Origin of the sequence: Lactiplantibacillus garii (genome assembly GCF_003885105.1) — a bacterium.
Taxonomy (GTDB): Bacteria; Bacillota; Bacilli; order Lactobacillales; family Lactobacillaceae; genus Lactiplantibacillus; species Lactiplantibacillus garii.
In genome coordinates this window covers 1-47,306 of the sequence record NZ_QWZQ01000024.1, presented here as the reverse complement: position 1 = coordinate 47,306, position 47,306 = coordinate 1, and the positions used below count along the sequence as shown (strand labels likewise).

The following is a 47,306-nucleotide window of genomic DNA, read 5'->3' as shown; positions in this document are numbered from 1 at the left end:
ATTATATAGCCTTGCTCCCTTTTCATTATCGATTTTGGTTTGTTTTGCTTCTTTAACCTCCTCCGCATCATTTTTATCATCTACAGTTACTTTATATCCATAGTTTTTATTGTTTGCCTTTAACGACAATAGTTTTATAAAGTCCGCTTCATTCGCTTTAGCATATTTATAAACATTCTCTGTCGCAATATTTGAATCAAACAAATCAATAGAATTAAAGCCAATCTTTTGACTAACAATCTTATTTCCAGAATTGTCGGTCGTATTGCTTACTGTAATGCTCTGTTGTTCTGGTTCTTGATATTTTGTTGTTTTTATATGTGTGATTAACGCTTCTCCAAATTTATTATCAACAAATGCATCGGTATTCCAGCGCTCATTTTGAGCCTGCTTACTAGCATTTAAATCAGCAATACTACTAGAAACAATATCATTGTTGGAGGTATCTACATTATTTAAAATTTTAGTTATTTTAATAGCGTGTGGATAGGTTATCAATTTTTCTTTATAGGTTACCTGTACTAGTCCATTTGCAACTGAGGTTGCATCAGTATCAAAATCATCTTCTTGTCCAATCTGGTTGTTCTCAGCATACTTATTATTCAGGTAGCTTCGAACCTCTGATGCAGCCCCCGTCGTGGCGTACTTTTTATCTTGTTGCTGTGCCAACTTAATCGTATCTCCATCACTCATTGAGCTTAGCTTTCCCAAGGTAATATTATTGTCGAAAATTTGATACTGTTGCATCTTTCCATTTTTTAACACAAAAATCTCTGATACTTTGGTAGTTTTACTAAACCCACCATTTTCAGCTGCTGTTCGTACCCAAATATGCGTCCCGGAACTTTTCGCTTGTTGCACAAACGAAATTCTTTTCGGTACGGTGATACTCCCACCGTTTGCCTGTCGCCGCATCCCAATAAACGCGATTACGACAATCGCCACAACTCCTAAAATAATCCATAACTGGTTCCTTTTATTAAAATACTTTCCCATAACGTTTCCCCTTACTTTATAAAAAGGCGCCTTCCTGACGAAGACGCCCACGTAATAATTATTAACTAACGATTTACCTAGATTCGACGCTTACGCCGACCTAAGCCAAACATGCCAGCAATTGCTAACAATGAAAGACCAATTCCGGCTAAACCGGCATTAGCTTGTTCACCAGTCTGTGGTAAAGCATGCTTGTTGGCAAAGTGCTTACCAGCCTTGGTTCCAACCGTCACACTAGCAGCGACCGGTACCACTTTGGTAGCGGTCTTCGCACTCGCTTCATTTGCTAATCGGGTTTGTTCAGCAACCACTTGTTGGGCCATGGCAACCTTCTGTTGAGCGGCTTTGAGTTCAGCCTTGGCTTTCTGAGCGTTAGCCTTGGCGGTTGCTAATGCCGCTTTCGCCTGCTGAGTGGCCGTCTTGGCATTTGTTAAGGCACTTTGCGCTTGCGTGACCTGTGCAACGGCGGCGTCGTACTTAGTCTTAGCGGCATCGACCGCGGCGTTAGCCTTGGCTAAGGCGGCTTTAGCGGCTTCTAGCGTAGCTGGAGCGTTTTGTAACTTAGTTAAGTAAGCTGTAGCGTTCTTCACGGTCGTTTTGGCAGTAGCTAATTTTGCTTCAGCCGTCTTTAACGTGACTTGATCCGTGGTAAGAGTAGACTTAGCACTGGCTAAAACGGCTTCGGCTTTCGTTTCGGCGGTTTTGGCCGTACTTAAGGCCGTGTTAGCTTTCGTTAATTCCGCTTTGGCCGCGTCTAAGGCCGCTTGCTTAACAGCCGGGTCCTTTAAACTCTCAGCGTAGACCGCTTGGGCCTTAGTTAACGCTGATTGTGCCGTAGCTAAGGCAGACTTGGCACTGGCGAGTTTAGCATTGGCACTCGTCACGTTAGCTTTAGCCGTGGTTTGAAGGGCTTGCGACTTAGTTAAGCTCGTTTGCGCACTGGTTAAAGCGGCGTTTGCTTGATCGTACGCGGTTTGCTTAGCAGCTTGCGTCGACTTAGCTGAAGCTAGTGCTGTTTGCACAGAAGTCAAAGCAGACTTAGCGTTATTCAGTGCCGTGGTTAAAGCACTCGTATCAGTCGTTGAATTTGAAACCGTGGCGTCACTGCTCAAAGCCGAGGTCGTGATTGTAACTTTGGTGCCATTCAAATCAATTTTTTCAGCTAAGGTGCGTTTGTAATCGCTGGTTGTGGTAAAGCCTAGCAATTGCTGTAATTGTTGTGCACTTAATGCGGAGAAGAAACCGTTGTTGATCAAACCATCTTTAACCAAGGCCATGTTGAAGGTCTTGATATCATTAGAACTTGGATCGTTGGCCCAATCAACCGTGCCGTTAGATTTTTTAACTGGATAAAAGGCAGTACCAAAGAGTACACTACCGCCATCGGTGTCAGCGGTACTAGTTGAACGTTGGTTAAGGCCACCGTTGACTTGGCTAGTTTCAACAATTTCCGGTAAGCCTAATTGCGTCCGAATACTGTTCATAATGGCCGTTGTTAAGGTGTTTACGTTTTGCTTTTGACTAGCTGACATGGCGTTAACGGCGTTACTAAAATCTAAAGAAGTTGCCGTGTGCGCGTAGATTGGTGTGATATTAACCGCATCGTTCCAGTCACTGCTAGTTGGTTTGTACGTAATCTTCAGGCCATTGGCAATGGTGTTTAACGCGTTGGCTAACTGGCTAGTATCACCGTTAGCTAAACCATTAGTGATTGTCTTGGCAGCAGTTTTAGCCGCACTCGAAACTGAGACCGTAATACCATTGGCAGCTAAATCAGACGTATCACGGTTAGCATTGTTCAAGTTCGCTTGGGCAGTGTTTACGGCATTTTGCGCGTTGTTAACCTTGGTTTGGGCCGTGCTCGTCGCGGATTTAGCCGTGTCTAAGTCCGACTTGGCGCTATTCACTTTATTTTGGGCTGTCGTCACGTTAGTTTTAGCGGTGGCAACGGTACTGTCAGCCTTCGTTTGGTTGGCGTTCGCAGCATTGACGCTGTTTTGCGCGGTCGTCACGGCCGCTTGTTTCTGGTTGACCGCGGTTTGAGCGGCGTCAACGTTCGCTTTGGCTTTCGTTGAATCCATCGCGTCTTTAGCAGCTTGGACTTTGGCTTGGTCATTATCAACCGTCTTTTGAGCGTTTGTAGTCGTGGCTTTAGCGGTATCGACGTTCGTTTGCGCCGCCTTGACGTCGGCTTGGTCGTCAGTGACTTGACCTTGGGCCTTGTTGACATCGGTTTGGGCACTGGCTTGATTAGTCTGTGCGGTCGTCACGTCCGTTTTAGCCTTGTCGATATTTTCCGGCGTGGCTTCGTCGACCGTCTTTTGGGCGTCAACTACGTTAGCTTGCGCCGTCTTTTGGTTAGATTCAGCTTTCGTGACATCCTTACCAGCTTGATCAGCCGTGGCTTGCGCTTTATCGGCGTTCGTTTGTGCCGTCTTTTGGTCGGCCGTGGCCTGGTCAGCGGCTTTTTGCGCATCACTCTGTACGACCTTCGCGCTGTCCGCGTTAGCTTGAGCTGATTCAGTTGAGTTAGTTACTTTACTATCAGTTTTAGCAGTTGTTACATTTTTAGCTTGACCATTCGTCGTATCAGCGTGGGCGTTCGTAGCGTTCATATTTCCTGCTAAAGTGAACGTTGCTAAAGCAGCGGTTGTTACAACTAACTTTCCTTTATTTTTCATGTGTATCCCCCTATTTATTTCAATTCTAATTTACTATTATCGATTCGATTATACCTCAATAATTAATCCAATAAAACAATATTTTAACTAATCCGATAAGAACATGTTCTTATCGGATTCTTTCTAATATAATTCTATAAGAACTTAAATCAATTTCTTTTCTTCTTTAGTCTGTTATCTATACGCATATCAACTCAATTCGTCAGTAGCATGGACAACAGTAAAGAGGAATTTATTTATGCAAAATAGTGTAGGAGGAAATATAGCTAGTGAACGTCGCGCACAGAATATGACTCAGGAACAGCTTGCCGAATTTAGCGACTTAACGATTAACTATTTATCCAAAATTGAACGTGGTATTTCTAAGCAGCTCAGTGCAAATACCCTTTATAAAATTTCGAAAGCACTTGGCGTTTCAATGGATTCACTGATGACCTCCGAAAAATCGCGGGTCATTCAACCAATGGCACCTAATCAGAAACAACTCAATCATTATTTAAACACTCTAGATATCGCAACTCGCGAGCAGCTTAGTAAGGCTCTATTGGAAGTGCTTAAAGTCAGTAATAAAGGCCAGCAAGCCTTAAAATAATCAAGATTGCACAAAAAAAGCCCTGTCAAATAAATGACAGAGCTTTTTGTTTATTACATTCAAATTTTGCGGGAAACACGCACCATAATTAGCGAATGATGGCCACCCTATCAACCGAAAACGCCGTTACATTAACATTCCGTCTTCAATTAACAGACAACCTCTATTCCCATTCAATCGTCGACGGCGGCTTACTCGTCACGTCGTACACGATGCGGTTGACGTGATCCACTTCGTTTACAATCCGTACGGAGATCTTTTGCAAGACGTCCCACGGAATACGGGCGAAGTCGGCGGTCATGCCGTCGATTGACGTGACGGCCCGAATCCCCACGGTGTAATCGTAGGTCCGGCCGTCACCCATGACACCGACGGACTTGATTCCTGGCAAGACGGTAAAGTATTGCCAGATATCACGGTCTAAGCCGGCCTTCTTGATTTCATCCCGTAAGATGTAATCACTATCACGGACAATTTCCAATTTATCTTCGGTAATTTCACCAATCACCCGAATCCCTAAACCGGGACCTGGGAACGGTTGGCGCCAAACCAGGTCGGACGGCATGCCCAGCTTTTCGCCCAGTTCACGCGCTTCGTCTTTAAACAAAGTCCGCAACGGTTCGATCAGCTTGAACTGCATGTCTTCCGGCAAGCCCCCAACGTTGTGGTGTGACTTGATGGTTTGTGCCGTGGAAGTCCCACTTTCGATGACGTCAGTGTACAACGTCCCCTGCGCTAAGAATTCCATGCCGTGTAACTTGGTGGCTTCCTCGTCAAAGACTTGGATAAATTCGTTACCAATGATCTTGCGTTTCCGTTCCGGATCACTGACCCCGGCTAATTTGCTCAAGAAACGGTCCTTGGCGTCAACTTTAATGATGTTGAGCCCGAACTTACCTTCCAAACTCGCCATGACTTGGTCAGCTTCACCCTTACGTAACAGACCGTGGTCCACGAAAATACTGGTTAACTGCGTCCCGATGGCCTTGTGTAATAACACGCCAACGACACTGGAGTCGACCCCCCCGGATAAACCGAGTAAGACCTTCTTGTCGCCAACTTCGGCCCGGATCTTTTCGATTTGCATATCGATAAAGTCGTCCATTGACCAGTTAGCTTCCGCTTGGCAAACGTTAAACGCAAAGTTCTTCAGAATGTTTTCACCATAATCGGTATTCCGAACTTCGGCGTGGAATTGAATTCCGTAAAATTGCTTATCAACGTTTTGAATCGCTGAAATCGGGCAATTCTTCGAAGTTGCCACCACGTCAAAACCATCTGGTGCTTGGGTAACCAAGTCACCGTGACTCATCCAGACAGACTGTTCCTTAGGCGTCCCGTCAAACAAGGTCGCGGCGTCACTGGTGATTTGGATGTCAGCCTTACCGTATTCACGGTTATCAGCTGATTCCACCTTACCGCCCGGAAGCGTGTAAGTCATCAGTTGCATCCCGTAACAGATCCCCAAGATAGGCAAACCTAAGTTGAAGATCTCGGGATCAACCCGAAAGGCGCCATCATCGTAAACACTGTTGGGGCCACCAGAGAAAATAATTCCCTTGGGGTGGCGGGCTTTGATTTCTTCAGCGGAAATCGTATTTGGAAGTAATTCCGAATAAATGCCGAAATCACGAATGCGCCGGGTAATCAATTGGTTATATTGACTCCCAAAATCCAACACAAGAATTGAGTCGAAAGACGCGGTGTCCGTTTTTGCCAAGTTGTTCACTCCTTTTGGATTAATTAATGCTCAATAGGTCTATCATACTGATTTCTAAACGTTCGGTCAATAAATATGAGAAATTTCTTAGCCGTTAATACTTACGGAAATACACGGCGTCAATCATGTGATGCGCAACTTTGTGTAAAATTAAATCCGCACGATTCCGGGTCGGTAAGATGTAATCATTCAAGTTTTTCAGGTCAACGTCTTCCCACACCCGCTTGGCCATTTGAATCGCTTCACCGTGATCACCGATGGCCCACGGGTAAAAATAGTTCTTAGGATCTTGGAAAGCGGTCTTCATCAACGCTTCAAACCGGTCCAAGTACCAGCTTTCAATTAAAGCCGGGTCGGCGTCCACGTAGACCGAAAAGTCGGTAAAGTCGCTAATGTAGATGCGCTCGTTGGTTGGCAGTTGCAACACGTTGATTCCTTCAATAATCAGAATGTCCGGGTGGGTAATCACGTCAAAACGGTTAGGAACCACGTCGTAAGTCTGGTGCGAATAAACCGGCGCCTTGGCGAGCGGTTGCCCGCTTTTGACGTCGTTTAAAAATTCAATCAACCGCTGCATGTTGTAGCTCTCCGGAAAACCCTTGCGTTCCATTAACTGCATCTTTTTTAACTCGGCGTTCGGGTACAAGAAACCGTCAGTCGTGATCAGTTGCGTCCGGCGGTCCGGGTACAAATATTTAAATAACGTCTCTAGCAGGCGGGCCGTGGTCGTTTTACCGACCGCCACGCTCCCCGAAACACCAATAATAAACGGCGACTTCTTATTCTGGCGATGTAAAAAGACCGACTCGGTTTCCCGCCAGGATAAGTAGTGTTCAAATTTGGCCTGTAACAAGTGGGCGACCGGCAAATAAATGTCGCGGACGTCGTCCAAGTTGATTTGGTCGTTAAAGGCTTTGATCTCGTGCAAGTTTGCGGCGGTCAGCGGTACGTGCCCGTCGCGGTAAAACTGCTTCCACTGGTCGCGTGAGAAGCGATAATAATTGAGTTGCTCTTCCATAATTGTCTGCCACCATTAGTAAATTAATGGGTTGATTATAGCATAAATTTGTTAGTCATTTACGGTTCATTCCGAATTTCAAAACACCCGTCACGACCCAGCTTTGATTTCTCCCTCACAAACTAAATATTAATTGTTTTATAGGAAAATTATTGATAAGATTCAATTATCGACAATCACATTTTAAGCCTGCCGTGCGGGGATTTTGGCGAGCATGAAACGTTGTTGATAATAAGAACGGTCATTATTAATATTTTGAACGATCCAATCAATTTTTTTAATGCTAGTAACGACCGCCACTTTTTCAGTTTCATTATCAGAAACGCAAGGGGGACACTAAATATGTTGAAAGTCATTGGCTATTTTTTGGCAGGTATTTTTTTCGTTGCGGTGGCAGTTGTTTGTAACGCCGCGGATTTCTTCGATTCTTTTAGAAAATAATTTACGACGGAGGAAGCCCGTATGCTGTGGAAACTTTTCGTTGGCCTTGGAATCTTTGGTCTGGTTATAACGGCCTTCTGGATTCTGATTGATTTTCTGAGTTTCTTTGACCGGAAGTAGTCGCGATTCACCGCAAGACAAAAGTGGTTCTCAATTCACGAAAAATGAATTGAGAACCACTTTTTTATTTGTATGTGTCTAAATAATTCCCAATGGCTTAGGCGTTACGTTGCTAACTTAAGTTTTCGACAAGGTCGCCCAGCGTAGAAGCTAAGTTCTCCATTTGGGCGGCAGTTTGGTCCATAGTTGCTTTTTTAATGGTTTGTTTTCTCAAATCAGTTGCCATCCGGTCCAAATTTTTCCGGGTATTGCCTTTAAAACGGTTCTTGAATAAGTCGTAAAACTTTAATAACGCTTTACGATCAGCTTTATATTCGCTTACCTTATCTTCATCAGGCACAGGAAAATTATATTGGAAGTAAATGTTGTTTCCCATCCCATAATAACTAGCTTCACTAACGTTCAAGTTGTACCGAATCGCTTTCCCCGCCGTCCGGGCAATTTTATTGTACTTCACGTAAGTTGTCAGCAAGCGGGCCTTTTTATTAACGGCCTTACCGTTCTTTAGGGATTTATTATAAATCCAACCCTTTTTCTTACCAGATTTAATATACACGTACGTCCGGGTCTTGCCCTTCTTCTTAATCACCGACTGCTTATACGTATACCAAGTCGTATTTTTATAGTGTTTCATTTGATACTTGCGGTGCGTCAATTTCGCACTACTGTATACGTTCCCCGAAGTCGCGTGGACCGCGCGTTTCGCAATCTTAGTCGTGGACAAAACTTTGACCTTGCTAGCCGCCTGCGCGGTCGTGGTGGTTGCGGACGCAATCAATGCGAGTCCGGCCACGGCCGTTACTAATACTTTAACGATTCGTTTCATAAAAAAATCCCCTTTTTATTTATAAACAATCTGATTATATCATTATTTTTATTAAATGATTGACAATCTTTACCAATCCTCCTACAGCCACTTTAGGCACCATTCCACAAAAAAGTAACGCGCCAACGTTAATCGACGCGTTACTTTACTTCAACTTTTAAATACTTACTTGCGTTGACGGCGTTTAGTTACCCCCCACGCACTGAATAATCCGGTCAATCCTAGCAATCCGGCCACCATCGTGGTCATCCCTGTCCGCCGTTCATCGGTTTGTGGTAAGCCGCTAGATTGTGGTGTTTTAGCTGCTGCCACTGAACGGAGTGCCGCCGTTGCTGGCCGTACCTGGTCTGCTTGAATCGTCGTCTTTTTAACAGTTGGCTGTGGCGTTGCTACGGGACTAGAATCAGCTACTGGTTCCGGTGTTACGGGTTCCGGTTGCGTTCTAATCGTATCGCCATTGTCCGGGGCAGCCACACCGCCACCGTTATCGGGATCGGTTGTTCCACCACCGTTGCCGGGGTCGGTTGTTCCACCACCGTTGCCGGGGTCGGTTGTTCCGCCACCATTGCCGGGGTCGGTCGTTCCGCCACCGTTACCGGGGTCAGTTGTTCCACCGCCGTTACCGGGGTCAGTTGGTTCCGCGACCACCGTCACGTTAGCCGTCCGTTCCAATACGTTGCCAGCCGCGTCAGTGTACTTATAAGTTACCGGGTAAATCCCCGCCTTAGTCGTATCAACCGTTCCGGTCACCGTAACTTGTTCAATGCTTGCGGGCTGACCAGTGCTATCAACGACCCGTAATAAGTTATCGGCCGCCTGCCAGTTTGCACCAACTTTGATTTGACTGTCCTGAACTTGTAGCGCTGCTTGTGAAGCGACTACGTTAACGTTGGCCGTTCCCGTCACCAGGTTACCCGCGGCATCCACGTAACTAAGCGTTAAGACGTAGGTCCCCGGTTTTTGCACGTTCGGCGTGATGTTAGTCGTCACCGCCGCCAAGTCAGTTGCGGATAATGCACTGCCATCCGCCGCAAGACTCTGGGAGCCGTCCAAACTATCGGTCAACGTCCACTTAGCGTTCGGGCCGGCGACTACTGTAACGTCCCTGCCCGCAATCGCGGCTTGCGTTTTCATCGTTGTGACTAACGCGCTGACCCGTTGCGTTTGCCCTAAGTTATCCGTGTACTCAAAGGTCACCGTTTGCGGTTGACCAATTAGCGCGGTGCTCAAATCCGGTGCGGTGACGACCTGCACGCGGGCGTTTTTCACGTCGATCACCTGACCTAAGCTATCGGTCGCCCCGGTCAAACTCGTTAAATAATCCCACTTCGCCGTTGGGCCGGCCACGACCTGCACGTCCTTAGTCGTTAACGTGGCTAAATCAACCGTCACGTTGATGGTTGTCGTGACCCGATTACCGGCCGCATCCGTATAAGTCAGTGTAACTGTCTGAACACCGGCCTTAGTGGCGTCAACGCCACTCATGGTCACGTTGCTCAAATCGGTAACGGCCTGACCATCGGCGTCAATTACGTTGTGAACTAAATCAGCTGCCGTCAGGTTTTTGACGTCCCCCGGCCAAACGACTTGGTCAGTTTTCGCCGTGATGCTGGCCTGAGTTGCGGTCGTCGTGACTACCGCGTTAAACCGCTGTGTCCGGCCTAGATCATCGGTATATTCCAAAACCACCGTCTGCGGTTGACCAACCAGAGCAGCACTCAAGTCCGGACCAGTAATGACTTTAACGTCGGCCGTTTTCACATCAATGGCTTGTCCCAGACTATCGGTTGCGCCGGTCAAGTTCGTCACGTAATCCCACCGTCGGGCCGGCCACCAGTTGAACGTCTTTAGTTGTTAGTGACGCTAAGTCGACCGTCACGTTAATGGTCGTTGTGACTTGGTTACCCGCGGCGTCCGTGTAAGTTAACGTGATTGGTTGAACACCCGCTTTGGCCGGGTCCACCTTGCTCATCGTCACACCCGTTAAATCTGGCACGGCCTGCCCGTTAGCGTCGGTCACGCTGTGAACCAGGTCGGTGACCGTTAAGTCCGCGACTTCCGCCGGCCAAACGATCGGATCGTCCTTAGCCGTAATCGTCGCCTGGGTCTTCGTCGTCGTAACCGTGGCGTTAAAATGCTGGGTTCGGCCTAAATCGTCGGTATATTCTAATACCACCGTTTGTGGTACGCCCACCTTAGCATCACTTAAATCGGGACCGGTAACAACTTTAACCTTGGCAGTTGTGACATCGATAGCTTGACCACGACTATCCAGCACGCTCTCCAAGTTAGCCTTGTAATCCCACTTCGCCGTTGGGCCGGCCACTAATTGGACATCTTTCGTCGTTAACGTCGCTAAGTCGACCGTGACGTTAATGGTCGTCGTGACTTGATTACCGGCGGCGTCCGTGTAAGTTAATGTGACTGGTTGAGCGCCCGGTTTAGTACTATCAACACCACTCATCGTTACGTTAGTTAAATCAGTCACCGCGTTACCATTCATATCCGTGACGTTACGGACAAGTTCCGCAACCGTCAGTCCGCCAACTTCCTTTGGCCAAACGATTAAATCATCGTTTGCCGTAATGGCAGCTTGTGACTGGATTGTTGTTACCTGGGCCTCAAATCGTTGCGTCCGACCTAAATCATCGGTATATTCTAAAACCACTGTCTGAGGTTTGACAACGGTCAAATCAGGACCAGTCACAACTTTAATCGTTGCCTTATCAACAGCGAGCGGTTGCCCCAAACTATCAGTGACTCCCAGTAGATTCATCTCATATTTCCACTTGGCATTAGGGCCAACCACTACTTTAACGGGTTGTGTGGCTAACGTTGCTAAGTCGACCGTCACGTTCAGTGTCGCAGTCACCTGATTTCCAGCTTCATCCGTGTAAGTCAGGGTAACTAGTTGTGCCCCCGCCTTCGCAGCATCAAGCGCGCTCATTTGAACGGTCGTAAAGTCGGTAACGGGGTTGCCATACGCATCGGTTACGCTAGCAACGAGGTCCGATGCCTTAATATCACTGACTTCTTTCGGCCAAACAATTTGGTCTGCTTTCGCCCAAATACTTGCTTGGCTGGCCAAAACGTTAACGGCCGCCGTCGCGGTTAAAACGATGCCTTTATCATCTGTAAAAGTAAATTCCACCGTTTGCCAGCCGGCTTTAGTTAAATCGGGCAGACCGTTAACGTTGGTAATGTTGAGGGTGTTCCATTTATCTTGGCTAATTGGATTACCGTCGTAGTCGGTGGCACTGGCAACGTGGTCCAAATAATTCCAGGTCGCGTTGGGGCCCATCACCACTTCACTCGGATTGAAAGTCAGGGTCGCTTTAGAAGACGTCACCGGTTGGATGGTAAATGCTCCTAACGCCGATCCAAAATCACTTAGCGGATTTCCATTAATATCCGTTTTATACTTTGTCCAAAGACTATCATCATAGTAATACGTTCCATAGCGGATTTCATTATTGACAACTAACGGGTTAACCAGCGTGTACTTCCAAACGGTACGGGTCGTGCCGTCCGGATTCGTAACGGTTTCCTCATGCGCATCCGCCGCCACTAATTCACCTTCCGCCGTCCCGTTGTCCTGATAATAACGAACCGTGTAATTCACTGATTCGCCCTGAACACCGGTAAGTGCCGATTCGACTTCCACCGTATCACCCGCATTATAAGCAAGTTTATCAGTACGAAAATCCCACTCAAATAAACCGGTAACCTGACTACTTTGCGTGGGTGACACCGACTTAAGCGCGCTAAAGTCAGTAATATTGTTACCCGAGAAACCAATCATTTGTGAACCAGGAAAGTGATTTTCCAGAACTGCCTTAACAAAGGGTGCCAAAATATTGAATTGGTGGTTAGTCATTCCATCTGGATTTTTTTTAAACTTATTAGGTGAAGAAAATTCCAAATTATGAATGGTGGACGTATCTAAACCAGCAATCAGTTGCAGCTGCTTATCGGAAACAAAGCTCCAATAGCGGGTGTACAGATTTAGATTCCAAATTTTAATACTCTCTAACGGTGAAAAATCAAAATTACTAACACTATTACTGTCATCACCCAATTGAATGTCCACCGCCGTCGTCGTTTCCGCCGGTAAATTGGCTAACACTTGTAACCCTTGCAGATTTGTAACCGGGTAATATTCGATTTCACCGTTCGTAACCGTATAGGCTTTAACTTCAAAGTGACTGCTCTTATACGTTTTAATGGTATTCATGGTCAAACTAGCACCGTCTGCCAAGTCAAAGCCACGCCGCACCGCGGCCAGCAGGTTAGCGTCCGTGAACTGGTCGCTAAGGTCTTGTTCGTCCGGATCGACACTGGCAACCGCTGCCGCCGGTGCCCGTAACGCCCGTTTTGCCATCAGTTTACCCTTAGACGCGGTTGACTCCGTAGCAGCAGCTGAACTAGTCGTTTCCGGTGCGTTACTTGCGGGTGCCGCGCTCCCATTCGAAGGCGCCGCGCTGGTGGCTGAACTGGGCGTTCCACTATCAACGGCGCTGGGTGCCGTACTGTTAGCTGGTACGCCGCTCCCGGCTTCATTGGCCGAAGCTGGTGCCGCTGAGGTCACAGCCCCACTCCCCGCCGTTTGACTGCCGGCTTCACTCGTCACACTCGCTGGGGCCGGCGCGGAACTCGCCACATTAGTTGCTGACGAGTCGTTTGCGGCACTGGTGGAAGCCGCACTTCCCGTCTGCTCCGTGGAAACCGGTGCCACTGACTGGGCTTCCGCAGAAGCTGGCACAGGCGTTGAACTAGCATGTTTCCCCGTTGCATCCACATCAGCCGTAATGGCGGTAGTAGTCGCCGTATCAGCCGTATCGGCGTGAACCACCATTGGGCTGATACCCGCGGCCATCACCGTGATGCCAGCCACGACCCAAAAGCGTCCCTTTTTGTACATTTTATAATACCGTTTAGTTGGTTGTATTTTTTGCATGACTTAGTCGCCCCCGTAATTCTGTCATCATTTACAAACGTAGCCAACACCCTGCTCTAATTAAGTAATTCTTATTTTATCTCCGTCTTAATATGACATAAGTATTTGCTTTATATAACTAATGATAACGGTTACGTAAAATCGAATCAACTAAAGCCACTGCAAAATTAACCCGTTTAATAATAACCCTCTTTAAAATGAACAAAGTTGCGTTTTTCACTTACCACCGTTTCCGCCTAACCTGAAAAATTATAATACCAAATAGTTGCACTCCCCCGGAAAACCCATATATTAAAACTAATGACATTTATTAATTGGGGGAAAAATAATGCGACGAAAATGGCGCTGGGGATTACTTGCGTTAGCCCTGTTGCTCGACTTGGTCCTGGTGACCCAATCGGCTCAGGCAACTAAAAAATCGAAGGGCTTAATTTTGGACAACGCTCGTCAGTACTACTCGGTCAAAACCATCAAGGGGTTCATTCGCCGGGTCCACGCGGGCGGTGGAACGTTTATTCAGTTACACTTAACGGATGACCAGCGCTACGGTGTTGAAAGCAAAACACTCAACCAAACGACCCAAAACGCCCGTCATAAGGGGGACGTTTACTATAACCGCAAAACCGGCTTAGCATTTTTAAGCAAAAAACAGTTGCGGTCCTTAGTCGTATACGGTCACAAGCGCCACGTCGAAGTCATCCCCGAAATTGACACCCCCGGGCACGCTAAGGCGTTAATCAAACTTCTCAAAACTTCCAGCAAAGCCAACCAAAAGTTAGCCGCGCAAATGACGCATAAAAACGAACTCAACTTACAATCGGCAAAAACCGCGCCGTTTGTCAAAAAGTTACTGGGTGAATACACCGGTCTGCTGTACCGTGGTCAACACCTCGCCATCGGGGGTGACGAGTACAGTTCGTCGAGCGCGGCCAGTCAGCCCAACGCCGTTAACTACACCAACGCTCTCAACCGGTACGTCAATGGTAAGGGACTCAAAACGGCAATGTGGAACGACGGTTTGTTAAAAGCCGACCTTAAGAAAATCGATCATAACATTCTGGTCACCTACTGGAGTTACGACGGTGAGACCAACAGTGCTAAGCTGATCAAACAGCACCGCAAAGTCCGGGCGACGTTACCCGAACTCAACCAGGCCGGCTTTCAAACCATCAACGCCAACTCGTGGTACTTGTACGTCATCACCAAGCCGGTGACGTTTAAAAAGAGTAACGTGAATTACTGGAAAAACGACCTGCGCAAAAATTGGAACCCGCAAGTATGGGATAAAACCTACCACCAAAGCCTCGCGCAGAGTAGTAACAACGTCGGGTCGGCCATTTCAATCTGGGGTGACGGCAAAAAGACCTATTCACAGACCCAGGTCGTCAGCAAGACCGCGCCGTTTTTAACGACTTACTTTAAAAAATGATTCCACGACTAATAACAGGACGATCCAGGGCAAGCACCACTTGTCCTAAATCGTCCTGTTATTTGATTTGTTTAATTAATGCATGGCCTAACGCTTACGCCTCTACGACTTCCTGGGCCTGCATAGCCTGATAAGCCGCTTCGATCCGATTAAAGTGCTCATTGGTAAACCGCTTGATCACCTGGTGCTGATCATTCCAATCAATCACAATGTTGTCCGCGACCGCATCGTAATAAATCGACAAATGCTCATCCGTTGCTCGCTGGGCATAATCGGTCTGAATGCGAACGACCAACTCACCAATCGTCTGACCAGCTGACAGTAGCGGGGTGTTGAAGAATGCTAAGTAATTTTCTAAAGTCGTTATTGGTCTCATATCCATCACGCTTTCTACTAGTAATTGCCCTGTTAATACAGTTGGCTTGTTAACTTAATTATAGCAAAAGAAAGCGCTTTCTAAAAGTGACATTTCTGCCGTCTATGAATTACTGATAAAAAACGGTTGCGCACCGCTTCTCAAATTTGTAACCCAACTCTTCGGTCCACAGAAAAACGGCCCTTATCCTGAGTCTCAGAATAGCGGGCCGTTTACTCGTTGGTTTTCCTCAAACCGTTAAGCTAGCTGCAACCTGGTTAGCCTGGCTGAACAACGTTTCGATGATTTCCTTGGCTGGTCGAATCTGGGTAAACATCCCGGCGACTTCCCCGGCCATCGGCGTCCCGCCGTCCACGTCGCCGTGATCGACTGCCCGTTCAAAGGAACCGTCCGCCAAAGTCTTTAACTCGCTGACCGGCGCGGCCGCCCGTTCTAACTGGAGGTAGTGTTCCAACATCGGGTTACGCAGGGCCCGGACCGGATCGCGGTGCGCGCGGCCGGTCACGATGGTATCCGTGTCACTGGCAGCTAAAACGCGCTGCTTGTAGGCGTCCGCCACTGGGCATTCGGCCGCGGTTAGGAAGATCGTACCGCATTGCACTCCGGATGCGCCCAACGCGAACATCGCGGCCACGGAACGGCCGTCACCCACGCCGCCAGCACCGATCACCGGAATGTCCACCGCGTCGACCACTTGTGGTAACAGCGCCATCGTTGACGTTTGACCAATGTGCCCACCGGATTCCTGGCCTTCCGCGACCACCGCGTCGGCCCCGGCCGCGGTCATTTTAAGGGCGTGGTGTACCGAAGCAATCACCGGGATCACTTTAATGCCGGCCGCGTGTAACGGGCCGATGTAGGACGCCGGGTTACCCGCGCCGGTCGTAACGACCTTAACGCCCTCGTCAATGATGACCTGCGCTAATTCGGGACAGTTCTTCATTTGCAGCATTAAGTTGACGCCAAACGGTTTGTCCGTCAGTTCACGGGTCTTGACGATTTCCACCCGTAATTCATCGGCGGTCAACCCGGCGGAGGCTAAAATTCCGAGACCGCCCGCTTCCGACACCGCGCCGACCAGCTTGTGATTGGCGATGTGCATCATCGCACCGGAAAATAATGGGTACTGGATTCCTAACATTTCAGTGATTGTCATGGTTCATTCCTCCTAATATGTAATCGGTTCCATTTTGTTAAGAATATCACAATTCATTCCCGATTACTATCGACAATTCCCTCAATTTGTCGGTAATTTTAGGTGCTAAAAAATCCCGCCAACCACGAGGGTGACGGGACTTTTACGCTTAAACGGTTGTTTTGTTAATGGTATACAATTCTGGCTTAATTCGACTCAGTAGTGGCGACAATTCACCAACCGCCACGATGGTCAATTCGTGCATCGCACGTGAACAGATCGTATAAAGTAACTGCCGCTCGTCTTCTTGGTGGTAGTTATCGGCATTGGCGTTCCAAACGATGACCGCGTCAAATTCCAACCCCTTAGCGAGGAAGGACGGCACCACGATCACGCCGGGCGCTAACCGCTGATTTTCGGTCCGAATCAGCGTGACCTTTTCTCCCCGCGCCTGCAGGGCGTCCGTCAGCCGTTCACATTCCGCCAGCGTTTTACCAATGATGGCAGTGGTGTCGCGGTCGGAATCGTTCATTGCCAATTGATCGACTACCTGATCCACGGCCGTTTCGAAGTCCGGTGTCACCGCTACGTTAGGCAGGTCGCCTTGCCGGTCAAAGGCGGTCACGGCTTCCCCGTTGACCAGGATCTCCTTGGTGAAGTCGGTGATCTGCTGGGTCGAACGGTACGACTTGGTCAGTTGAACGACCCGGGTCTTTTCCGGGTCAAACAAGGTTTCCAGTTCACCAATCAAGGTGTGGCTGTTTTCCTTCGTAAAGATGGCCTGGTTCAAGTCGCCAAGCATCGTAAAGCGGGCGTTCGGGAAACTGAATTTTAAGAAGGCTAACTGGAAGGCATTGTAGTCCTGGATCTCATCCAAGAAAACGAAGCGGATGTCGCGTTGGCCCTTCTTCCCGGTCATTAAGTCGTGCAAGTACATGTAGGCGGACACGGTGGTCAAGGAAATGTGGCGCTCCTTAATGCTCTCCAATTTCTGGTCGACCGCCGCGGCCCATTCATCCTTGGTAATGCCGTACTTATCCAAGTTCAAAATTTTCGGCACTTCCCGCAAGAAGTGGGCGTATTGCAAGTTAATGCTCAAGAAACGGTTGCGGACGATTTGCGTACGGGCCTTACCCAGCCGCTGCATCACAATTTTACGGGCCAGGAACTTGAATTCCTGATCACCGTTCTTAAATTCCCGCGGTTGGTTGCCATAGAACTGGTTGATTTCTTCCCGGGATAAGTCTTGAACGGTCTCTTCGACCCACTTGGTCCGCATTTCGCTTTCCACTTTCCGGTTTAGAATTTTAATTAAACTTTCCTTAGTCGCCGACAACCGGTTACCTAAGTGGTAGTTTTCGTTAAATGAATAGTAGATTTCCTTAATTTTTTCACGCGGAATGATGACTTCGTCGTTTAAGGTGATGTTACGGAACCGCATGTCGGCTTGTTCCAAGTGGGCACCGTACGTCGTGACCGCTTTAAAGAAGGCTAAGCTGCCTTCCAATTTGGTGATTTTCGCCATCGCCGGCGTATTTTCAGTTTCAAAGCGTTGTTGTAAGGTTTCGACCTTCATCCGCGGTAAGCGGTACGACGCGTACTGGTAATAGGTCATTTGGACCATGTTTTGTTCGCCTAATTCCGGCAACACTTGGTTAATATAGTCGTTAAACAATTGGTTCGGTGAAAACAGGATTACTTGCCCGGCCGTTAAGTTGCCCCGGTACCGGTACAGCAAGTACGCGACCCGTTGCAGGACCGACGACGTTTTCCCGGAACCGGCCGCGCCCTGAACAAACAGCAGGTCGGAACTGGTGTCGCGGATTATCGTGTTTTGTTCCTTTTGAATGGTCGTGACGATGCTCTTCATCTTGACGTCCGACTTTTCATCGAGGACTTCCAACAACATCGAGTCCCCGACCGCTTCGTCGGTATCGTAAACCGTCACGATTTGACCGTCTTCGATCATCAGTTGGCGCTTTAGCTTCACGTTGACCGATTGGGGTCCGTCCGGCGTTTGGTAAGTCACGTTACCGAGCCCACCGTCGTAATAAATACTGGAAATGGGCGCCCGCCAGTCGTAGATCAAAAAGTGGTCCGGCGTGTCGGAAAACGAACTCAGACCGATATAAATCGTTTCGGTCTTTGGCTCACCGGCTTCGTGGAAATCCAAGCGCGCAAAGTAGGCGTTTTTCTCCAGCTTCTTTAAAGTTGATAACTGCTTAGTCGCGTGTTGCCAACTATTCTGCCGCTCGTCCAGCATCTGTTGTTGCTGGCGCACGGACAAGCCGGTTTCCATCATTCCTTCATAACTGTCGGTCTTAATGTTGACGTCGTTATAGAAGTTGGTTTTGATGTCCGCCTGGTCCTTCTCCGAGCGCGCGATGGTTTGGCTTTGCTGATCCTCAGCCACCTTAATTTTTGCAACCACGTGATCTAAGTGCTCCTGTTCAAAAGCCTTAATTGACTTAGCCATGAAACGCCCTCCATTCCTAAATATCGAACAATAATTTTAGCACTATCCGCGCCCCGACTCAATTAATAACCCGTTCAGCCCCACTTTTTTCAAATTAAGCGCTAAGCTTGTTTGAACATTTGGTTACCATTCAGTGATCAAGGTTACGATTCGCTTAAAGTTGTTAAATCTGCTTAATTACGCTAGTTTTTACAAAAAGTTCCGACTAAAATAAGCTTAACTTTATTTAGGGGGTGTCGGCGTTGACCAATTTAATCACGATTTTGACCCACTTGGAACAGTTCATCGTTCCGCTACTAACTACCCTGGGCAACTGGAGTTACATCCTGCTCTTCGCGGTCATCTTCCTCGAAACCGGCATGGTCGTCTTCCCGTTTTTACCCGGTGAATCACTAATTTTTCTGGCAAGCACGATGGCCGCCACGCACGGCGCTACCCTAAGCATTCAAATCCTAGTGCCGGTCTTCTTCGTGGCCGCGGTGATCGGTGATACCGTTAACTTTGAAATTGGCCGCCACCTGATTCGCCTGCCCTGGATGCAACGGCACTTACCGCCGGACAAACAGGCCCGGGCTCAGGACTTTTTTGCCAAGTACGGGAGCAAGGCCGTGATGTTTGGCCGCTTCGTACCGCTGATTCGGACCTTCGTGCCCCTAAGTGCCGGCGCGTCCAAGATGCCGCAACCCACGTTTGCCGCTTGGAACCTGCTGGGCGTGGGGATCTGGGTCAGCGTTGGCTGCTCACTCGGCTACTTTTTCGGGTCGATCAGCTTCGTTCAGGCCCACCTGTCGCTCTGCTTTCTCGCCATCATGGCCGCCGCGCTGGTTCCGGCGCTCCTGATTGCCCTGATCAAAACCCTGCGGCGCCGGTTAGCATAAGTTACCAGCGCACGGTAATTAAACGTTCAATTATAGATAGCAAAAGGGACGACTGCCAGCCGGTAGTCGTCCCTTTGCGTTTCAATATGTAGTGACGCCAACGCCCCGCACGCCGGTTTCCCCGTCCCTCCCTAAGGTTCCGCTAGTAAGCTCATCACCCAAGCAACGGCAACCACCGCCGTTACCAGTACCAAAAAGGTGTGCATGATACGATTCGTCCAGCGAATCCAGTCGGGATTATTACGCATTTAACGGGCCTCCCTTCATCGTATTGTCTTAATATACCGCTTTTACCGGCTTTAGACTACTACAATTTAACGCCGAATTATTTTGACCACCCGATTCGACTATGAAAGTGGGTTATTCCTTTTCAAAAACCGTCAAAAAGTGTAACCTTTCAACTGGAAATACTTGGAGGAAAAAACTATGCAAACCGTTGAACTCGTTTCTTATCAGTCGGCGTGGCGCGCAACCGCCAGCCGGCTACTGACCCGCTTAAAAACTACGCTCGCGGCCAACTTACTGGCAAGCAGTCACGTCGGTAGTACCGCCATGCCGCAAGTGCTCGCCCGACCAACCATCGACCTGGCACTGCTTGTAACTGACGCGGTGACCGTGGTTAACCAGCTTAACCTGACCCCGGTGGCTAACGCTCCGCATACTTACCAAGCTAGCCTGGACGGCGTCACCGTTCACCTGATCATTTTGACTAACGAAGCCGCTTATCAGCAGTACCTGACTTTCCGTGACTACTTAAACGCCCACCGCACGGACGGCCGCAAGTACACCGCCATTCGGCAGACCGCCGCGCAAGACGCCGCCAGCTACTTACAAACTAAGGCGGCTTTCATGGCCAGTATTAACGACAAGGCCCGCGACTGGCTTAGTACCAAGGACCAGCACGAACACCACGACCGCACCGTCCGCGCCGAGTTGGTCAACATGTGCCTGATCACCAACCCGCAAACCGGCGAAGTCGTCGTTGAAAATAAAATCGACGCCCAATGGTCCGGATTAACCTTCCCCGGTGGCCACGTTGACCGCGGGGAGTCCCAAGTCGCCGCCATGCGCCGCGAAGTTTTGGAAGAGACCGGGCTAACCGTTAACCAACTCAAACTGGTCGGCACGGTCACCTGGGTCGAAAATGACCAGGGCGACGTTTCACTCGGGACCCTGTACACCACAAACGACTACAGCGGAGAACTCTTGGCGGGTTCCTACGAAGGAGCGATTAGTTGGCACCCCCTCAGCGCCCTGACGCCGGCAAAAATGGCCCCCGGGATCGACGCCGTGTTAAAAGTCTTTACCGACCCCCATTTAAACGAAGCCTTCTGGGGCTTTGACGACAACCAGTTACGCGTCTATTAACGAATCGAGGAATTATTTATGGATCAAGTTTCACTAGTCATCATTTTATTTGCCGCCCTGCTGATTCCGCTGGTCATGGCGAAGTTCAAAATCAGCAGCCTCCCAACGGCGGTCATGGAAATCATCGTCGGTATCATTTTAGGACCAAGCGTTTTTAACTTCGTCAATACGACCGACGCCATTTCACAGCTCTCCACGATTGGCGTGATCGTCCTGCTGTTTCTCAGCGGGCTGGAAATTGACTTTAGTTTATTCAAAAAACGTCGGACGGCGCTGACGCCGTTGGAACAAAAAAACGCCGTCAACTTACCCAAGTACTCGCCGGTTCGTTTATCCGTCTACGCGTACGCGACCGTCGTCGTTTTATCCTTACTCCTAGCGGCCGCCTTTAAAGTGAGCGGCTTATTCAGCGACTTCTGGTTGGCGACGATCCTGTTTGGAACGATCTCACTCGGTATCGTGATCGCCGCCTTAAAGGAAAAGGAACTGCTTAGTAAGGCCTTTGGACAAACTATCCTGCTGATCGGGGTCTTTGGGGAACTCGTCCCGATGATGGGGCTGACCCTCTACGCCTCGGTCTTCGGTAGTGACTCAAAAAGTTTATGGTTACTACTATTAATTTTAGCGGTCGCCGCCGTACTACTATTACGCTTCAAACCGTTTTTCCGCTTCTACCAAAACATCAATAAGTCAACGACACAGTTAGACATTCGCTTGGCGTTTTTTCTAATTGTGACGATGGTCACGGTCGCCGAATCGGTCGGAGCTGAAAACATCCTCGGCGCGTTCGTGGCCGGGATCGTCTTAAAACTGTTACAACCGAGTGAGAGCACCCGCGAACGGTTGGACTCGATTGGTTACGGCTTTTTCATCCCAATCTTCTTCATCACGACCGGGGTTGATTTAAACCTGCGGACCTTGCTAACGAGTGGAAAAACGTTACTCTTGATTCCACTATTTTTCTTGGCTTACATGGTTGCAAAGCTGGGCGCCTACTGGGTTCTCAAATTACGTTTTAAAACGGCCAACGCGCTCGCCGGAACCGCGCTGAGCGCCACCACCATGACAATGGTCTTAGCCGTTTTACGGGTTGCTAAGTCCATGCACACCATCACGACCGCCCAATCCGGCGCTTTCCTATTAGCGGCACTGGTCACCTGCCTCGTTTCACCGCTGATTTTTAACAAGCTCTACTCGGCAGAAAAGGAAGACCTGGTGAAAACGGCGGTCCACTTTATCGGGGCCAACCTGAGTACCGTACCAGTTGCCCAGCAGCTTAAAAAGGGCTGGTACGACGTGCAGATGTACACCAACCACCCGCAAAACTACAAAACGTACCATTCCCAGGCACCCGTGACCCTGATGGAAGACTTTTCCGCGGCCGACTTAGCCGATGCCGGCGTGTTTGACACCGATATTTTGGTACTCGGTCACATCGACGCCGAACGGAACTACGAACTGGCTAAAGCGGCCCACGATTACGGCGTCAAACGGATCATCGTCCGCTTTGAAGACCGCAACGTGCTCAACGAACACGAGGACGAACTTAAGGACCTCGGCGTCGAAGTTTACAACACGCCGGAAGCCAACATTACCCTGTTACGGGCCCTGATTGAATCACCATCGACCTTGTTAATGCTGCGCGATACCGAAAACAGCATTTACGAAGTCCGGGTCGTTAACCACCTGTACACTAACGTTCAAATTAAAAACCTGGCCTTTGCCAAGGATATCACCATCAGTCAGGTGATCCGCAACCGCAAGCTGATCGTGCCAAACGGGAACACCACCATCATGTACGGCGACCGGCTAATTTTCACCGGTTCCAAACAGGACGCCCCGCGGATTCGCCAGGCGTTAGCAACGGCGAACTGATGCGCCCCGCTTTTATGGTAAAATGAACCCATTGTGATTGTACAAGAAAATAATAGAGGAGTTTCAAAATGGCAACTTTTTCCGTTTACATGATTCGACACGGACAAACCTACTTCAACAAGTACCGCCGGATGCAGGGCTGGTGCGATTCACCGCTAACCACGGTCGGTGAAACCGACGCGGTCAACGCCGGTAAAATGCTGAACGGGATTCACTTCGACGCCGCATACGCCAGCGACATGACCCGCGCGATGCGCACGGCCCAATTGATGCTGCCCGCCAGTGGTAACGAGCAGCTGAAAGTCCAACCACTGGCCGCTTTCCGGGAAGCCTTTTACGGCTACTTCGAGGGCGACGACACGTCGCAGACCTGGTTCGAAGTCGGCGCCCCCCATAACGCCCCAACGCTTTCCGACATTATCGACCAGTACGGCATCGAAAAGGCTAAGGACTTCTGTAAGGAAGCCGACCCCTTCCACCGGGCTGAAAACAACGCGGAATTCTGGGAACGGGTCAACAGCGGGATCGATACCCTGCGTGCCAACCAGAAAGACGGCGACAAGGTGCTGCTAGTAAGCCACGGTAACACTATCTACAGTATCGCCGCCAAATTTGCTAACTTAACGTCACCGGACCGGCCCCAAAACGGCAGTGTGACTAAGTTTACGGTGACCGATGATACCGTTTCGTTGGACTACTTTGGTCGCAAAGACCACCTCGCCTAAGTAAGGAGCGTACTTTAAAAATGTCACAATTTTCAATTTATTTTGTTCGTCACGGGCAAACCTACTTTAACCTGTTCAACCGGATGCAGGGCTGGTCAGATTCACCATTGACCGATTACGGTAAGCGCACCGCGACTAAGGTTGGTAAGGCCCTCGCCGGCACTAAGTTTGACGCCGTCTATTCAAGTGACTCCAAACGGGCCATTGATACGGCCAAACTCATTCAGCAAGCGGCCGGTTTGACCGCCTTGCCGTTTAACACCCTCATGAATTTCCGTGAAGTATTTTACGGTTACTACGAAGGTGACGATTCCAGTCGAACCTGGTCACTGGTCGGGCAAAAGTACGGGGTCAACAGCCTTCACGCCCTCCTAACCAAGATCAGTATCGAAGAAAGTCGCGATTTGATGAAATCAATCGACCCGTGGCACGAAGCCGAGGACAACGCCACTTATTGGAAACGGCTCAACCAGGGCTTTGACTACCTTAAAGCTCACCATGACAACCACGAAAAGTTGTTAATCGTCTCCCACGGTACGACCATTCGCAGCATGGTGGCCCACTTCGCCCCCGAAATCGACATCACCAGCGGTCCTAAGAACGGCAGCCTCACCCGTATCGACGTGGACGGCGACCAAATTAAAGTCGTTGACTACGCCAAGGAACTTGTTCCGACGGCAACAAACCAACACGCCTAATTAAAATAAAATCGCACTAACTATGAAAATCAACAAATTTCATAGTTAGTGCGATTTTATTCGCTAATTAAAAGCCCAGCTCAATTGCGTTATACAAATCTAACTGCGGGCTGTACAAGCCTACGCCAATTTTAGTAAACGACCCATTCATTAAATCATACCAATGTGGTGCCGAACTACGGTAAGCTTCAACAATATCTTTTGCCGTTTGATGATTAGTTTCATCAAAGCCGCCTTCATAAATATCTTCAGTTCCCAAATAGGTATCATAAATACCCAGCTTTTTAGCGATTGGGGCGGACGGATCACTACCGTCTAGATTGTAGTGGCTAAAGTTAGCCTTTAATTGCACTGCCCGTTGGTCCCCTAAGCTCTGCAAATTTGCATCCCAAATCAGTGGAGACGCAGCCGCGTTCTCTTTGGCACGATACTGATTTAATAACGTAATCGTCTCGTCAATAATCTTCTGTTTATCATAAGTGGAATCTGGTTTAACGTAGGTTCCCCGTTTCAGATAGCCAGCCCAAACCCAGCGTTTTACGGAAGACAATCGATCCTTAACATAATAGTAACTGTAACGTTTACCGTGCTTATAAATATAACAATGCTTCGTGGCAGTATAAGTAATTGTTGGGTGCAAGTTACCACTATAATCAAACATTATTCGACGACCATAGGTAAAGACTTGATACAGCTTTCCCCGTTTTTTTGTTGCCTGAACATAATTACGGTGCGTAATTGCCGTTGTTTTCGTTTTTTGATAATTGCGACCTGGTTTTAAATACTTAGCACGAACCCACGCTTGATAATGGTCCATATCACTAGTGACTCGATAATACAGTACTCTTTTACCGTGCATTTTAACCGTGGTTTTAGCAGTTCGGGTCCAAGTCGCATCTGCATAATTACTCAGGATTTGCGGTTTGCTAAACTTAAATCGTTTAATTGGACCACTAAACTGGTAAGCCTTTCCCGTCTTACTCGTTGAGTAATAGGCTTTGGATTTCACCTTAACCGTTTTGGTACGCCTGTACGTTGAACTAGCTTGTGCCCTGGTCACGCTTCCCCCAATCACTAACAACGTCAAGCTTGCTACGACACCCTTTAAAAACAAACCACTCTTTTTCATTTTGTTACTCCCCTCGCTTAAATCGTTTTACAAAAACAATTATAAAACAATTCTTATAAATTTATTTCTTAATGAACAATTAAACACTCGTTTTTTAGGGTTAGTACCCAGTCACACACCACCAATGGACTCTGGTGGGGACCAAAATGGCAGTATCACGCAATTCACGGTGACCACCGATACCGTTTCGCTGAACTACTTTGGTCGTAAAGACCACCTCGCCTAAGTAAGGAGCGTATTTTAAAAATGCCACAATTTTCAATTTGTTTTGTCCGTCACGGGCAAACCTGCTTTAACTTGTTCAACCGAATACAGGGCTAGTCAGATTCACCGTTGACCGACTGTGGTTTTATTTAGACACAGCCGGTGCCAACGGGACTGACAGGGCCAAACAAGTCATTTTCTAACCAGACTAGAAAGTCTTTTAATTGACAAATATTCGCCACGATGGTTCAATTGTCTAAACGATTAAACCATCAATTGGAGGAATTTCCATGTCAGATTACGCCGAACTACAAAAAAATTTGCACGACGTCAGCGGTTTTTTAATTGCCCTCGGTGACGAAAAGCGTCAAGCCATCATCATCAAGCTCTTAGAAAACGTCGACTGTAGCGGGTTACAAGTCAGTCAACTCATGAACGCGACTAAGTTATCGCGTCCCGCCGTCTCGCACCACCTCAAAGTATTAAAGGACGCCCAAATTGTAAACTACCGCCGGGAAGGAACCAAAAACTTTTACTACCTGACCCACGTCACCACTGAAATTGATAAGTTACAGAGCTTCTTAACTGAAGCCCAAGAAATTATGAAACGGGGGAACCACGAATGACTAAAGTCTTAATTGTTGAAACTAACGTGCAAAATTATCAGGGAACTAACGACCCCACCGGATTATGGCTCGGGGAAAGCGCCGAATTCGTTGATGAAATGCAGCGGGCCGGGATTGCCGTTGACTACGTGAGTCCCAAGGGCGGTTTCGTGCCGCTGGATCCGCGCAGTATGAAGTATACCGACGCCGCGATCATGGCCGTTTACCGGGACCCCGACTTCGTTGAACGGGGCCTGAAAAACACCTTAGCCCCCGCCGCCATCGATCCGGAAGCCTACGCGGCGATCTATTACACGGGCGGTCACGGGGTAATGTGGGACTTTCCCGACAACGCTGAACTGCACGCTATCGCCAGCGCCATTTACGCTCACGGTGGTTACTTGCTCTCCGTTTGCCACGGAATTGCCGGACTCCTAAATCTAAAAAACACGCAGGGTGACTACGTTATTAAGGGTAAAACCATCACCGGCTTTACCACCGCCGAAGAAATTCTAGCGGGTAAAAAGAACGTGGTCCCGTTTCTAAACCGTGAAGTGGCAACTAGCCACGGCGCGAACTTCCAAAAGAAACGCTTTTACAAAGACTACGCCGTCCAAGACGGTCACCTGATCACCGGTCAAAATCCCTTTTCAGTACGTTCGGTCGCCCGGAAATTTATCACGGAGGTTCAAAAATAATGCAAACGATCCTTGGTAGTAACGGCCCCATCGGCCACGAATTAGCCTTAGAACTGCGCCGGAATTATACGGATAAAATTCGGTTAGTCAGCCGCCACCCCGCCAAAATCAATCCCGGGGACGAAGTCATGGCGGCCAACATGCTGGATGAAAAAGCCACCAACGCCGCCATTGCCGGGAGTGACATCGTGTACTTCACGGTCGGCCTTCCCATGAACACGCCTATGTGGGAAAACCAGTTTCCGACCATGATGGCCAACGTGATCAAGGCCTGTGAAGCACACCACGCCAAACTCGTCTTTTTTGATAATACCTACATGTACCCGAAAACCGCCGCCGTCCAGACGGAACGAACCCCGTTTGAACCGGTGGGCCGTAAGTCTACGGTTCGAGCCGACATGGCTAACCTGCTGCTTAAGGAAATGGCAGCTAAACGGATTAACGCGGTGATCTGCCGGGCGCCCGAATTCTACGGCCCGCTATCCACCAAAAGCATTACCAACACGCTCTTTTTTAAAGCCATTCGCAACGGTCAGCGCGCGAAGATTCCCGTCAGCCGACGGACCAAACGCACCCTTATTTGGACACCCGACGCGAGCCGCGCGATGGCCTTAATTGGCAACACCCCCGACTGTTACGGGCAAACTTGGCACCTCCCCGTTGACCGTAGTCTTTCGTACCAGGAGCTATTACGGTTAACGTCCCAATTGCGGGGAAAAACCGTTAAGGCCACGGTGATTCCGATGGGCGTGTTTAAACTAGGCACCCACTTCAGTCAGTCGGTACGGGAACTAGCGGAGCTGCTTCCCCGTTACCAAGTCGATAACCGGTTTAGTTCCGCCAAGTTTAACCGGCGTTTTCCCAACTTTAAAACCACGACCTTTGAGCAGGGGATTCAAACCATTCTTGAGCACTAACTCGTTACCTTGATCCCGATGATGCCAATGATCAGCATGGCAATAAAGATCCAGGTCACCGGGGCAATCGTATCCTTAAAGAATACTAGGCCCACAATAATCGCGCCGACCGCGCCGATTCCGGTCCAAATGGGGTAAGCGATGCTTAACGGCAAGTGCTTAGTGGCTAACGCCAAAAATCCGAAGCTCAGAATCATCCCAACCACCGTCGCGGCAGCGTAACCGAAGTGGCTAAACCCATCGCTCAACTTCATCATGGTTGCCCACACCACTTCAAACAAACCGGCAACGACTAAATAGATCCACGTCATCATACATTCCTCCTCAAAATAAAAAGGACACCGCCCGCCCCTTCCACTTTGACCTAAGGAAAGGACGCAACGTTGTCCGGTGACAATCCGTTTGATTGATTGAGTTCACTATAGCAAATTCATTTTTGCGGGTCAAGCCTACTCCCCTAGCAGCATCCATTTCGTGAGCGGGGTCAGTGGCTCTGGTAAGGCGTCCAAGTCAAAAAAGGCCGCCGTGCTAGTCTCGTTAGTAGCTTGGACCAGTTCGCCCCCGCTCGTGTTACCACGGTACAGGGTCGTCACGCTGTCGATCACGTCACCGTTTGGGTACTGGTAGTGCATCTTTGGACCACTGAAAACGTCGATCAGCGTTAAGTCACCAACCGTCAGACCAGTCTCCTCGCGCAACTCACGCCGGGCGGTTTGCTGCACCGATTCTCCCGGTTCAGTTGACCCCGCCGGGAGTCCCCAGCAGTGGTTATCCGTTCGGTAAACCAGCAAAATTTTACCGACTGAATTTTGCGCGATCATGGCCGCGCCAGCAACGACTAACGGTTGGTGGCCAACCTTTTTTCTTAAGTTCAAAACGTAACCCATCCGCAGGTCCTCCTTAATACCCCAACCAATAATATTTTGATTAGGCATGTTATACTTAAACCAACTATAACACGTCAGGAGTGTGATTGAATGTCCGAAACTAACGTGAATAACGTTCAGGAAGTCATTATCGCCGGGATGTCCAAAACGGTGGCTAACTACGACTACGCTATGTCGGAGCTGGAAGCCCTCGTTGAGGCGAATAACATGCACGCCGCTTTACGGATCGACCAGGGGTTGGAAAAGCCCAACCCGGCCACTTTCTTTGGTAAGGGGAAGGTCGTCGAAATTAAGGAAGACGCCGAAGCGCACGATTTGCACATCATGGTGATCAACGCCGACTTGACGCCGAGTCAGGTCCGGAACTTAGAAGAACAAACCGGCATTCAAATTATTGACCGCACCGGTCTAATTTTGGAAATTTTTGGTAACCGGGCTCGTAGTAAGGAAGCCAAGTTACAAGTTAAGATTGCCCAACTGCAATACCAGTTGCCCCGCTTACGAACCAGTATCTCTAACCGCTTAGACCAACAGGCCGGCGCGGCGGCTGGTGGCGGCGGGGGCTTTACCAACCGTGGTTCTGGTGAAACCCAACTAGAATTGAACCGGCGGACCATTCAGGACCGCATCAGCCACGCTAAGCACGAATTAAAGGAACTGAACAAGGACGAAGAAGTCCGGCGCTCGCAACGGGACAAAGCCGGCTTACCTAACGTCGCTCTGGTCGGCTATACCAACTCCGGTAAGTCAACAACCATGAACGGTTTGGTGAAACTGTTTGGTAAGGGTGAGGACAAGCAAGTCTTCGAAAAGGACATGTTGTTTGCCACCCTGGATACTAGTATTCGGCAACTGACCTTCCCCGATAACAAACAGCTCCTGTTGAGCGATACGGTCGGGTTCGTCAGCAATTTGCCGCATAACTTGATCAACGCCTTCCGTTCAACGTTATCGGAAGCGGCCAACGCCGATTTGTTAATTCAAGTGATTGACTACGCCGACCCGCACTACAAGGAAATGATGGAGACCACCGAAAAAACCTTGAAGGAGATCGGGGTCGTCGATATTCCAATGATCTACGCCTACAACAAGGCCGATCTAACGGAAGCCAACTACCCGAACCAGCAGGATGACCAGTTGATCTACGCGGCTAAGGACGAAAAGTCACTACAAGTACTGACCCAGATGATCAAGGACAAGGTCTTTAAGGGTTACGTCACCACAACGCTACTAATCCCGTTTAGTGACGGTGACGTGGTAGCCTACTTAAACGACAACGCTAATATTCTCAAGACCGATTACGTCGCCGCAGGAACCCAGCTTGAAGTTGAGCTCAACAGCGTCGACGCCCAACGGTACGAGAAGTACGTGGTTACACCCGCTTAATTTGCATTAATTCTAAAAGTCCTTTCAAGCTTCAATGCTTGAGAGGACTTTTTAATTGGTTAGTATTTTGTTCAGTGATGGTTGCCGTAAACTTAATTTCTCGCTATGACTGTAATAGTTGCCGCAATTCAGTCAAAATTTCAGTTTGGCTTAGCTGGCGCTCGTTACGCTGAAACGCGTAACTGGTACTTTTGAGCATCGCAATCAGCATGTCCGTTCGAAACGTTAACGTCGCGGTGGTTAGCCCCGGTGTCAAGTTACTAATCACCCGTCGAAATAGTTGGGCTAAGTCCCGGTACAATTCACTTTGATAAAACTGTAACCGTCCCGGTTCTCCGGCTTCGACGTTCGTCAACAGGGCCATATTGGCTTCACGAATGCTCAAGTAACGCCCCAATACCACGTTAAACTGTTCAACCGCATCAGCCTGACTAGTGATAAGGTACTGGTCGCAGTCCGTAATGAACGCCCGCACCCGGTCCGTTACTAACGCCAAACACAGCGTACTTTTATGGGCGTAGTGCCGGTATAACGTGCCCGCGCCGATACCGGCCGCCGACGCAATGTCTTTCATACTAACGGCGTCGACGCCGCGCGCGCTAAATAGCTGACGCGCCGTTGTTAATATTTTTTTCTGATTTTGCCGCGCGTCTTTCCGCACACGATCACCCCCAGTCATTACCATACGCTAAATCGGACAGCTTGACAAACGGAGTCGACTCCGTTTTAATAAAATTAACAAGATTTTAATGGGAGATGGCGGATACGTTCACGTTTATTTCAGGATTATTAATTGGAATTTTTGTCAGTCTAATTGGTGGCGGCGGGGCCGCCCTCTACCTCGGGGTACTGACCAGTCAGGTCGGCTTACCAACCGCGGTGGCCGTACCAACGTCACTGATTGTGGCGTTGCCGGCCCTGTTCTTCGGCTTTTTAACCCAAATGCGGGTTCACAACGTCAACTTTCACGTCGGTAACCAGATGATTTTTGCCGCGATTCCCGGCATCGTTATCGGGACCGTTAGTGCCAAGTTCATCCCACAAAACTGGTATAACTGGATCGTGGGCAGTATTTTCCTAGTGATGGGTGGCATGGTCCTCTTTAAGTTCTTCCGGAACGCTCACCGGGAGCAAGCCAGCCAAAAATCGTGGCTTGCCGCCTTCTTTGGTCTACTTAGCGGATTAATGGTTGGTATCGGAGGATTGAGCGGCGGCGCGACCACCGCGGCCGGTTTGGCAATTCTGGGGTTAACCGCCGTCGAAGCGGCCGGGACCGCGACCTACGTGTTAACTTGCATGTCGGCGATTAGTTTAATTGGCCACCTTTTCACCAGTACTTTCGCTTGGCAAGCCGGTCTGGTCATCATGCTCGGTGCAATTTTAGGTTCCGTGATCACTCCGCTAGTGATTCGGCGGCTCGACCTAGTTAAAGTCAACCGGGTCCTCACCCCGTTTTTAGGTTTACTGATCATCTACTTTGGGATTAAAATGTTTCTCTAAAAATCCAATCGTTTTCCCGTTACAACGGTGTAATTAGCTAAACCAAAAGGCACGCACTTGGAATTTCATTTTCCAACTGCGTGCCTTTAGCGTTGCGGGTGGCCCTATTTATGATAATAACTAGCAATCTTTTTACTTGGGTAATAAACGTCACTCGCTTTTTTGGTTTTCGGATTAAACCGTTGTAACGTTTTGATTTTGTGGCCCTTATACTTCTTGGTTCGCGTCCGCCAGTAACCCGCCATCGGTAATGTTATGGTCGAATTCCAATTTTGGACGTTGGTCCCGTCGTGCGCGTTGATTGCGTAGACCCACTGGTGTTGCGACGTTTTACTTCCATGAAACGGTAATTTGTGAGCGTGTAATGGTTGTTTGACCAAATTGGTGCCGACGTTCAATTTCCAACTCGCCGTTTTGGGCGTAAATTTAATTTCATGGTAATACGGTTTACCTGCCATTTTATAATAGCGTGCGTACCACTTTCCCCGAATCGCCTTTGGAAACGTCTTAATGGTTGTTTTGGGTCGGCGCTTGGCCTGGCCGATCATTGGATTACTTAACACCGCGCCGCTGCCTACACTGGTTGTCACCAAAACTAAAGCAACTAGTTTCGTTAGTTTCATTGTACTTGTCCCCCGTTATCATTAATCTTTTATCAAGACCCACTATACACGCCACCCACGACACATAATGTCGTTTTACCGTTCAATTTAAATTTTATTTCAAAATAAAATCAACGCCGACTGATGGTCAGGGGACCGATCACTAGGCGTTGATTAGTGGTAAAGCAACCAAATTAGGCTAAGTAAGCCGTGATTAATTTCTGATAAATCTCGATAAAGTTCAGGTACATTTGTTTAGACGTGTATTCGTTATCTTGGTGTTGCGTATCGTTACCCGGACCAAAGACCGCGTAATCAAAGCCCACCGGTTGATCCTTTAACAGTTGAGCCGCGTCGGTTCCGCCAGACGCACTCATCGTCAAAATGTGATCCGGGTCGTACGGCATGTCGAGTAGCTGCAATAACTGGGCTTCGCGCTGTTTGTCAGCGTCACTCAGGTTTTGACCGGCGGCGTACGGGTCACCGATTTTTTGAATTAGTTTAACTAACTTGGCGGCGTCGTTTCCCTGCGTTGAAATAATGTTGGTATCCCGAATCAGCTCAACGTTGGCACCGGCTTCCCGGTTATACTGGTCAATGGTCTGTGTGAACTGGGCCACAATTTGGTCGTTGGAAAGTTCCGGAATCGTGCGCATGTTGATCTCGGCACTGGCCGATCCGGGAATCGCGTTGACTTGGTTACCACCGCGTAAAACGTCCACGTTATATAACGTACCGCCCATGGCCGTATTTTCAACGGACGCCATCTGGTCGTCGAACTGGGCCTGCATTAAGTGTAAAACGTTGATCAGGTCCTTGGCCGCGTTTCGTCCCAATTTTGGCATCGAGCTGTGAGCCGCTTTCCCGGTCGCCTTAACGGTCAGGTTCATCGTCCCCTTGTTGGCGTTAATGATTCGGTAGCCGGTTGGTTCACCAACTAACAACGCTTCGACACCGTCCATGTAACCGGCCTTCGCCAACGCCTTGGAGCCAATTTCACCGACCTCTTCCCCGGCCGTCGCAAAGAAACGCACCGTTCCGTTCAGCGGCACCCGTTGTTCCTTTAACGTGATCAGGGTGATGACCATCGCCGCCAAACCGTCCTTCATGTCCGCCACGCCGCGACCGTACAAGTTATCACCGTCTTCGGTCAAAACAAACGGGTCGCTCTTCCAGTTTTCAGCTTCGACGTCGACCACGTCCATGTGACCAGTCATTCCTAAAATTGGTTGGCCGTGGCCCAGCGTTGCCACCAGGTTGGCCCGGTCACCGCCCAGTGGTAAAATTTCATTTTCAATGCCGGCAGCGTCTAACAGCCGCTTTAAATAGTTGGCCACCTGTAACTCGTGGTCGTTGACCGAGCGGATTTTGACGAGGTCCGCCAAAATCTGCATCTTTTGCTTTTCGTCCATCGATATCGCCCTCCCAAGCAGGTTATAGCATAGTCCAACCCGTCCGAGCAAGCGCTAACACTTTCAAAACTGTTAAAACACTTCTGACACTTAACCACAAATCCTCACAAATATTTCTATCCGTGCTTCAATACCTTGTAACTATAGTCTATTAATGCTTGAGCTGTTTTAACGCTTAGTTTATCTATTGATCGTTCGCCACTCTTTAAACGTTGTACGACGCTTACAGGCACGTTAGAATCTTTACCGATCCTATATGCTGTTAAGTCACTATCTAATAATAGTTGTATCTGTTTAGCTATGTTAAATGCTTGCATACCTTTTCACCTCATACTATAATTGTGCGTATAAAAAGTGAGAGCTATCACTAGTAGCCCCCACAAGTTCGCAAGTCTAGTGCGGTATAACTTTAGCTAATTACTTTTTGTGATTAGCTTTTTTATTATCTGGTAAGCTATTGCAAAATTTTTTATAGCCTTGCTAATAGTAAAGATCGAACCCGATAATAAAACAACTGTTACAGCGAACTGTATCAAGTTTTAAAGTTTCCCGTTTCTAGTGAGTACATAAGAATCACCCCACTTTATCTAGCTATGTGTGTAGGTGTCCTGTTTGCACTGCCTTGCTAAGTCTTGTACAGGTCATGACTCCCGTACTTAGCTATGTTTCAGTAGTAACACACATGTGTTATAAGTGTAATAAAAACAGAGTAGTAATTTTACTTGTTACCCACTTTTTAACTTCTTTACTGTGATCAATATACTAACAACCCCATTAGTTTAATGCGAAAATACCCCAGATAAAATAAATTGTAATAGTCACAATACCCAATCCTATTAATGCAATCGGCAATACTATGAAAATATACCCCAGCCATAACACTATCTTGCCTAACACATCGCCAATTATTTCCCACGCTTTTTCAGACATATAAATACCCCTTAAGTTTCCTTGACATTTTTACATTCTCACTCATGTGTTAACCCCGTTTTTCTCTTAATTATAAACTTACTTATAAAGCCCGTATACCACTTATTTAAAGCGTTAACACCTTAATCCCACCCATTTCATAAACATGTGTTAAGGCTTTCCAATCATCATTATTTAATTCCAAACACTCATTAAGATCAGTAGTTTTAATGTAATAGAATTCGTTATCATATTCCATTACACCGTGATGCACCTTAATACCCGTTAACCCGTCAACGGTTGACTTAACACCCGTTATAAGTGTATTGCTGCTAATAGTTTCAACCTCATTAGTTTCCAGGTTAACGCCCTTTAAATCCTTAATAGTCATGTAACATAGTTCACCAAGATTTTAATTTCACCAATGTCATTATATTCACGTCTTTACTAGACTCAATTTACTTTTTATAAATAAATCGATCTCACTAATTTTTTAAAGCTTTCCATTAAAAAATCGCCCAGAATTATTTCTGAACGATTTTATTACATTCACTTACGCTAACGCCCGCCGGTTAACCCAATACACCACTACAATCAGTGGCAACGTAATCACCATCATGACCGGGTAAAACCAGAACATTGGCAGGACGCTACTAATGATTCCCCCAATAATCGGTCCCAGCGACATCCCCAGGTCCACGCCAATGTAAAAAGTACTGTTGGCCAAACCGTGGTCGGCTTCCGGTACCAGCATCATCGCCTTGGCCTGGCAAATTGAAAACATCAGTCCGTAACCGGCCGCTAAACCGAGGGCCGCAATGATCAGCATCAACCAATTGGTCATATCGGTCAGCCCAACCAGTCCCACGAAGTTAAAAAACAAGCATAGCCAGATAAATTTACGGAACGGAACCCGGTCAAACAGGTCCCGCAATACGATCCGCAACACTAACAAAATCACAGCGTACACCGGGAAAAAGAGCCCGGCGGCCACGTGAAAGTGCCGGGTCGCTACGTAGCTAACAATGTAGGTCTGGGTCGCAAAGTACGGTAAGGAAAATAAGAGCAAAATTACCGCGACCGGCAACACCTTTGGCTGCACGATTCGAATACGGCGGGACGCACCCGTGGTTGGTGTCGCCCGTTTAACCGGAACCCCACGGTCGGACACGAACTGGATAATCACGACCAGTAGTCCACTGCAAACGGCCGCCAACCAGAACACACTTTGATAACTGTAGTGCTGATACAAAAAGACACTAATGGCCGGACCACACGCCATGCCAAGCGCGTTAGCTAAGCCGTAAATGCCCATCCCAGAGCCAATCCGGTCGGGTGGTAACAGACTAGCCATCCAGGTCGCCATGCAAACGGAACACAGGGTGTAACCAAGTCCGTTGAGTACCCGAAACGCCGTGATCAGCGCCAGGTTCGTCGTAAAACTATAACCCAGACTGGCAATTAACAATAAGCAGCCGCCGACCAGGGTTAGGTGGTACTTGGAGACCCGGTCGGTTAAATTACCGGCTAGCGGTCGCAACACCAGTGACGTTAAGTTCATTAGGCCGGCAACGATTCCGGCGAGGACGCTGCTTGCCCCAATTTCACGGGTAAAACCAGCGATGACCGGGTTGATCAGCATCGGACTCATTAGAAAAAAGAAGCTGGCTACGAGTACCAGTTTTACGTTTGGCGTGTATAAACGCGTTTTCATCAATTCTCACTACTCTCTAAATTTTCGTTGGCACGCTGTAACAGGGTTAAAAAGGCTTGTTGCTGAGCGGGAGTAAAATCGTCAAACAACACGGCGCTCGTCTGCCAACCGTGCTGCCGTAACTGTTCACGTTTAGCCCGTCCCGCAGTCGTTGGTACGACCTGCTTCAAACGGCCATCGTGCGGGTCGGCCACCAACGTCACTAGGTCGCGTTTGACTAAGCGTTGAACGATCAACCGGGCCGTTTGGTGGGTAATGTGCTGAACCGTTTTAAAGGCCGTAATTGAACTGCGCGGGTGATCGGTAAAAAACGTCAACGCGTCCGCCTGCTCAGCCGTTAACCCTAGTTCCCGCAAGTGCTGATTACGGCGCCGGGTCAACTTACGGGCTAGGATCAACACTTCCCGGGCAACCATGGCTTCGTGATTCATTCATCTCACCTCCCTCTCACAATTGTACAGCTAGCTGTACATTATTCAAGTCCTAACAGCAATCCCCAGTTATTCCACCATAATTTTACAAAGTATTGACCCAACGGTACTAAAAAAGCCCGGAACAGTGTCCGAACCCAGCTTCATTTTAATGATTACATTAAACTCTTTTTGCGACTACGAACCGCCGCCCGCCATAGCGAACTGGCCGTCCATAAACTGACAATGACAATCAACCAGCTCAGCGCCGTCAGGGATAACGATTTGACCAGCGTGGCCGCAACGATCACCCCGAGGATGCCGCCCAGAATAATCCCAAACAACCCGCGGTAATCGACCCGGTCGTGGCGAATAAAGTTGACCGCCGACGTCGGCATTAGCAGCGCGCACGACAACATCATGATTGGAAACGCCGCAATTGGTGTTAAACCCAAAAAGTAAACCATCACCATGCACGGTGCGTACAGCCCGACCCCGGCCGCCATCAGTAGGCCTAAAATAAAATTGCCCACGATGCCGATAACCAGCGGCCCACCACGCAGGGCGGTCGCCTGGTTCGCGGCCCCTAACAGGTTAATCCATCCCAATAATTTTGCTGTCATCAAAACGGCGGTGACCACCAACGCGGCGGCCATAATCAGCTGAATACGCCGCTGGTTAAGCTTCGTCATGACTTCGCTCCCCAGCAACGCGCCAATCGTGGCAGCTAGTACCAGGCTAATCAGAGTCCAGGCCTCCACTTTGACCGTCGTGACGAAAAACAACGCTTCAAAGGCGGTCGGGATCGCGTGCATTGTGTTTAACGTCCCCGGCAACCGCCGTTCATCCTTTAAATAGTGACTCGCTTGAAAAATGGCCGTCGAAGTCACAAAGCTGCCAATTCCCAGTGTGTCCAAAAAATCGGTCAGGGCACCAATTCCTAGTCCCCAGCCAAAGCTATGATCAATAATGGCAACGCCCTGCCGCTTAGCACCCCGGAGCAGTAAGCCAAATAGCCCCACACTGGACAGCGTCAAAACGACCACGATTGTGATTACCATACTCTTTCCCCACTCTCTTACGCATACTGTCAAATTATACTCGCCTTTGGGGATGGAGCCAAAGAATATTGGCGAAAAAGTCTTAATTCTGATTCTTTTATAATCATTTTTATAAATAACGAACTTTAATATTAATAAAACGAGTGACAGTGAGTATTATCGAACCTTAATATCTTATTTTTACTATTTAGTTCGTGTTTTACTGTAAAAAGTGACCTTTTTAATGTGAATTTAATTGTCATCCCATAAAATCTCTGCTATGCTAAATACAATCATTTGGTGCTTATTTCTGAAAGAACCACCCCCGCTAAGGGATGGTTAACTGAAAGCGAGGAACTCTTTTTTCATGCAAGATGCTAAACAAGAAACGACCCTGAACCGTTCCCTTGGTTTTTGGTCGGCATTATCACTCGTCGTCGGAACGGTGATTGGTTCCGGGATCTTCTTTAAACAATCGTCAGTCCTCGATAGCGCCGGTTCAACCGGAATGGCCCTGCTTGCCTGGCTGTTGGGGGGCTTGATCACCTTGACAGCCGGCCTAACCATTGCCGAAGTTGGCGCGCAGATGCCCCATACCGGGGGACTCTACGTTTATATGGAACAAATTTACGGTAAACTATGGGGTTTTTTATCCGGCTGGATGCAAATTGCCGTTTACGGTCCCGCCATTATCGCGTCAATTGCCGCTTACCTAGGGATCCTGCTCGTGGGCTTCTTTAATTTGAACGGCAGTTGGCAGGCGCCCCTGGCCATCATCGTCATCGTCTTAATTGGGATCCTTAACATGTTTGAAAACCGGTGGGGCGCCGCCTTTCAAATTGCAACCACGCTTGGCAAACTCCTGCCAATTGGCGCCATCATCATCTTCGGCCTGTTTTTTGGTAACCAGGACGCCTTTGGGCAATCCTTACATACCGTCACGCAATCCACTGGTAGTTTTGGGGTCGCCGTTTTAGCCACCCTGTTCGCCTACGACGGCTGGATCTTAGTCGCCAACCTCGGTGGTGAAATCAAGAATCCCCAAAAGTTGCTGCCACAAGCCATCATTTTAGGCATCTCACTGGTCCTAATTGCTTACACTCTGGTCAGCTATGGGATCTTGCACTTCATTCCCGCGGCGACGATTCATAAACTAGGCCAACAAACGACCGTCTACTTTGCGAACGCGGCCTTCGGAACGATTGGCGGGCGCTTACTCAATATCGGGATTATCGTGTCAATGGTCGGCTGTTTAAACGGGAAGATCATGACCTTCCCCCGTATTGTGTACGCCATGGCCGAACGCAACCAGTTGCCCTTTTCAAAACAACTCAGCTACTTAAATAAAAAGTCGCACGAACCGATCATCGCGACCTTAGTTATTCTAGCCTACGCCAGCATCATGATCCTGTTTTTTAACCCCGACCGCTTGTCGGATCTCTGCATCTTTACGGTTTACTGTTTCTACGTCGCTACCTTCATCGGGGTCTTCCTATTACGCAAACGCCGTCAGGGCCACGCACGGCCGTTTTCGACCCCCGGTTTTCCGGTCACGCCACTGGTCGCGATTCTGGGTGCGTTATTCGTTATCGTCAGTGAAATTGGGTCGGACCTTCCCGGCGTTCTCCTGTCACTCGTGATCGTTGCCGTGGGGATTCCGGTCTACTATTGGAAACAACGCCAAAACGCCTAAATTAAAATCAACCACTAAAATAGCGTTCCGGTCAACCCTTCCAACGGATGGAAGGCGTTAACCGGAACGCTATTTTCATGACTAATTGAACTAACGGAACCAGCCCGTGCTCTGAGTCTTAGCGTGGCTGATCGTCCCACTGGTCAACAGTGTCACCATGTGGATGGTAGCCGGGTAGTACCCCTGCTTCAGTAGACTGCCGTTGAGCTCCGGCGCGTACCGCTGGCTAAGCTGCTTGTTGCCCACCACTTCCGCGGCGTACGCGATCGGCGTGGTGAACGCCGCACTATTGTACTTTTCTAAGGGTTTGCCGGCCAAACTATGAACGGTCCCCTGCCGCTTGCAGTGTTTAAAGAAGCCCAACATCTTCGTCACGACGTCGTAACTGACCTTACTGTGGTTCAACTGGTAATCATACGCAACCCGCCACGGGACCCGACAGGCGTTAAACCCGTAACGGTCGTCATATTCCGAATCGACCTGTTTAGGTTTAACGGTTCCCAGCTGAAGGTCACCACCCCGAACGGTCACAAAATCAGCCATTAAGCCGGTCTGGTGCTGACCACTCAAGCCCTTTAACACGGCCTGACTGTTTTGGGCCACCTGCGTCCAACTACCATCCCGGGTGTAGCGAGCAAACTTACGGTAGTAGGCGGTGATCAGGTCCGAAGAACGGACCAGGTCGTTAGTCTGCGCGTCGGTCGCCCAGTCCCCGACCCGGGGCAGTCTCGTCACCGGGTTGATTTCCCGTTGAGCAATTGCCGCAATCAGAGTTCGTGCCAGTTGACCATAGTTCAGCTTACCGCCACTCCCCCACTGTTCGTCGGCTAAGATCAAAGCGTAGGCGATGTCTAAATCCCCGTCCGTCGCGCTCGACTTTTCGGAACCGGTACTGACCATTCGCCCGTCCCGGTTTTCCCGTTGTCGCCACGCCATTAGCGGGTTGTCCGCTCCCAACCGGTGATCCAAATAGTACCGTGTTAACTGATCAAACGTTTTTTGCTTGCCCAGCCCCTGTTGCGCGGCCAGGACCGCAATCAACATGCCGTAACCCTGTGCTTCGGATAAGGTTTGGGTGTGCTCTTCGTGGTCACTGGTCACGACAAACTTCGCGCGCCGGTCACCGCGGAGATACATTCTTTGCCACACCCGGTAGTGGCGGGCCACCATGGCCTTATTCACCGTAGTTGTTGCCGTTGGGCGCTGAGTCAAAAAAATAACCGTGCCAATTGTAAAAGTAATCAAGATGATCAGGCCGCCAAGCAACCATTGCCAATGTTTTTTCAACTCGTTTTTCCCCCATTAAAAGCGCGCCGTCTTATACCACTTCGTCTGTCGTTTACCGGTCAGCTTGTCCCGCAACATATCAAAAAGGGCCACGACGGACACAATGATGAAGAGCTGGGCGTACGTAAAGTAGGCGACGACCGAGTAAACGAAGTTTGTTACCGTTGCCTGGCCATAGTCGCTAGCCAGAGCAATGTTCATTTGGAGCAGGTACAGGTAAAACATTAACAACCAGTTGATCATGAACAGCACCGCTAAGGGCGTGCCCAGTGAAACCAGCGGGTGTACCCGGGGTAAAACGAGTTGAAAGCCGGCCAACGTACTGTTAAGAATAAACAGCGCGTTGGACACAATGATCGCCACGCTAAACCAGAAGTACACGCACAGGTAGTACAAGATCTCCAGCTTGACCCGCCACGGTGTTCGGTCAAATAAATGTTTGACGTTATTAAAAATCACTTCGTAATTGCCGCGGGCCCAGCGTTTACGCTGATGATAATACGCAAACAGCGTTTCCGGTTCCTGCTGAAACGCTTCGGCCTGGTGAGCTAACGCAATCAGCTTGCCCGCCCGCATCAACCGGAAAGATAACGCGGTGTCTTCGGTCAGGGCCCCGTCATTCCAGCCCCCTAAGTCCACGACCACCTGTTTATTAATGATAAAATTGGTCCCGGGAATCCGGCCAATCTTAAATAACTGCCACATCCCGGTGTGCTGGATCCGTTGCGTATTCACGATTTCCAAGTGGATACAGCGGGTTAAAAAATTCTGCTGGTAATTCCGCGTCTTGTTACGGCCAAAGGCGGCCGCGTAGCGCTGCGGATCTTCCAAAACCTTTTGGACCAAGAAGTACAGTGCGTTGGCTTCCGGCGCGGCATCGGCGTCGTACACGCACAGGTACTCCCCACTAGCGAGTGCTAACGCGTCGTTTAGCACCCCGGCCTTGCCACCGGACCCGCTCCGTTCGATCACCCGCAGGTCCCGGTTGCGAAACTCGGGTTCCGCCTTTAATTGTCGCACCCGTGCCGCGGTCTGATCCTGACAATTGTCCGCGTAAACCAGGATCTCCAACTGGTCGGCCGGGTAGTTTAAGTTAAGAATCGCTCGGACCGTGGCTTGAATAACTAAGGCCTCGTTATGCGCCGGCACCACCACCGTGACCCGCGGTGTCCGCGCTAGTGGTGGTAACGTCACCGGTACGGGCGTCTTTAGCTGCTTTAAAATAAACTTTACGCCACCGATCAACGTCACGACGGTCACCCCCACAGATAACCAAATCGTGATAATGGCAATTACATATAACGTATTAATCACGGCGGCGTTCCTCCGTGTTAAACCGTCGAACGGTCAGTTTAAAGATTCGCCACCAGCAAATTCCTAGTCCTAATACGGTCAATCCTAAAACGGCCGTGACCGTCACGCTGACCGGCAGGACCCAAGCAAAGCTCCCCAAATGCATTTGTTGTTTCACTCCTATAAATATTCCCTGACAATGTCAGTTTCCGCACTGCGCTCTAACTGCGCAAGTACCGCGTCAATACTACTATCACGAACCATGTTCTGGGTGGAATAGGTCACCTGACCCGTTCGCAGAACTAAGGCGCTGGGTTCAAGTTCAAACGCTGCCGCCACCTGGTCCACGTGGCGTTTCAGTTTTTGGCGCATGCTCGGCGCGTTGCCGTGCTCCAGCATCGGGGACAGGATGACAAATTTCCCCGCCCCCAAATAGTACAGCTGATCTTCGGTATACACGAGTTCCGTTAGCTGTTCCGCGGTCGTTTTAAGCAGCGCGTTAAACCGCTGGCTTCCCAAAAAGTTAACGATGTTTTCCAAAAAGTCAATTTTAATTAGCGTTAACGTAAATTGATAATTTTTTTCGTGGTAAAACACGAGCTTTAGTTCCCGGTCAATGGCACGGTTCAGGGCGTTTTTATTAAAGGCCCCGGTCACCGGTTCCAAATCGGGCTTAGCCCGTTGCAAATCGCGTAACGTTTCCGCCAACGCTTTGCGTTTTAATAACCGGTGGTCCAGCAAATACATTAAGTAGGTCGTCAGTGGCGTAATGGTCATCAGCGCCACGCACCCCCACAAGTACATCCCCCGGGTGTACGGCATGGCAAACATTAATCCGCCAATGCTCATGCTGACAAATGACAGCACCCCGCCCAAAATAATGTAAGTCGTACGGCCCATTAGCAACCCCAGTCCAAAGGTTGCCGCTACGATGGCGAAGCTGACCCACGACCCGTCAATGACGCTTAAATACAACAAAGTGTACTGGTACGCCAAAATCAGTAGCATCCCCATAAAGACGACGTTATCGATCGATTTTCGTTTCATTTCCTTAAATTCCCCCATAGTGCTTGATAAACTTTCCTAACGAAGTTTGCGTAATCCTAAGTAATACAGCCCACCAACCAGGCCGGCGCCCCCAATAATATTGCCTAAATAGACGGGTAACAGGTTGGTCAAAAATTGTCCCCAGGTGGCCCCGCCCTCAAAAATGGCCGCCGGAATCAAAAAACAGTTGGCAATGCTATGTTGGAACCCGATCGCGACGAAGGCCATGATTGGTAACCAAATCCCCAACATTTTACCAGCACCGTCCTTAGCCGCCATCGCTAACCAGACCGCGATTCCGACCAGCCAGTTACAGCCCACGCCTGAAACCACGCTCGCGCCAAACGGCATGGTAATTTTTGACTGAGCCATGGCAATCACGGTCGCACGAACTGGTTCGGCGTGGGTCAACCCGGTCACGTGTCCCAAAAAGAAGGCGACGCAGGCCGCGCCGATAAAGTTCATAATGGTGATCTCTAGCAGATTTAGCCAGAACGCGCCCCAGCCGACTCGGCGATCGTAAGCGGCTAAGCTGACCACCATCATGTTACCGGTGACCAGTTCCCCACCCATCAGTAAAATGACGATCAGTCCTAACGGGAATACCCCGGCCCCCAGTACCGGGGCAAAACTCGCCCACGCTTTGGGTACCATCGCCACGACCCGCACGTCCGCCAGGAACCCCAGCGCAATCAGCGCGCCACCAAAAAAGCCTAAAATCAACTTAGCCCCCAACGCCAACTTGACCTTCGCTTGCCCCTTATCAATTGCCTGTGTGATCACTTCATCCGAACTAAACACAACGTCCGCCTCCTTTGAGACTGAAATCTCATTATTACGGTTATTATACGGGATATTTCACTTTATTTTCTTAACAAATTAACGATTATTAAGAATTGGCTCTTAAGATAAGAAAGCGCTACCATTGGTACAACTAAATTTACTTAAGTTCCGTCAACAATTGTGCTACGTAATCATTATTTTGGACATTTTTTCACAATGAACTTGATCACACCAAAAGAAAGCTGACCCCCAGGACGTTCACCCTCGAGGTCAGCTTCACAAGCTTAAATTTTACTGGCACCGTTTAGGCCAGCTTCTTATCCAAAATTCGTGATAGCACGGATAAGGCGTAACAAATAATAAAGTACATCAAGGCGACCATGATAAACATCGGAATGATGTAGGCCGAATTTTGACCGTAAATAATTTGCGCGTGGTTTAACAACTCCGGTAACACGATGATGGTTGCCAGCGACGTATCCTTGATCAGTGAAATGAACTGACTCACGATCGTGGGAATGGTCTTTTTAATGGCCTGTGGAAAAATAATGTGCCAGAGCGCTTGGACGTACGTCATTCCGTTAGCCCGGGCCCCTTCCATTTGACCGTAGTCCACGGCTAAGATCCCGGAACGCACGATCTCGGCGAGCATCGCCGATTCAAAGATCGTCATTGCTAGAATTGTCGCGAACAGGATCCCCGGTTTAAAACCGAGGTGTGGTAACCCGAAGTACGTGAAGAAGATAATTAAAATCAGCGGCAAGTTCCGGACAATGTCGACCACGAAACCAACCACGGCGGATAAGTACTTAATTTTAACGTAGCGTAACACCCCGAGAACCGACCCGATAATAAAGCTGGCGATAATGGAAACCACGGAAACTTCCACGGTCACCCAGAGACCTTCGAGCAGAAAGCGGATGTTAACCCATGAATAGGCTTGAATAAAATTTTGCATGCTGAATGCCCCCTTAGTTTGCGAGCCGTTTTTCAAGGTGCCGCATGTAATAACTCAGCGGCAGCGTGATCACGAGGTAAAAGCACCCGACGACCATGTAACTGTTAATGGTATCGAGGGACAGCGACGCAATCGAGTTGGCCTGATACATTAGATCAAAACCGGCCACGAAGGCGAGCACCGACGAGTTTTTGACTAAATTAATGAACTGGTTGCCCAGCGGCGGGATGATGATTTTAAACGCCTGGGGCAACACGATCTTACTCATGGCTTGCCAGTACGTCATTCCGTTAGCACGGGCCCCCTCCATTTGGCCGGGGTCGACCGATTGAATGCCGGCCCGGACGGTTTCAGCGATAAATGACGACGTGTAGATCGTCAACCCAATCGTCCCGGCCGTAAAACCATCGATCTTCGCCACGTACAGCGGAATGATCACGTAGAAAAACATTGCGATCACCAGTAACGGGATGTTACGGAACAGTTCAATGTAAATTCGACCGATGACGCGCATGGCCTTATTAGGCAGCACTTCAAAAATCGCAAACATCGTTCCGATAATCGTACTGAAGACCAGCGCGATCACGCTGGATAACAACGTGTAACCGAGTCCCTGCACCAACTCGGACCAGTAATGCGTTAAGATGTAGACCATTAGCGCGCCGCCTCCTTATAGTTGAAGCCGGCCACGTTACCAAACCACTTCTTTAAGATGCGGTTATAGGTCCCATCGGCTTCGATTTCTTTGAGAGCCTGGTTAACTTCCTTTTTGAAAGCCCCCTGGCCCTTATTGATTGCAATTCCGTACGGTTCCTTCGTAAAGGCCCCGCCAACCACTTTGTAACCGGGATTTTGGGAAGCCATCCCGTATAAGATCCCGTTATCGGTCGTTAACGCGACCCCCTGCCCGGATTTTAGGGCGGTCATGGCCTGGGCGTAGTCGGATAATTCCAATACCCGGGCTTTGGGCGCGTACTTTTTAATGTTAGCCACCGAGTTCGCTCCGGTGACCCCGAGGACCTTCGTCCCGGTCTTATTTAGATCCTTGACGGACTTGACGTTGCTGCCCTTTTTCACTAACAAAGATTGCCCAGCGTCAAAGTAGGACGTCGAAAAATCGACCTGTTTTTCCCGTTCGGGCGTGATCGTCATCGTTGCAATGATGGCGTCAATGTTCCCGTTTTTAAGTAATGGGATCCGGGTCTGGCTCGTCACTTGGACAAACTTCGCTTGGCCGTTTTTCCCGAGAATCCGCTTGGTGATGGCCTTGGCGATGTCGACGTCAAACCCCTTGACCTGGTTATCCTTGACGTCCATCAGCCCAAATAATTTAGTATCGGCCTTAACACCCCAAGTAATGGTGTTGCTCGCGCGGTCGTTTTGCAGCACGTCCTGCTGAGACAGCGACTTGCGTGACCCACAGGCGGTCAACACAATCGCCAGCAGGCTGAGCATTCCGAGCGCGCCAAGCACGCGTTTTAATTTTTTCATATGTGGTCCTCCGCTAACTTAGTGTGCGATGATCTTGCTTAAGAACTGACGGGCCCGTTCGTTAGTTGGCTGACCGTCAAAGAAGGTTTCCTTGGCATCGTCTTCCAAAATCTGGCCGTCCGCCATAAAGATCACCCGGTCGGCCACTTCACGGGCAAAGCCCATTTCGTGCGTCACGACCAGCATCGTCATACTGGAATCTTCCGCAACCGTCTTCATCACGTTTAACACGTCGTCGATCATTTCGGGATCCAGCGCGGAGGTGGGTTCGTCAAATAATAAACATTTCGGCTTCATCGCCAACGACCGCGCGATGGCAATTCGTTGCGACTGCCCCCCGGAAAGCTGGCTCGGTAAATTGTTCGCCTTATCAGCTAAACCGACACTATCTAACAGGTCCATCGCTAGCTTTTTGTTTTCAGCTTCCGGTCGCTTCAAAACCAACCGGGGCGCAATCATAATATTTTCCAACACGGTCTTATTCGCGTAGAGGTTAAAGTGTTGGAACACCATGCCGACGTTTTTACGAATCTTATTCATATCGGTCTTCCGGTCCGCCAAATCAAATCCATTGACTAACAACTGACCAGACTGGACCCGTTCCAAACCGTTAATGGTTCGAATCAGAGTACTCTTACCAGAACCAGAGGGGCCGATCAAAACAACTTTTTCACCTTCGTTGATGGTTAAGTTAATGTTCGTAAGGGCGTGAAAATCGCCATAGTACTTTTCCACGTTGTGAAATTCGATCATTGACATCGTTGTCACCTTCGCTTTCTCTATCAGTCACCAGACTGACGGACAAGAATAATTGCATTAATACTGAAAGTTAATAAATCTTTATTCTTCGTTAATGCTATTTAACTAGTTTAATACATAATTAGTAAATCTGTCAAAAAGTCAGCCAATATTGTTCGCTATCACCAAAATAGTGGGATAGTTTCCAAACAATTTCAGTTAAAATAGCTGAAATTTCGGCACTTTATTGAACATAATCTAATTTAAAATCATAATTATTCGGATTTAACAG

Annotated in this window: 43 protein-coding genes; 13 read left to right on the top strand and 30 right to left on the bottom strand. The window is 48.9% G+C overall.

Annotation, left to right across the window (positions count from 1 at the left end):
• Together D1831_RS08285 and D1831_RS08280 are read right to left on the bottom strand one after the other, a co-directional pair.
• On the bottom strand, window positions 1-996 hold a 996-nt coding region (locus D1831_RS08285), incomplete at its 3' end, for a hypothetical protein (RefSeq protein ID WP_148096375.1).
• Window positions 997-1,073: 77 nt separating this feature from the next.
• Window positions 1,074-3,677 (bottom strand): LPXTG cell wall anchor domain-containing protein, encoded by a 2,604-nt coding sequence (locus D1831_RS08280; RefSeq protein ID WP_125072465.1) that lies wholly within the window; start codon window positions 3,675-3,677, stop codon window positions 1,074-1,076.
• A 238-nt stretch (window positions 3,678-3,915) separates the two neighbouring features.
• On the opposite strand from D1831_RS08280, the gene D1831_RS08275 reads away from it, so the two are divergent.
• Window positions 3,916-4,269: a helix-turn-helix domain-containing protein gene (locus D1831_RS08275; protein WP_125072464.1), complete on the top strand. Its 354-nt coding sequence runs from the start codon at window positions 3,916-3,918 to the stop codon at window positions 4,267-4,269.
• A 163-nt stretch (window positions 4,270-4,432) separates the two neighbouring features.
• On the opposite strand, the gene guaA is transcribed toward D1831_RS08275, so the two are convergent.
• The 5 genes from guaA to D1831_RS08250 form a co-directional block, all read right to left on the bottom strand.
• A complete protein-coding gene (guaA, locus tag D1831_RS08270) occupies window positions 4,433-5,989 on the bottom strand; it encodes a glutamine-hydrolyzing GMP synthase (protein WP_125072463.1) in 1,557 nt (518 codons plus the stop codon).
• 94 nt (window positions 5,990-6,083) lie between these two features.
• Window positions 6,084-7,007 (bottom strand): type I pantothenate kinase, encoded by a 924-nt coding sequence (coaA, locus tag D1831_RS08265; RefSeq protein WP_125072462.1) that lies wholly within the window; start codon window positions 7,005-7,007, stop codon window positions 6,084-6,086.
• 673 nt (window positions 7,008-7,680) lie between these two features.
• Window positions 7,681-8,394: a hypothetical protein gene (locus D1831_RS08260; RefSeq protein ID WP_125072461.1), complete on the bottom strand. Its 714-nt coding sequence runs from the start codon at window positions 8,392-8,394 to the stop codon at window positions 7,681-7,683.
• A gap of 165 nt (window positions 8,395-8,559) precedes the next feature.
• On the bottom strand, window positions 8,560-10,203 hold the full coding sequence (locus D1831_RS14835; RefSeq protein ID WP_125072460.1) for a bacterial Ig-like domain-containing protein: 1,644 nt from the start codon (window positions 10,201-10,203) through the stop codon (window positions 8,560-8,562).
• Complete coding sequence (locus D1831_RS08250; protein WP_125072459.1) at window positions 10,175-13,351, bottom strand: bacterial Ig-like domain-containing protein; 3,177 nt, start codon at window positions 13,349-13,351, stop codon at window positions 10,175-10,177. Before D1831_RS08250 ends, D1831_RS14835 begins: the two co-directional genes overlap by 29 nt.
• Window positions 13,352-13,679: 328 nt before the next feature.
• Here D1831_RS08250 and D1831_RS08245 point away from each other — a divergent pair, with 328 nt between their 5' ends.
• Window positions 13,680-14,780, top strand: coding sequence for a family 20 glycosylhydrolase (locus D1831_RS08245; protein ID WP_125072458.1), 1,101 nt, complete (start codon window positions 13,680-13,682; stop codon window positions 14,778-14,780).
• A gap of 94 nt (window positions 14,781-14,874) precedes the next feature.
• Here the strand turns inward: D1831_RS08245 and D1831_RS08240 are convergent, their stop codons facing one another.
• The 3 genes from D1831_RS08240 to helD all read right to left on the bottom strand — a co-directional run bounded on the left by D1831_RS08240 (window position 14,875) and on the right by helD (window position 18,767).
• Window positions 14,875-15,156 carry a hypothetical protein gene (locus D1831_RS08240; protein WP_125072457.1) on the bottom strand — a complete coding sequence of 94 codons (282 nt, stop codon included), beginning with the start codon at window positions 15,154-15,156 and terminating at the stop codon, window positions 14,875-14,877.
• 229 nt (window positions 15,157-15,385) lie between these two features.
• Window positions 15,386-16,312 carry a nitronate monooxygenase gene (locus D1831_RS08235; RefSeq protein ID WP_125072456.1) on the bottom strand — a complete coding sequence of 309 codons (927 nt, stop codon included), beginning with the start codon at window positions 16,310-16,312 and terminating at the stop codon, window positions 15,386-15,388.
• Between the two features lie 148 nt (window positions 16,313-16,460).
• Window positions 16,461-18,767: an RNA polymerase recycling motor HelD gene (helD, locus tag D1831_RS08230; RefSeq protein ID WP_125072455.1), complete on the bottom strand. Its 2,307-nt coding sequence runs from the start codon at window positions 18,765-18,767 to the stop codon at window positions 16,461-16,463.
• A gap of 242 nt (window positions 18,768-19,009) precedes the next feature.
• On the opposite strand from helD, the gene D1831_RS08225 reads away from it, so the two are divergent.
• The 5 genes from D1831_RS08225 to D1831_RS08205 all read left to right on the top strand — a co-directional run bounded on the left by D1831_RS08225 (window position 19,010) and on the right by D1831_RS08205 (window position 24,311).
• Entirely contained in the window at window positions 19,010-19,645 is a 636-nt protein-coding gene (locus D1831_RS08225) for a DedA family protein (protein WP_125072454.1), read from the top strand.
• A gap of 426 nt (window positions 19,646-20,071) precedes the next feature.
• Complete coding sequence (locus D1831_RS08220) at window positions 20,072-21,013, top strand: GrpB family protein (protein ID WP_125072453.1); 942 nt, start codon at window positions 20,072-20,074, stop codon at window positions 21,011-21,013.
• 18 nt (window positions 21,014-21,031) lie between these two features.
• Window positions 21,032-22,888, top strand: a complete 1,857-nt coding sequence (locus D1831_RS08215) for a cation:proton antiporter domain-containing protein (RefSeq protein WP_125072452.1) — start codon at window positions 21,032-21,034, stop codon at window positions 22,886-22,888.
• 68 nt (window positions 22,889-22,956) lie between these two features.
• The gene (locus D1831_RS08210; protein ID WP_125072451.1) at window positions 22,957-23,613 is read left to right on the top strand and encodes a histidine phosphatase family protein; all 657 of its coding nucleotides are present in this window, start codon (window positions 22,957-22,959) and stop codon (window positions 23,611-23,613) included.
• 20 nt (window positions 23,614-23,633) lie between these two features.
• Window positions 23,634-24,311, top strand: coding sequence for a histidine phosphatase family protein (locus D1831_RS08205; protein ID WP_125072450.1), 678 nt, complete (start codon window positions 23,634-23,636; stop codon window positions 24,309-24,311).
• A gap of 67 nt (window positions 24,312-24,378) precedes the next feature.
• Here D1831_RS08205 and D1831_RS08200 read toward each other — a convergent pair whose 3' ends face one another.
• A complete protein-coding gene (locus D1831_RS08200) occupies window positions 24,379-25,440 on the bottom strand; it encodes a CAP domain-containing protein (protein WP_125072449.1) in 1,062 nt (353 codons plus the stop codon).
• A gap of 494 nt (window positions 25,441-25,934) precedes the next feature.
• On the opposite strand from D1831_RS08200, the gene D1831_RS08190 reads away from it, so the two are divergent.
• From D1831_RS08190 to D1831_RS08180, 3 genes are read left to right on the top strand one after another with little or no spacing between them, the layout of a single operon-like run.
• Window positions 25,935-26,270 (top strand): ArsR/SmtB family transcription factor, encoded by a 336-nt coding sequence (locus D1831_RS08190; RefSeq protein WP_125072448.1) that lies wholly within the window; start codon window positions 25,935-25,937, stop codon window positions 26,268-26,270.
• Entirely contained in the window at window positions 26,267-26,947 is a 681-nt protein-coding gene (locus tag D1831_RS08185; protein ID WP_125072447.1) for a type 1 glutamine amidotransferase domain-containing protein, read from the top strand. The genes D1831_RS08190 and D1831_RS08185 overlap by 4 nt, the downstream gene beginning before the upstream one ends.
• Window positions 26,947-27,864 carry an NAD-dependent epimerase/dehydratase family protein gene (locus D1831_RS08180; protein ID WP_125072446.1) on the top strand — a complete coding sequence of 306 codons (918 nt, stop codon included), beginning with the start codon at window positions 26,947-26,949 and terminating at the stop codon, window positions 27,862-27,864. The genes D1831_RS08185 and D1831_RS08180 overlap by 1 nt, the downstream gene beginning before the upstream one ends.
• Here the strand turns inward: D1831_RS08180 and D1831_RS08175 are convergent.
• Window positions 27,861-28,175: a DMT family transporter gene (locus D1831_RS08175; RefSeq protein ID WP_125072445.1), complete on the bottom strand. Its 315-nt coding sequence runs from the start codon at window positions 28,173-28,175 to the stop codon at window positions 27,861-27,863. The two genes, D1831_RS08180 and D1831_RS08175, sit on opposite strands and share 4 nt — an antisense overlap.
• Before the next feature lie 138 nt (window positions 28,176-28,313).
• Window positions 28,314-28,751, bottom strand: a complete 438-nt coding sequence (locus D1831_RS08170; RefSeq protein ID WP_125072444.1) for an NUDIX hydrolase — start codon at window positions 28,749-28,751, stop codon at window positions 28,314-28,316.
• Between the two features lie 90 nt (window positions 28,752-28,841).
• Between D1831_RS08170 and hflX the strand changes: the two genes are divergently transcribed.
• A complete protein-coding gene (gene hflX / locus D1831_RS08165; RefSeq protein ID WP_125072443.1) occupies window positions 28,842-30,137 on the top strand; it encodes a GTPase HflX in 1,296 nt (431 codons plus the stop codon).
• A 103-nt stretch (window positions 30,138-30,240) separates the two neighbouring features.
• Here hflX and D1831_RS08160 read toward each other — a convergent pair whose 3' ends face one another.
• The gene (locus D1831_RS08160; protein WP_125072442.1) at window positions 30,241-30,798 is read right to left on the bottom strand and encodes a TetR/AcrR family transcriptional regulator; all 558 of its coding nucleotides are present in this window, start codon (window positions 30,796-30,798) and stop codon (window positions 30,241-30,243) included.
• Window positions 30,799-30,893: 95 nt separating this feature from the next.
• Here D1831_RS08160 and D1831_RS08155 point away from each other — a divergent pair, with 95 nt between their 5' ends.
• Window positions 30,894-31,637 carry a sulfite exporter TauE/SafE family protein gene (locus D1831_RS08155; RefSeq protein WP_125072441.1) on the top strand — a complete coding sequence of 248 codons (744 nt, stop codon included), beginning with the start codon at window positions 30,894-30,896 and terminating at the stop codon, window positions 31,635-31,637.
• 104 nt (window positions 31,638-31,741) lie between these two features.
• On the opposite strand, the gene D1831_RS08150 is transcribed toward D1831_RS08155, so the two are convergent.
• From D1831_RS08150 to D1831_RS08125, 7 genes are all read right to left on the bottom strand, one after another.
• Window positions 31,742-32,260, bottom strand: coding sequence for a hypothetical protein (locus D1831_RS08150; RefSeq protein WP_125072440.1), 519 nt, complete (start codon window positions 32,258-32,260; stop codon window positions 31,742-31,744).
• Window positions 32,261-32,433: 173 nt separating this feature from the next.
• On the bottom strand, window positions 32,434-33,651 hold the full coding sequence (locus D1831_RS08145; protein WP_125072439.1) for an ArgE/DapE family deacylase: 1,218 nt from the start codon (window positions 33,649-33,651) through the stop codon (window positions 32,434-32,436).
• Between the two features lie 774 nt (window positions 33,652-34,425).
• Entirely contained in the window at window positions 34,426-34,581 is a 156-nt protein-coding gene (locus D1831_RS14390; RefSeq protein WP_158610653.1) for a hypothetical protein, read from the bottom strand.
• 106 nt (window positions 34,582-34,687) lie between these two features.
• Window positions 34,688-34,951, bottom strand: coding sequence for a hypothetical protein (locus D1831_RS08140; RefSeq protein WP_125072438.1), 264 nt, complete (start codon window positions 34,949-34,951; stop codon window positions 34,688-34,690).
• 162 nt (window positions 34,952-35,113) lie between these two features.
• On the bottom strand, window positions 35,114-36,274 hold the full coding sequence (locus D1831_RS08135) for an MFS transporter (protein WP_179950311.1): 1,161 nt from the start codon (window positions 36,272-36,274) through the stop codon (window positions 35,114-35,116).
• Entirely contained in the window at window positions 36,274-36,705 is a 432-nt protein-coding gene (locus D1831_RS08130) for a MarR family winged helix-turn-helix transcriptional regulator (protein ID WP_179950310.1), read from the bottom strand. Before D1831_RS08130 ends, D1831_RS08135 begins: the two co-directional genes overlap by 1 nt.
• A gap of 155 nt (window positions 36,706-36,860) precedes the next feature.
• Window positions 36,861-37,832: a TSUP family transporter gene (locus D1831_RS08125; RefSeq protein ID WP_404819891.1), complete on the bottom strand. Its 972-nt coding sequence runs from the start codon at window positions 37,830-37,832 to the stop codon at window positions 36,861-36,863.
• Between the two features lie 259 nt (window positions 37,833-38,091).
• Between D1831_RS08125 and D1831_RS08120 the strand changes: the two genes are divergently transcribed.
• Window positions 38,092-39,417 carry an APC family permease gene (locus D1831_RS08120; RefSeq protein WP_125072435.1) on the top strand — a complete coding sequence of 442 codons (1,326 nt, stop codon included), beginning with the start codon at window positions 38,092-38,094 and terminating at the stop codon, window positions 39,415-39,417.
• 90 nt (window positions 39,418-39,507) lie between these two features.
• Here the strand turns inward: D1831_RS08120 and D1831_RS08115 are convergent, their stop codons facing one another.
• The 9 genes from D1831_RS08115 to D1831_RS08080 form a co-directional block, all read right to left on the bottom strand.
• Window positions 39,508-40,704 carry a glycosyl hydrolase family 8 gene (locus D1831_RS08115; RefSeq protein WP_125072434.1) on the bottom strand — a complete coding sequence of 399 codons (1,197 nt, stop codon included), beginning with the start codon at window positions 40,702-40,704 and terminating at the stop codon, window positions 39,508-39,510.
• Between the two features lie 15 nt (window positions 40,705-40,719).
• Window positions 40,720-42,018: a glycosyltransferase gene (locus D1831_RS08110; RefSeq protein ID WP_125072433.1), complete on the bottom strand. Its 1,299-nt coding sequence runs from the start codon at window positions 42,016-42,018 to the stop codon at window positions 40,720-40,722.
• A complete protein-coding gene (locus D1831_RS14385) occupies window positions 42,011-42,175 on the bottom strand; it encodes a hypothetical protein (RefSeq protein ID WP_158610652.1) in 165 nt (54 codons plus the stop codon). The genes D1831_RS08110 and D1831_RS14385 overlap by 8 nt, the downstream gene beginning before the upstream one ends.
• Window positions 42,176-42,177: 2 nt before the next feature.
• Window positions 42,178-43,044 (bottom strand): diguanylate cyclase domain-containing protein, encoded by an 867-nt coding sequence (locus tag D1831_RS08105; RefSeq protein WP_158610651.1) that lies wholly within the window; start codon window positions 43,042-43,044, stop codon window positions 42,178-42,180.
• Window positions 43,045-43,080: 36 nt separating this feature from the next.
• Complete coding sequence (locus tag D1831_RS08100; RefSeq protein WP_125072431.1) at window positions 43,081-43,845, bottom strand: formate/nitrite transporter family protein; 765 nt, start codon at window positions 43,843-43,845, stop codon at window positions 43,081-43,083.
• A 286-nt stretch (window positions 43,846-44,131) separates the two neighbouring features.
• A complete protein-coding gene (locus D1831_RS08095; RefSeq protein ID WP_125072430.1) occupies window positions 44,132-44,785 on the bottom strand; it encodes an amino acid ABC transporter permease in 654 nt (217 codons plus the stop codon).
• A gap of 13 nt (window positions 44,786-44,798) precedes the next feature.
• Window positions 44,799-45,440: an amino acid ABC transporter permease gene (locus D1831_RS08090; protein ID WP_125072429.1), complete on the bottom strand. Its 642-nt coding sequence runs from the start codon at window positions 45,438-45,440 to the stop codon at window positions 44,799-44,801.
• Entirely contained in the window at window positions 45,440-46,276 is an 837-nt protein-coding gene (locus D1831_RS08085) for a transporter substrate-binding domain-containing protein (RefSeq protein ID WP_125072428.1), read from the bottom strand. Before D1831_RS08085 ends, D1831_RS08090 begins: the two co-directional genes overlap by 1 nt.
• 18 nt (window positions 46,277-46,294) lie before the next feature.
• A complete protein-coding gene (locus D1831_RS08080) occupies window positions 46,295-47,035 on the bottom strand; it encodes an amino acid ABC transporter ATP-binding protein (RefSeq protein ID WP_125072427.1) in 741 nt (246 codons plus the stop codon).
• Window positions 47,036-47,306: the final 271 nt, after the last annotated feature.

Coding starts and splice junctions, on each gene's coding strand:
- D1831_RS08280 (WP_125072465.1), bottom strand. CDS start 3,677: ATGAAAAATAAAGGAAAGTTAGTTGTAACAACCGCTGCTTTAGCAACG.
- D1831_RS08275 (WP_125072464.1), top strand. CDS start 3,916: ATGCAAAATAGTGTAGGAGGAAATATAGCTAGTGAACGTCGCGCACAG.
- coaA (WP_125072462.1), bottom strand. CDS start 7,007: ATGGAAGAGCAACTCAATTATTATCGCTTCTCACGCGACCAGTGGAAG.
- D1831_RS08260 (WP_125072461.1), bottom strand. CDS start 8,394: ATGAAACGAATCGTTAAAGTATTAGTAACGGCCGTGGCCGGACTCGCA.
- D1831_RS08250 (WP_125072459.1), bottom strand. CDS start 13,351: ATGCAAAAAATACAACCAACTAAACGGTATTATAAAATGTACAAAAAG.
- D1831_RS08245 (WP_125072458.1), top strand. CDS start 13,680: ATGCGACGAAAATGGCGCTGGGGATTACTTGCGTTAGCCCTGTTGCTC.
- D1831_RS08240 (WP_125072457.1), bottom strand. CDS start 15,156: ATGAGACCAATAACGACTTTAGAAAATTACTTAGCATTCTTCAACACC.
- D1831_RS08235 (WP_125072456.1), bottom strand. CDS start 16,312: ATGACAATCACTGAAATGTTAGGAATCCAGTACCCATTATTTTCCGGT.
- helD (WP_125072455.1), bottom strand. CDS start 18,767: ATGGCTAAGTCAATTAAGGCTTTTGAACAGGAGCACTTAGATCACGTG.
- D1831_RS08220 (WP_125072453.1), top strand. CDS start 20,072: ATGCAAACCGTTGAACTCGTTTCTTATCAGTCGGCGTGGCGCGCAACC.
- D1831_RS08215 (WP_125072452.1), top strand. CDS start 21,032: ATGGATCAAGTTTCACTAGTCATCATTTTATTTGCCGCCCTGCTGATT.
- D1831_RS08210 (WP_125072451.1), top strand. CDS start 22,957: ATGGCAACTTTTTCCGTTTACATGATTCGACACGGACAAACCTACTTC.
- D1831_RS08205 (WP_125072450.1), top strand. CDS start 23,634: ATGTCACAATTTTCAATTTATTTTGTTCGTCACGGGCAAACCTACTTT.
- D1831_RS08200 (WP_125072449.1), bottom strand. CDS start 25,440: ATGAAAAAGAGTGGTTTGTTTTTAAAGGGTGTCGTAGCAAGCTTGACG.
- D1831_RS08190 (WP_125072448.1), top strand. CDS start 25,935: ATGTCAGATTACGCCGAACTACAAAAAAATTTGCACGACGTCAGCGGT.
- D1831_RS08185 (WP_125072447.1), top strand. CDS start 26,267: ATGACTAAAGTCTTAATTGTTGAAACTAACGTGCAAAATTATCAGGGA.
- D1831_RS08180 (WP_125072446.1), top strand. CDS start 26,947: ATGCAAACGATCCTTGGTAGTAACGGCCCCATCGGCCACGAATTAGCC.
- D1831_RS08175 (WP_125072445.1), bottom strand. CDS start 28,175: ATGACGTGGATCTATTTAGTCGTTGCCGGTTTGTTTGAAGTGGTGTGG.
- D1831_RS08170 (WP_125072444.1), bottom strand. CDS start 28,751: ATGGGTTACGTTTTGAACTTAAGAAAAAAGGTTGGCCACCAACCGTTA.
- hflX (WP_125072443.1), top strand. CDS start 28,842: ATGTCCGAAACTAACGTGAATAACGTTCAGGAAGTCATTATCGCCGGG.
- D1831_RS08155 (WP_125072441.1), top strand. CDS start 30,894: ATGGCGGATACGTTCACGTTTATTTCAGGATTATTAATTGGAATTTTT.
- D1831_RS08150 (WP_125072440.1), bottom strand. CDS start 32,260: ATGAAACTAACGAAACTAGTTGCTTTAGTTTTGGTGACAACCAGTGTA.
- D1831_RS08145 (WP_125072439.1), bottom strand. CDS start 33,651: ATGGACGAAAAGCAAAAGATGCAGATTTTGGCGGACCTCGTCAAAATC.
- D1831_RS14390 (WP_158610653.1), bottom strand. CDS start 34,581: ATGTCTGAAAAAGCGTGGGAAATAATTGGCGATGTGTTAGGCAAGATA.
- D1831_RS08140 (WP_125072438.1), bottom strand. CDS start 34,951: ATGACTATTAAGGATTTAAAGGGCGTTAACCTGGAAACTAATGAGGTT.
- D1831_RS08135 (WP_179950311.1), bottom strand. CDS start 36,274: ATGAAAACGCGTTTATACACGCCAAACGTAAAACTGGTACTCGTAGCC.
- D1831_RS08130 (WP_179950310.1), bottom strand. CDS start 36,705: ATGAATCACGAAGCCATGGTTGCCCGGGAAGTGTTGATCCTAGCCCGT.
- D1831_RS08120 (WP_125072435.1), top strand. CDS start 38,092: ATGCAAGATGCTAAACAAGAAACGACCCTGAACCGTTCCCTTGGTTTT.
- D1831_RS08105 (WP_158610651.1), bottom strand. CDS start 43,044: ATGAAACGAAAATCGATCGATAACGTCGTCTTTATGGGGATGCTACTG.
- D1831_RS08095 (WP_125072430.1), bottom strand. CDS start 44,785: ATGCAAAATTTTATTCAAGCCTATTCATGGGTTAACATCCGCTTTCTG.
- D1831_RS08090 (WP_125072429.1), bottom strand. CDS start 45,440: ATGGTCTACATCTTAACGCATTACTGGTCCGAGTTGGTGCAGGGACTC.
- D1831_RS08085 (WP_125072428.1), bottom strand. CDS start 46,276: ATGAAAAAATTAAAACGCGTGCTTGGCGCGCTCGGAATGCTCAGCCTG.
- D1831_RS08080 (WP_125072427.1), bottom strand. CDS start 47,035: ATGTCAATGATCGAATTTCACAACGTGGAAAAGTACTATGGCGATTTT.